Raw genomic sequence first — 55,797 nt, forward strand, 5'->3', positions numbered from 1 at the left:
GTCGATTCAAAATACAGAAAAACAATAAGCACCGGTTATCGGGATAGCTTCATCCATGCTTATAGCGGTATCATGAAAATATCTGCAGGCCTTGGCTTTCTGGGTGCACTTATGACTGTGATCTTTATCCGGAATAAAACTTTAAAGAAAGAATAATTCTTTATCACTATAACTATTTACCGATTAGGTAAACCTTTTACCATTCCTGTTGTTTTTTCGACATAAATACCTAAAAACTCAGCTATGAAAACCAAATTTTTGCTGGCATTGCTTGTGCCGGCTTTCTATGTAGTATCATCATGCGATGACCCCAAGAAAGCAAATAATTTTAACCAGGAAACTACAGTAAATCAAAGCAGCCTTGACTTTATCAATACAGCAATAGATGGCGGTCGTACCGAGGTTAAATTAGCAAACGTGGCCACTCATGTATCTCAAAATCCCCGGATATTGCACTTTGCAAAAATGATGATCACCGATCATACAAAGGGAATTGAAGATTTAAAAGTGCTCAGGAAAAAAGAATTGATCAATCAGCATGATGTCCTTAGCCCCGAACATAGAAAACTGATCGATAGCCTGTCTAAACTTTCAGGAACTGAGTTCGACAAAGCCTACATGAAGACAATGGTAGCCGATCATGAAAAGACTGTTGATCTTTTCAGGGAAGAAACCCAGGAAAGAGAACCCTCCGTGCAGGTACTTGCACGAAAAATTCTTCCAACCATTGAAATGCATTTTGATTCGGCAAAGGCTATTGCGGCTACATTAAGATAAGTTGAATGGTTGATTGTGTTGATTAAGTTTATTGGTTGTGATTTATATTTAGTTGATAATCAATTAATTTTGTCAACAATAAAAGTTTTACTTAAGGTGCTGTTTTCATTTACACTATTCGGATGTGGCTGCAGGCTCAATAAGAAATGTAATCAGGAAAATTGTAATAAGGTTTATTATTTTGATTTTTTACCGTTCTTTTTCATTGCCATATCTTCATCTTTAAGAAGGATATTAAAGACATCCATATTGATGAATTCCAGCGGAGGGGCTTTTTTATATTCTTTTTCTACCTGCGTGATCACTTCACAAATTTTATACAGTACCTCTGAATCCAGACGGGAATTATTATCCAGTTGCTCACAGTCTTCAATACCTAAAGTCTTAAGTAAGAAATAATCCAGCTCATGATATCTGACACCATAGATCAGCTTGGTATTGAATGGCTTAATAATATGACTGACGGAAAAAAATAAAGGCGGGTCTTTCATAATTTAATGCTTTAATAATGAAAGGGCCTAATGAACAGTAGAAATCAGAGGAATGATTTGTAACTTTTAGTTAAATATACGAACATTTATTTAATATAGGGTTAACAAAATCGAAAATTAAAATTTCTCTGTTAATCAAGATAAGTAAGTATCTTTATATAGAAAATGAAGAAAGACTACACCATATTCTATTACCTGGTAAGATGCAATCTCGGCACGTGGGTATTGATACTGGTGCACCTGTTTATTTTGGTTGTCTTGATCTCGACATTTTCCTTTCTTATTGGAAAGATACAAGGGTTTTGATGAAAAATTCTAAACCCTAATTTCTAAATCCTAATTTTAAACTTTTAAATCCGAAATCGTAAATCCGAATTCCGAAATTAAAATAGTTTCAACTGCATTTCCACAGGTGGCTTTGCTTTTCCAAACACCGTCCGTCCGCCATAACGCCAGGAATCCTTTCGTTCCTGGTCTATTACTTTATCGAAATTGGCGTTGGGTAAAAAATCTTTTTCAGCGTTCTCAGCTATTTTGGAAAGGCGTTTGATAGCTTCGCTTTTTTCGGTTTGACCAAGTTTGGCTTTATAAATAGCTGTTTGCAATACGCCCAAGGTTTCATCATAAACTTTTGTGGGAACAGGGAAGGGGTGACCATCCTTGCCACCATGCGCAAAAGAAAAACGGGCAGGGTCTTTAAACCGTGATGGTGTGCCATGAATCACTTCACTTACTAGTGCCAAAGATTGTAATGTCCGAGGCCCCAAACCTTCCAGTAAAAGCAGATCTTCAAAGTCAGAAGGCCTTTTCTCTTGTGCAAGCCAAAGTACTGCACCCAGGCGTTTTAAGTCAACATCTTTTGCCCGAACATCATGATGAGATGGCATCACTAGTTTATTGATCTCGCTCAGCATTTTATCTGGTTTTTCTGCAGCAATTTGCATCACACCACTGCGCGAATCTGATGCTTGTTTATCAGCCATATTTAATATATAGCCATTGTTTTGACCATAAATGAAAGTATGCGGATCATCCACAAAAGAGCTCAGCGTTTCTGAATGCCAGTGATATCTGCGTGCTGTTTTGCTTTGTGCGCTCATGCCTTGTTGCACGACGGCCCATTTACCTTCATTGTTCAGAATAAAATTATGGGTATAAAGCTGGAAACCGTCCTGTATAGCTGTGTTATCTACCTTGGCGCTTAATTTACTGCATTTTACCAGGTGATTGCCGTCGAGGCCTGTTTTTTCACTGATCTTTAATAATTCATTTGGCGTTTCGCGTGAATGATTGCCTTTGCCGCCGCAAATGTAAATTCCCAACTCGCGGCTATGTGGATTGATAGCCCGCTTTAGAGCACCCATTACCGAGGTAGTAATCCCTGATGAATGCCAGTCCATACCCATTACCGCACCCAAGCTCTGGAACCAGAATGGATCGCTGATACGCGTTAATACCTCATTCTTCCCATAATCCATCACAATTGTTTCCACCACAGCCAGACCCAGCTTTGCCATACGTTCGGCCAGCCACCTGGGCACATAGCCATAATGCAAAGGCAGGTCAGCACTTCCCGATCGCTTCATGCTAACAAATTTAGTAAAATACAATCAGAACAACAAGCACTTATTAAATATCTTTTGCCAAAGGGAAATCGATAGGTATTTGCATCAGGCGGAAAGCATAGTTTGTGAAACTCATCACATTGATTAGCACCAAGAGATCGATAATAGCAGCTTCCTGGTAACCTAAGGTATAAAACTCATCAAGCAGATCATCGTTCACCTGTCCTTTGTCATCAATTACTGATTTGATAACACGATAGATCACCTGCCATTTTTGATCAGGATAAGTGCCTGCACGCAATGAAAGCGTTTCATCTTCAGTCCAACCATTTTTGATGGCTGATTGCGTATGCGAGGCCAGGCAATATTCGCAACCGTTTAATTGTGATACGATGAGGTAAACCCCTTCGCGTTCTTTAGCGTGGAAGGTTCCGCGTGCCTGCTCATTTACATAAGTCAGGTAGGAGTTGAGCGCATTGGCCGAATAACCAATGGTAGCATACAGATTGGGCATTTTGCCCATGATCTTGATAAAACGGTCGAATGCAGGTTTGGCGTTGTCGGCCACCTGGTCATAGGTGGGTACGGTGAATGATTTCATGGTGATGTGGATTAGGGTAGTAAAATTAGAAAGATTAATTGTCTGAACCTGAATTTTCCGAATTTAAGAATTAACAGAATTGGGGTAATTCCAAATTCGATATTTTCTCGTATCGGGGAATAAACTAATTCAAGGTCCCTGATCTGTATAGTATAGAGATGGCTTCGTTCCTCGCCATGACGAGGTGGGTATTTTATCGTTTCTGACTAACTACCCATCGGTATTCATGCGCTATTCATCTATTAAATTTTGGATATATCAATTATATAACTACATTTAGTTGTGTCATAAGTACACAATAGCCAATTTTAGTTGATTAGGTTGATTGAGTGAGTGGTTGATTATGTTAAAATGCATAGTCGACTAAATAACTTAATCCAACTCAATCAACTTAATCTAACTTAATCAACCATTCACTAAAAAATGAAGAGAAGCATTACCCGTCCTGCAATTTATTTTGTCAGTTCGTTGTCGCTGCTTGCGTTTGCGGCAACTATTATCAGCAGTACCAATAACGGTTCGCAGTGGACAAGCATTGATGACGGCGATGGCATCGTGCTGGTAAAGAACCAAAACGGCCCGACATTGGGTTATTCGTCCAAATCAGGCATAAAAATTCTGACTGTTGATGGCCTGGCTTTTAAGGACCTGAACAAAAACGGCAAGCTGGATAAATATGAAGACTGGCGTTTGCCGGTTGAGGAAAGGGCTAAAGACCTGGCCTCGCAAATGTCGCTGGAGCAAATAGCCGGCCTGATGCTTTACAGTGCGCACCAGGCTATACCGGCAATGAGCGGCGGCCCATTTGCAGGCGGTACTTACAACGGTAAAAAATTTAGTGAAGGTGGAATAGATGCTGCTGAAGTAACCGACCAGCAAAAGAGCTTTTTATTGAAAGACAACCTGCGCCACGTGCTGATCACATCGGTACAAAGTCCTGAAATAGCTGCACGGTGGAATAACAATGTGCAAGCATTGGTAGAGGGTGCAGGACTGGGTATCCCGGCAAATAACAGCTCTGATCCTCGTCATGGCACTTCGTCAGGTGTTGAGTATACCGCAGGAGCAGGAGGCAAAATATCGCAATGGCCCGATCAATTGGGCTTGGCTGCAACCTTTGATCCGGGTGTTGTAAAGGAATTCGGGCACATTGCTTCGCAGGAATATCGTGCGTTGGGTATTGCTACGGCCTTATCACCACAAATCGATTTGGGTTCTGAACCACGCTGGGCGCGTATTAATGGCACTTTTGGTGAAGACCCGCAATTGGATGCCGATATGGCGCGTGCTTATGTGGATGGCTTCCAAACCTCAACAGGCGAGAGCGAGATAAAAGATGGCTGGGGCTATCACAGCGTAAATGCGATGATGAAACACTGGCCGGGCGGCGGTCCGGAAGAGGCCGGAAGGGATGCTCACTTTGCTTACGGTAAGTTCGCTGTGTATCCTGGGAATAATTTTGACGAACATCTTATATCCTTTGTGGATGGTGCTCTTAAACTGAATGGCAAAACCAAAATGGCAGCGGCTGTGATGCCTTATTATACCATCTCCTATGGTCGTGATACTAAGAACAAGGAAAATGAAGGCAACAGCTATAATAAATACCTGATCACTGATCTTCTGAGAGAGAAATATCACTACAATGGCGTGGTTTGTACCGACTGGGGTGTAACTGCTGACGAAGGTAAAACGCCGGACATTTTTGCAGGTAAATCGTGGGGGATGGAAACCAAAACTGTTGCCGAAAGGCATTATAAAATCCTGATGGCAGGTGTAGACCAGTTTGGCGGTAACAATGACTCGGCACCAGTAATAGAAGCTTATCAAATGGGCGTGAAGGAACACGGTGAAGCATTTATGCGTGCACGTTTTGAGAAAAGCGCTCAGCGACTATTAACTAACATCTTCCGTACAGGCTTGTTTGAAAATCCTTACCTGAATGTATCTAACTCAAAGGAAACTGTAGGCAAACCGGAGTTTATGACCGCAGGATACAATGCTCAGTTGAAGTCAATCATTTTGCTGAAAAATAACAATCACGTATTGCCATTGAAAAAGGGCATTGCCGTTTATCTACCTAAAAAATATACACCTTCGATGCAGGGCTTTTTCGGACCACCGTCAAAAGAGCATTGGGATGATGCCGTTAAGCCGGAGCTGTTCGCCAAATACTTTAATTATACCGATGATCCTGCTAAAGCTGATTGTGCAGTGGTATTTGTGAGCAGTCCATATGGTGGTGCCGGATATGATAAGGAAGATGTAGCTAAAGGCGGTAACGGATATGTGCCCATCTCTTTGCAATATGGGGAATACACTGCAACATATGCAAGAGCGCACAGTATTGCTGCTGGCGATCCCGTTGAACCGGGAATCGACAACCGTACATATAAAGGCAAAACCGTTACCGCAGGAAACTATAACGATCTAAAAACTATTCGTGAAACCAAAGCAGCGATGAAAGGCAAGCCGGTAGTGGTCGTGTTAACAATGACCAAACCAGTCGTTCCGGCTGAATTTGAGAAGGATGCTAATGCGATAGTGGCTGACTTCGGTGTGCAAAATCAAGCTATACTGGATATTTTAAGCGGTGCAGTTGAACCATCAGGACTATTGCCATTCCAGATGCCTGCGAATATGAAAACAGTTGAGCTACAGGATGAGGATATTCCGCATGACATGGTTTGCTATAAAGATGCTGATGGCCATACTTATGATTTTGGTTTTGGTATGAACTGGAAAGGCGTTATTCGTGATGCACGTACTGCTAAATATGTGGGTATAGTTAAAAAACCAGTAGTAAGCAGTAGCAATGGCATGGTCAGCATTACTTGTGCGACTGCCGATGCAAAAATCTATTACACAACGGATGAGGTTACGCCGGCATTTGTTGAAGGGAACGAGTATACAAAACCATTTAAAGCCAAAAAGGGGGCTGTTGTGAAAGCTATTGCTAAGATTTATGGTAAGGATAATAGTAGTATGGTAGAGGAGGTTGTGAAGTAGAACAAATAAAATGCTGGTAGAAGGACGCGTGTAGAGGTGCCCTCCGCACCATGCTTCGAGTGCCTCAGCATGACACCCTGTTTTTATTACTTCTTTGATGATTTAGCCCTGGGATTGAAGTCTAGGGCTAAATTTATCCAGTGATCGAAATCCTTTTTATTCTTGAAACGCTCGGTACTGATATAAATAAAGCCTTTCATGTGTTTTCCGCCATGAACCATTGGACGGATGCCGGGTTCTTCTACCAGTTGCTCGGTAAGGTCAGGGTCGAGGCGAAGCATGAGTTCATTACCACTTACACTGACGCACATTTTATCATCGACCATAAAGGTAACGCCGCGAAACATTTTCTTTTCTTCCACATTCGGAATATCTGCTAACGCCTCACGAACGCGGTCGGCTAATTTTTCATCGTATGCCATAGGGTTGTTGCTGAGTATGTTAAATTAAACATTTTTCAATTTACCCAGTTTGTTGATCTTATTCTTTATCACTTTTTTATCAGCTGCAACACGAGATAGTTTTAGAGCATGCTGCAAATGCTCGATTGCTTTTTGAATATCTATCTCACTATAAAGTTCGCCCAAAAGACAATGATATAAGTGATTATTATCCAGGTTGAGTTTTTCGGCTTCGATAATGGCCTCTTCATTACCATAAACTTTTGATAAGGCATAGGTCCTGTTTAATGCGGCTATAGGGGAATACTCCATCATTAGTAATTGATTGTAAAGACTAAGTATCTTTTCCCACTTCTGCTTTTCATTATTTGTTGTGGTATGCCAATAGGCTATTGCAGCTTCCCAATGATACTTTGATAAGTGGTTACCTGTGGACGCTCTATTCAGATAACGTTCTCCTTGTAAAATTAACTCATTATCCCACAACGAAGTATCCTGGTCTTCGTAAAGTATCAGTTCGCCATTAGAGTCAACCCTCGCTTCAAATCGGGAAGCATGAAAACACATCAAAGCAAGCAAAGCGTTTACCGCAGGTTTGTTTGTCGCTTCGTTTTCAGTCAACATATGCGTTAACCGCATAGCTTCGAGGCACAAGTCTTTTCTTAAAACTGCATTGTTGTTTGACGAGTAATACCCTTCGTTAAACAATAAGTAAAGAGTGGTCAGCACATTTTCGATCCGTTTATCGATCTCATTTTCTGAGGGGAGTTCGATCTTTACATTATCCTGCTTCAGTTTTTCTTTTGCGCGATACAGGCGTTTATTAATGGTTTCCTTGTTGGTCAGGAAAGCATCCGCAATTTCATCAATGCTAAAACTACAAAGGATACGGAGCGATAAGCCAATTTGGGCCTCCGGAGGAATGCCAGGATAACAAATAGCAAACATCATCTGCAACTGGCTATCCTGTATATTTTGTACCGAAAGATCGATCTCTATTTCGTGATTATCATCGGTGGCATATTGTATTTGTGGAGATATTTTCTGAGAGAAGAGTGCATTCCGCTTTAGCAGGTCTTTTGCTTTATTCTTGGCGACAGTATAAAGCCATGCAGCCGGGTTTTGCGGAATTCCTTTTAAACCCCAGGTTTCAGCTGCCAGCAGAAATGTATCGCCTACAAGGTCTTCAGCAATAGAAATATGTTCTATACCCAATGACCGGCACAGCACAGCAGTAATTTTCCTGAACTCTGTCCGGTATAGGTATGGTATTAGTTCCTTCTCCTGCATAAATAGAAAGGCTTCTGCCCAATGCAATATTAGGCAGAAGCTTGTTAAAATTCACATTTTAACCATTCATCTGGATAATGTCTCTTATCTCAACGTTGCCGTGAGGGACGTTCAGCATCGGGCAGCTTTTAGCCATTTCCAAAGCCTCTTCTATAGATTCAGCTCTAAAGATACTCAGGCCACCTACGATTTCCTTAACTTCGGCATAAGGGCCGTTGGTTATAATGTTGCCTGGTTTTACGGTACGCCCTTCGTTGCCTAACCGCATGCCGGGAGAAACCAGCTTATTTTGTGCGGCGATGCCGCCCATCCAGTTCTCCCATTCTTTTGATATTTCAAGATTTCCGTCAGCTGTCAGTTTGATCTCGCCCATAGGTTCAGAGCGGTATATCATTGCAAATTCTTTCATCTGTTTTAAATTTTAAATAAAACTCAATTAGCTCCCATTGGAACGATGTTTCTCACCTCGACACTTCCTCCGGCGTTCAGGATAGGACAGCCTTTTGCTATCTCTGTCGCTTCATTTATATCACCGGCATTTACAACAATGATCCCGGTTATCATTTCCTTGATCTCGGCATAAGGGCCGTTGGTAACCACATTGGACGGTTTTATAGCTTTCCCCTCACCACCCAGTCGGGTGCCAGGGTTGGCCAATTGCCCTTTAGCGGCCATACCGCCCATCCACACCTGCCATTGTTTCATAATATCCTGCAGTTTCTCTGGTGAGTACCCTGTTTCAGGATGAAAATCGTTTCTGAAGATTAATGCAAATTCGTTCATGATTTTAATTTTTTTGGTTTTATAACCTAGTGACGAACGCACCGGCCATTATTGGACAAAAATTTTTTAATTTTTATTCATGCGTGTATAAACCGCGTATTTCAATACTTCCCGAACCCACTATCGGGGCGCTTTTGGCAATGTGGGCAGCCTCATCAATTGAGTTGGCCCGAATAATAAGATACCCTCCGATAATTTCTTTAGTTTCAACAAAAGGACCGTTGGTGATTATTTTACCTCCTCTGATCGTTCTGCCGTCATTGCTCAAACGGTTGCCGCGGCTAACCAGGATATCTCTGGCGATGATGTCGCTCACCCATTTTTCCCAAACGGCCATTCCTGCCTGCATTTCTTCAGGAGAGAAATTTTCCTCAGGCAAGCCTTCTAATCTGATGATCATTACAAATTCTTTCATGGTTCTGATTTTTGGTTTTTTAGGCGAATGACGATCCCGAAAAGCAAAACAGGACAAAGCTTCTTGAATTTTTTTATTTACCCAGAAAAATGAAATATTCCTTCGCCTAAACCTTCACGGATGTGTTCAGCAATGGTTTCGGCATCGCTTTCGTTATCATAAATGATGTGTTTTTGAACTTCGTCAAAAGCGTCATAAAGCTTTTCATAGTGGCTGTAATCCTTAATTTGTCCTTCAGAGCGTTCGATCGCGCGCCTGGTACAAATAAATTTATCGGGACGGATCACTACATAATCCAGCGGTATTTCCCTTCGTTTTAAAATTTTCAGAAGCCGGTCAAGGTAACGGGGTGGAACAGAAAAATCAAGGATTATCTCATAACCACTCAATGCAAAAGGAATAGCGGCAGCTGTCATAGCACTCATGATCACGCCAAAATTTTTCTTCGGACTGCCAATACTCTTACCAATAAATGACCAGAACACATCGCCCTCGATATGAACGATGGGTTCGTAGGCTGCCTTCACCAGCTCACGGGCTACTGTAGTTTTTCCTGCACCGACGGGCCCGGAAAGTAAAATAATTGGTTTCATGATTTTCGATAGGCATTTAGGTCATTAATTTATACTTTTATTTTAAATATAAACCGATGAAAAAACGCCTTACCTTCTTATTTCTTGTTTTAACAGCATTATTGAAGACCTACGCTACTAATAAACCAGAATCTGATTCTATATTAAAGATCATGGATAAAGTTGCTGACTGGCAATTGAACGAGTGGCAGCAGCACCGGCACGGTCATAACAAATGGGACTGGACAATGGGCGCCTGTTATACAGGATACATAGCACTGAACCAGGTAGGGCACAATCCAAAATATGTGAACGCCATGCGGAGTATAGGAGATAGCCTGAAATGGAACACCGGCCCGAGGCGTACTATGGCCGATGACTATTGCATAGCGCAAACTTATACACAGTTATATGAGATTTTTAAAAAACCTGAAATGATCGCGCGTTTTAAAGCTCAGGCTGACAGCATTATCGCCAAACCGCATGATGAATCGCTGGAGTGGAAGAACAACATAGCCAACCGTGAATGGGCATGGTGCGATGCCTTGTTTATGGGCCCGCCTGCCTTTGCTTATTTGTCTACTGCTACTCATGATCAAAAGTACCTTGATTTTGCTGTAAAAATGTGGTTCAAAACAACCGATTACCTATTCGACAAGGATGAGAACCTTTATTACAGAGACGGTCGTTTCTTTACCCAAAAGGAAAAAAACGGGCAAAAGGTATTCTGGTCAAGGGGAAATGGCTGGGTGATGGGAGGGCTGGTTAGAATGTTGTCTAATATGCCTGAAAATTATCCATCAAGAGCTCATTTTGTTGATCTATACAAAAAGATGGCCGAGAAAATAGCCAAACTGCAAAATGCTGATGGTACGTGGCATGCTGCTTTGCTCGATCCTGATAGTTACCCGGTAAAAGAGACCAGCGGAACCGGTTTTTATTGCTACGCACTGGCCTATGGCATTAATCACGGTTTGCTGCCTTATGATAAATATCATGGTGTGGTTGAAAAAGCCTGGGCTGCATTAGTATCGTCTGTTCATACTGACGGCAAGCTGGGCAATGTACAGCAGATAGGTGAGAAGCCAGAAACCGTAACCAATGACGACACTGAAGTTTATGGCGTTGGTGCATTTTTATTAGCCGGATCTGAAGTGTATAGGCTGAAGCTGAACCATCATTAATTGTAACAATCAGCCGACATTAGGATAGTATCGTGTTCAATCTATAAATTAGGGCCGATATCCCGTATAAACCACCAAATCAAACCTAAATTGAAAACAGGTATTTTAACATTTACCCTGCTTGTGCTGTGCTGCACGCTAAGCATGGGTCAAAGCAAATTTCATGGCTTCGACAACAAGGAAAACGGCACTTCTTTTTATCAGAAACGGCTACAGGACTCGGATGCCGTTTACTTTACGCCTGATAAGTATACCGTAAAAGCAAACGGCTCAGCCGATGTTTCCGATGCATTACAACAAGCTATTAATGATCTGAAAACAAGCCATAATTTTGGAATCCTGTTTATCCCGGAAGGAACTTATCGGATCAGCAAAACCATCTATATACCGCAGGCAATTAGACTGATCGGCTATGGAAAAAAACGGCCGGTGATTATTCTTGCCGAAAATTCACCCGGATTCCAGAAACCTGATAGTACCGACAAAGGCAAGGCAAAATATATGTTCTGGTTTACCAGCAGCATCCCTCAGCCAGGCAAAAAGATCAACGATGCAGGTGCAGGAACATTTTATAGCGCTATGTCGAACATCAATTTACAGATCGAAGATGGCAATCCGTATGCGGTTGCTTTGCGCACGCATTATGCTCAGCATAGCTTTATTTCGCATGTAGATATTAATATCGGTAATGGTAAAGCCGGGATGTTTGATGTAGGTAATGAGATGCACGATGTAAGATTCTTTGGTGGTGAATACGGTATTTATACCACCAAGCCATCACCCGGCTGGCAGTTTATGACCATTGATACTTACTTTGAAGGACAACGCAAAGCGGCGATCCGAACACGAGAAGCTGGACTGACAATGGTTAGAATGCATGCAAAAAATGTTCCAACGGTAATAGATATCGAACCCAATTATATCGAAAAGCTGTTTATGGAAGATTGCCGCTTTGAAGACATAAATGGAGCCGCTATCAATGTCAGCGAAGAAAATAATGCCGGTAATCAAATCAGCCTGAGAAATGTGGTATGTCGCAATGTGCCGGTATTCGTCAAGTACCGGCAAAGCGGCGACCAGGTAACAGGCAATGGCAGCATTTACCTGGTGAAAAACTATCTGCATGGTTTGCAAATGGAAAGCCTGCATGCTGATCCGGTGATCAATAGCATAAAGAATATCGAGCCGTTAAAGCAAATGCCTGCAGTATTTAAAAGCGATATTCCTGATCTGCCTAATATAGATACATGGGTTAATCTGAAAACCTTAGGCGCAATGGGGGATGGGGTAACTGATGATACAAAAGCTATTCAGGATGCAATAGATAAATACCCGACAATTTATGTTCCAACAGGATGGTATCGTGTAAGCCAAACCATCAAACTAAAGCCCAACACGGTTTTGATAGGATTGAGCCCGATCGCAACGCAATTTATATTAGCAAATAACACCGAAGGCTTTGGAAGCTTCGGTGGACCGAAAGCTTTATTGGAGAGCTCAAAAGGAGGGAAGAATATTGTAACGGGCATAGGCTTGTCAACCAGCGCAGATAACCCGAGGGCCGTTGCCTGTAAATGGATGGCAGGCGAAGGTTCTTACCTGAATGATGTGAAATTCATAGGTGGCCATGGTGGGATGGAGAGGCTTGGTAAAAAGACGGGAACTTCGTCTGATGTAAAAGCCTATCGCAATGGTAATGGCAACGATCCCTCATGGGATACACAATACTGGAGCTTATGGATAACCGATGGTGGTGGCGGAACTTTTGAAAATATCTGGTCGGCAAACACTTATGCTTCAGCCGGAACTTATGTATCCAATACCAGTACGCCGGGAAGAATTTATGCGATGTCTATAGAGCACCATGTTCGCAATGAAGTTCGTTTCAATAACGTATCGAATTTCAAAGTGTATGCGATGCAACTGGAGGAGGAGAGTCGGGAAAGTACCGAATGCCAGCCTATGGAACTGGAGAATTGTCATGATATGGTTTTCGCCAACCTATATATGTTCAGAGTGATCCGGGTGATAAAACCTTACCCTTATTCCATCCGAAATTGGGGATCATCAGATATTGAGTTTTTGAATGTACACAATTACAGCCAGATTAAATATACAACTGATAACCCGCTGTATGACGTGAATAGGAACATGACTGTTCGCCCATGGGAGTTTAATCGCCTTTATATCAACAAGAGTGATGAGATGTCGTCTGTCAATCAGTCAACAGAAATACAAAAATTGGCTACCGGATTTGAATTTGCCGAAGGCATTTGCAGCGACAGCAAAGGCAATGTTTATTTCTGCGATTCGAGAATGAGGCGGATATATAAATGGTCGGCTGATAGTAAGCGTATGAGTTTGTTAGCCGATTATCATTGGGAACCGTTATCGTTATCATGCGATAAGAATGATAACCTGCTGGTTGTCTTTAAGTATGTTCCAAAACCTGATTATTTGATAGATGGCAAACCAGAGGTATTTACCAATCCGCCCGATGCATCGGGAACATCCTTTAGCGGCTGGGGTAATTCGGGTTTTGCAACCTGGGTGTATTCAGTCGATCCAAATAACCCGGATGAAACCATTAGGTTGTTGCCTAAGGCGCCTATTGGTTCTGTGAAGCAAGTTTATAAAGCATTATATCCGGGCCATCGCTGGCGCGATTATCATGATTTCAATACCGTTACCATAAATAAGCCAACTGAATGTTTTGTAGCGCCGGACGGGGTAACGACCATTCCTGTTGTATACGATTTGGCAAGATCAACCTGTTTATCAGAAGGTTTTCCTGGTAAACCAATGTATGTTTCGGATGAGTATGATAAACGGACCGTCAGTGTAAATATCAGCCCGGAAGGCTATGCATCAGACCTGAAATATTTTACTGAAAAGGGTGAATTTGGAAGCACAGTAGACGGTAACGGCAATGTTTATATAGCAGACGGGCAGGTGTATATTTTTGATCCGTTAGGTAAACAAACAGGCATCATAAAAGTACCTGAAAGGCCGGGTTCGCTTACATTTGGAGGGAAAGATGGTAAAACGCTCTATATCACCGGAGAAACATCGCTTTACAGCGTAACTTTAAAATAATCTGCTTAATTTAACCTGCAAAACCTCAATTATGATCTTCACCATTAAATCCTTACTAAGACTGCTTGTCTGCTTGTTTTTATGTATAACTATTTCAGATAGCATCGCCCAAACCAACAAAAAACATTTTAATGTGATCGCCTTTTATACTGGTCGAAATGATCAAGCACACATTAGCTTCATGCATGAAGCGCACAAATGGTTCTCTGAAATGGGGAAGAAATATAATTTCACTTATGACTCAACCAAAGATTGGTCAAACATGAATGCTAAATTCCTGGCCAAATACCAGGCGGTTGTGTTTTTGGACACAAGAGTAGAAGATCCAATTCAACGCAAAGCCTTTGAAGAATATATGAAAAACGGCGGTGGCTGGTTGGGGTTCCACTTTGCAGCATTTGCTTTAACACCTTCTGATTTCAATGCGGATTGGGATTGGTATCATAATGAGTTCCTGGGTTCAGGACAATATGTAAGCAATACCTGGCGACCGGTATCAGCCTTTTTGAGAGTTGAAGACCACAATCACCCGGCAACAAAAGGGCTGCCCGATATCATTAAAGCATCAACAAGTGAATGGTACCGCTGGGAAAAGGACCTGCGCAAAAATCCGGATATCAAAATCTTGTTATCGGTCGATTCCAGCAGCTTTCCACTCGGTACCGGGCCAAAGCCGAGTGAAATATGGCACAGTGGTTATTATCCTATTGTGTGGACTAATAAAAACTATAAAATGGTCTATTTCAACTTTGGTCATAATGATATTGATTACGAGCATCATACCAATAAAGAATTGTCGCACACTTTCCCTAATCCCGACCAGGAAAAACTAATCATGAATTCATTGATATGGGTGGCAACGGGTAAGAAGTGAACTAAGTGTAACTGAAACACTATTGTTACAATTACTTCAGTTTTTTTATAGAATCAAAGAGTAACTTGGTAAATTAGTTCACCAATATAACAAACCAACCAATTTTACCTTTATGGAAGAACAGCATATTTCCCGTCGCCGGTTTATCGGCAGTACGGCACTTGCCGCAGCCGGTATGGCACTAGCTTCTAAATCGGTTTTTGCAGGATCATTGTTCCAGGCAAAACCTAATTCATTGATCAATGGCGTGCAAATAGGCGTGATCACCTATTCATTCAGAAGCATGCCGAGCACAGCCCAGGACTTACTGCAATACTGCCTGCAATGCAATATCAATGCGATAGAACTAATGGGTGATGCAGCAGAAGCATTCGCTGGAAAACCAACACGTAACAGCGGCGAAGACGGCCCAACTTATTTTAAACGTGTGGCCGATTGGCGTGCAAGTGTTTCAATGGATAAATTTAAAGAGCTTCGCAAATTATTCAACGATGCAGGAGTTAAGATATATGCATGGAAACCAAATGCTTTAGGCGCTAAAAACACTGATGCAGAGATCGATTACGCTTTTAATGCAGGTAAGGCCTTGGGCGTAACACATGTTACCGTTGAATTACCTGCTGACGATAAACAAACTCAGCGCCTGGGTGATATTGCCGCCAAACACAAACTATACGTAGGTTATCATGCGCATTTACAAGCCACACCAACTTTGTGGGATAAAGCATTAAGCCAATCAGCATATAATGCAATCAACCTGGATATCGGTCACTATACCGCAGGTACCAGTAGCAGTCCGATACCTTTTATTGAAAAAAATCATGCCAGGATCATGAGTCTGCACCTGAAAGATAGAAAATATCACGACGGGCCGAACCAACCATGGGGCCAAGGTGATACACCAATTGCTGAAGCACTGCAATTAATGAAGAAGAACAAATACAAGTTCCCTGCAACTATTGAGCTGGAATATGATATTCCGAAAGATTCTGACGCGGTGAAAGAAGTGATCAAATGCCGCGAATTTGCTGTGAAGGCACTGAGTTAATAGTTTGCAGTTTACGGTAGGCAGTTTGCAGTGAACTTGAATAACACCAGAAGTTAAATTCATTGTGTTATAAAGACACATTATGAATGATTTTTAATTAATTATTTCCTACATTAGACGAACAAACCAATAAAACCTATTGAATAAAATGACAACAAACACATATGATGCGATTGTGATCGGCTCGGGGATATCGGGTGGCTGGGCCGCAAAAGAACTAACTGAAAAGGGTTTAAAAACCATTATGCTTGAACGTGGTCGCAATATCGAGCACGTAAAGGATTATGTAAATGCTACTAAAGCTCCCTGGGAATTTCCGCACCGCGGAGGCCGTACCCAGCAAATGATCCACGATTATCCTGTATTAAAAAGAGACTATCCACTTAATGAAACTAACCTGGATTACTGGGTAAATGAAAAGGAAAGCCCTTATACTGAAGTCCATCGTTTTGACTGGTTTAGAGGATATCACGTCGGCGGCCGTTCATTAATGTGGGGACGCCAAAGCTATCGTTGGGCTGATGTAGATTTTGAAGCTAATTTGAAAGATGGCATTGCTGTGGATTGGCCAATTCGCTATAAAGATTTGGAGCCATGGTATAGTTACGTAGAAGGTTTTGCAGGAATATCTGGCAACAAAGATGGTTTATCTATCCTGCCTGATGGTAACTTCCAGCCGCCAATGGAAATGAATTGTGTTGAGAAGGATGTATCGGCAAGATTTAATAGCCTCTACAAAGGTGCGCGTCATATGGTGATCGGTCGTACTGCTAACATTACTAAACCGCTGCCAGGCAGAACCAACTGCCAATACCGTAATAAATGCTGGTTGGGTTGTCCGTTTGGCGCTTATTTTAGTACGCAATCATCTACATTACCTGCTGCAGTGAAGACTGGTAATCTGACTGTTAGACCATGGTCTATCGTTACCAAAATCCTTTATGATAAGGATACTAAGAAAGCCAAAGGGGTAGAGGTACTGGATGCAGAAACCAACAAAACTTACGAGTATTACGCCAAGGTCATTTTCCTTAATGCGTCGACGATCAACTCAGCATGGATTTTAATGAATTCGGCAACCGATATCTGGCCTGATGGTTTGGGTAGCAGCAGCGGCGAACTGGGTCATAACCTGATGGATCACCACTTAGGTGTAGGGGCAAGTGGCCACGTGGAAGGGTATGAGGATAAATATTATTTCGGTCGTCGTGCCAATGGTATTTACATACCTCGTTATCGTAACCTGAATGGCGAAAAACGCGATTACATCCGTGGATTCGGTTACCAGGGCCGGGCATCAAGAGAAAGCTGGAGCCATAGCAGTCCTGAGTTAAGCATTGGTGCCGATTTTAAAGATGCGTTATCAGAACCAGGGCACTGGACAATGAGCATCGGAGGCTTTGGCGAGACCTTGCCATATCATGAGAATAAAGTCACCCTGGATAAAACAAAGAAAGATAAATGGGGACTGAACATACCGTCTATCGATGCGATCATCCGTGACAACGAATTAAAAATGCGCATCGATATGCTGAACGACTCCAAAGAAATGCTTGAAGCAGCAGGAGTGAAGGATGTAAAAACGCATACGATGGAAGGCGTTTTAGGTCGCGGTATTCACGAGATGGGTACGGCCCGTATGGGTCGTGACCCTAAAACTTCTGTATTGAACGAATGGAACCAGGTATGGGATGCTAAAAACGTGTTTGTAACCGATGGCGCTTGTATGGTTTCAACCGCTTGCCAAAACCCTTCATTAACTTATATGGCATTAACCGCACGTGCTGTTGATTATGCGGTGAAGGAATTGAAGAAGGGGAATGTTTAAGGTTGGTGAGTGGTTGATTAAGTTGATTGTGTTAAGTGGTTAAAATCTGCGAAATCATTAAATCATTGTAATCAACGGTTCAGAGAAAAATAATTATTAATTTAAGCCCTTGCAGAAACCAACCTGCGAGGGCTTTTATATTCCTGTAACTTTATTTATGAAAACAATCAAACTTATCATTCTTCTTTTTTGTCTGCCGGTATTTCTATTTGCACAATCTGTCAAAATTGTAACCAATCATGTTGGTTATGAGGCTGACGGGCCTAAGAAAGCGATCATTGTTGCTGATAGCAAACTGAATATTCCATCATTCACTTTATTTGACTCCAAAACCAATAAGGTAGTCTATAATGGCAAAACTATTTTCAGTGGACCGGTCGATAAATGGAAAAAGTTCCAGTTTTGGACATTGGATTTTAGTTCTGTAACTACCAATGGCAGTTTCAAATTACAGGCTGTTACTCCACAGGGTACAGTTTCATCTTATCCATTTGTGATAGGGAAGAATGTACTGGAGCAGGCCACCTTGTCGGATGTGATCTATTATTTCAAAGGGCAACGCAGCTCTGGTTTACTGGACAAAGCTGATCGTCATTCGCATTTGCAAGGAAAAACTGACACTATTGATGCTCATGGAGGCTGGTATGATGCGACGGGCGATTATGGAAAGCATTTATCACATCTTTCTTTTTCGTCTTACTTCAACCCGCAGCAGATATCATTAACTGCTTACAGCTTATTTAAAACTTACGAATTATTGAGTAAGAAACCTGGTACTGATTATAGGCAATTCAATCGTAGAATATTGGATGAGGCAATGTATGGCGCTGATTACCTGTGCCGAATGCAAGCAAAAGGCGGAGCTTTTTATCGTTCTGTTGGCGCACCGGGCCCGGGTAAATTGCCGCAGGACAGAGCGATCGGTCCGGAAGGGAAAAGCTATCGTATTAAAGTTTCCAAGAATGATGATTCGTTCAAGACCAAATCAGAAGAGCAAGACTGGCGTAGCTATCAATGCAGTTTCCGCTCCGGTGGCGGCATGTCGATAGCAGCTTTGGCTATGGCGTCAACCTATACTGTTTCAGGAGATTATTCTAATGCGGATTACCTGAAAGCTGCTGAAAACGCATTTGATTTCCTGGATAAAAACAATGTATCCATGACAAATGATGGAAAGGAAAATATACTAGATGATTATTGCGCACTTACCGCTGCAACCGAATTATATAAAGCTACCAAGAATGAGAAATATAAAGTCGCAGCAGAGAAACGTACTTTGTCGCTGATTGGTAGATTAACCACATGGAAAAACTATAAGGATTACTGGCGCGCAGATGATAAAGACCGGCCATTTTTTCATCCATCGGATGCAGGTTTGCCTGTGGTTAGTTTGGTATATTATTATCCATATGCTTCGGCAAACACACAATCGCAAATTAAAGCGGCTATCCGCAGATCAATGGATTTTGAATTTGCAATTACATCTGAGGTGAATAATCCTTTTGGCTATAGCCGTCAATTGACACAGGATACGTTAGGAAATAGAAAAAGTGCTTTCTTCTTTCCGCATGGCAGCGATGCTTCACCATGGTGGCAGGGCGAGAATGCACGATTAGGGTCAGAAGCAACTGCAGCAAGATTGGCTGCTGGTTTGTTTACCGACGATAAAGCTTATCATGATAAGCTGGAAAGGTTCTCACTTGATCAATTGAATTGGATATTGGGTTTAAACCCATTTGACTCCTGCATGCTGGAAGGGATAGGGCATAATAATCCGGAATACGGTTTCTTTGGCACTTTTGAATACACTAATGCCCCGGGTGGAATTGTGAATGGGGTTACCTCGGGATTTGAGAATGAGGACGATATTGATCTGAATCTTCCATATTCACAAACCGGTAAAGATGCAGACTGGCGCTGGGCCGAACAATGGCTGCCACATGCGGCCTGGTATATGCTGGCTGTTGCCTCGAGATAGGCAATATCAAACGTTTGCGTTGATAATAGTTTTTAAATTTCTTTAAAAAGTTCTTTAGTTTATAAGATATTGACTATTATAGACAGAAAATCCAACATTATGCCAGAGACTTCAACCATCGTTACCCCAATTCAAAAGAAAGCAGGAATAAATCCTATCATCATTATTGGTGTTTTATTCTTTGTGTTTGGGTTCATTACCTGGCTTAATTCGGTGTTGATACCTTATCTGAAGATCGCTTGTGAATTAACAGTAGGCGAGTCGTACCTGGTGGCATCGGCTTTTTATATTGCCTATCCACTTATGGCATTACCTTCAACATTGGTTTTGAAGAAATTTGGTTTCAAAAATGGAATGGCAATTGGGCTGATCATTATAGCGGTAGGAGCGCTATTATTTATACCAGCTGCTTTAACTCGTACTTACGGTATTTTCTTGGCAGGGTTATTTGTGCAAGGTATGGGGCTTGCTATACTTCAAACAGCGTCTAACCCATATGTAGTTGTGCTGGGTCCCCCAGAAAGTGCCGCCAAACGAATTAGTATTATGGGGATTTTTAATAAATCAGCGGGCGCTATCGCTCCGATTGTGCTGGGGACGGTCGTACTAAAAAATGTTGATCAGTTAAAAGCTCAACTGAATAAGATGAGTGCGGTTGAAAAAGTACCACATTTGAATGAACTTGCCTCAAGAGTGATCACTCCGTACATCTGCATTATGGTATCACTAGTTATATTGGCAATATTAACTTACAGATCAACTTTACCAGAAATTAATACAGAACATGAGGATGAGTCAACAGCTTTGGCTAATTCAAATAAAACGAGCTTGTTACAATTTCCTCATTTAATATTAGGTGTGGTTGCGTTGTTTTTATATGTTGGAGCAGAAGTATTAGCCGGTGATTCCATTATCGGTTATGGGTCAGCACAGAATATACCTTTGTCTACAGCAAAATTCTTCGCAACTTTTACTATGATTTCGATGTTGGTTGGCTACGGAATAGGTATTGTTTGTATTCCTAAATATATCTCCCAACAAAAAGCCCTTGTCATTTCAGCTGTATTAGGATTCATTTTTAGTATACTAGCCTTGATAACCCATGGTTATGTCTCAGTTTTTTGCATCGCGCTGTTGGGGCTTGCAAATGCACCTATGTGGCCCGCAATATGGCCACTGGCGTTAAATGGCTTAGGAAAATTTACCAAAGCAGCGGCGGCTAGGTTGGTTATGGGAATATCCGGAGCTGCTATAATCCCACCACTATATGGTCACTTTGTCGGAATTTATTCAGCTCAAACTTCTTATCTTATTTTATTACCAATATACCTGTTCATTCTTTATTATGCGGTGTGGGGACATAAACTAAAGAAATCCAATGCATAAATTATTAACCCCAGGCAGTAATAACTATTGTTCGCTGACCTCCATAATTACGGTGTTCGCAGAAGTATATTCCTTGCCATGTACCTAAGGCCAGTTTGCCGTTAGTAATAGGAATCGTAACCGAACTACCTAATATTGCTGCTTTTAAATGGGCGGGCATGTCATCAGGGCCTTCATCATCGTGCATATAATCCGGGTCATTTTCGGGGACACGTTTGTTGAAATAAATTTCAAAATCCTGGCGCACTGTAGGATCCGCATTTTCGTTAATGCACAGCGATGCCGAGGTATGCTGAATAAACACATGGCAGACACCTGCTTTTATTTCTTGTAAGCCAGGTAATGCATTAATAACCTCCTGTGTGATAAGATGAAACCCTCTTTTTCTTTCTCGCAGATTTACTGTTTGCTGATATATTTTCATACTGGATAAACACCTAAATAGGTGTTTGGTTAAAATTTTAATCAAATCCTGACGCACAAATTAAGAAGATCAATTGTTATGTTTTTGTTACTAATTATATAAATTATGAAAACACAACCAAATTCAAAAGAAAATAAAGCCGGCCAGGGTAGACCAACTTCCGACCGCGCATTTTCTAATCATAAAGAACCAATTAAATCAACCGGTATCAGCAATGGCGGCGGACAGCGCTCGGATCAAACATCCAATCGTGATAACCAGCGAAAACGGGGAGAATAATTTTAACAAAAGAGGCCTGCAATACGGGCCTTTTTTGTTTACTATATTGCACTATTATAAACCTATTTATGGCGAACATCCAACCTTTTAGAGCAATCAGGTCGAACCCTCTTTATGCAGATCAATTGGTATTTACCTCGTTACAGGTGGAGTCTGTTTCGGGCGATGAGACTAAAGACGGCACATTAGCTCCGTTAAAAACTTTATTGGAGACAGGAGCGAGATTACGCCCTGAAACGCCGGAAGGACAGGCAAAAGCTTTCCAGGATATAAAGGATACGCTGAAAAAATTGCTTGAGAACGATAAACTATGGCATGAACAAGCTCCCGGAATATATGTATACGAAGTTGAACATAAAACTTATCGCCAGACAGGGATTTGGGCATTAACATCATTGGAGGATTATACACAAGGTAATATTAAAATACATGAACTGACTTTTGCTGATAGTATCAGGCGTTTAACTAACTATCGTAAAAATACGGGTCTTGAGGGCAGCCCCGTTCTGTTGGCTTATCATCCCGATATTACCATTAACCGGATCATTGCAGAAACGATAAAGAACAATAAAAAAATCACTTACGGCAATGAGCATGGTCTGCACCATCTCTGGAAAATAGAAGATCAAACAGTTCAACAGCATCTTATTGATGCATTTGAAAAGATAAAAACCGTTTACCTGGCCGATGGGCATCATCGTTTAGAGTCATCAGCTTTATTGGCAGCTGAACAACGAAAAAATGGAACGATAGAATTCGATCATATATCCTCGCTTTATATGGCTACAGATCAATTGCGAATTGAGGAATATGACAGGATAGTGGTTCTTTCAGAAGCAATTGATAAAGAAGCTTTCTTTAATCAGTTAAAACAACATTTTGAAATTCAGCAGGCACAGCAACAAGTACAGCCCAGAAAGCCGCATCACTTCGGAATGTATTTTGAGAAGAATTGGTTCTCATTAATAGCTAAGCCCTATCTTTATAGTAATACAAGTGCAGCAGCCAACCTTGATGCATATATCTTGCAGGAAACTGTATTGGCACCGATCTTTGGCATTGAAGATCCTAAAACAGACCAACGTTTAAAATGCGCAGGAGGTGAAATGGCCATGGATGAGATCAATGCCATACTAGTCGTTTATCCTGACGCAATTGTATTTACACTTTGCCCTGTAAGTGTTGAGCAACTAATAGCCGTTGCAGAAGCGGGAGAGATATTGCCGCCCAAATCGACATGGATAGTACCTAAAATACCTTATGCCTTATTACTGCACCATCATTTGACGGAATAATCTAAACAAGTGCATTATGAAAATAATCCCGCTATTTAAATGCCGGAACCTAAAAGATGCGATAGATTTTTATACCGGTATACTCGATTTTAAGCTAAAATATACTGACCCATCAGCTAATAATTGGGGTGGCGTCGACCTGATAAACGAAGGTGCCGAGCTACAACTGACTACATACGAGAGTGACAACTTGTACGGATCAGTGGCAAATGTATGGGTTGATGACGTGGATAGTCTGTTCAACAAATACCTTGAACGAGGATTGGATACATCACACAAAAAGAACTCTCCTGTACACCAGGGGCCGCTAAACCAAACCTGGGGAACAAGAGAGTTCTATATAACTGATAGCGATGGCAATACCTTACGATTTTGCAAATCGTTGTAGTACTTATTAAGCTTATTATTTCTTTGAGCTTTTTGGAGCTGTAGCTTTTGGCGTTTCCGTTTTAGGTGCTGGTGCTTTAGCCGGAGCAGCTTTTGCTACAGGTTTCTTCGCCGCCGCAACAGGAGCTGGCTTAGTTGCAGGTTTTGCCTTGGTTGCTGCAGGAGCTTTTTCCACCTTCTTAGCCGCAGCTGTAGGTTTCTTAACTACTGTAGGAGCCGCAGTTTTTTCAGGCTCTTTAGCTGATTTTAGATTTTTGGTGATTTTCTTGGCTAATTTTTTTGCCTCTTTTTCAATGTCGATCTCTACCTGACCTAATTCGGTTGTTATGGTATTTAGTGTTTTTACCAGGCGTTGCTGGATCGATTTGGTTGCTATTTTTTTGGCTGCTTTTGCAGGAGATTCTTGTTTTTCCTTTTTCATGATTTGAATAAGTTCAAATGTATATGATAGAAGTATAAATTTAATATTATCTTTTTGTTAAATCAACAAAGTAAAGTTAAGTAGCGGAAAAGCTTTGATAACATTAAAATTCCTCAAAAAGAAACCGTTGCCTTATCCATAAAATGAATATCAGCAACGGTTCGGTACTTATAGGATAAGACTATCAGTTTGCTATATCAATAAACCTTAAAGGTGTATTCCATCCATTGATAGACACCTGCATGTTTTTATTCCCCTTGAATTGATCGCAATCAATAATGATCTTCTTTTGTTCGCCTGGTAAAACGGTAATATAGTTATCGCTGTAAAATACAGGCAGCAAGCGAGCTTTTGTATTGCCATCAGTTATTGAGACCCTGTTAAAGAATGCAGGAACATTTTGTTTATCATTGGTCAGGGTCACTTCAACTTTGCCTGGTTTCAGATATTTTGCACTTACAACCAAGTCGCTCTTTTTCATTTTCTGTAATCCAGAATAATTTCCTTTGCTATCAGCTATCCAGTAAATGTTTTGGGTAATCGGCTTTTTATCGGCATCCTGGAATTCCAGGTCGAGGAAGATACCTTTATCTGTAGCTAGTTGGTCAACCTTGTTTTTAATAGACATATATTTTTTTGGAAGCGTTGGGCCGATATCAGCAAAAACCTGGTCAAGTAAAGTTTCTTTTCCATCCATGTCATAAGCTTTTACAACCAGCATCATACCACTGCGGGCCTTAAACGTATTATTAACAGCCATTACTACGCCAGTAACCGGATTGTACATGATATGCAAAGGTTCACTGCCGTTATGCAGTCCATATAAACAGGCATTCGGATCGAGGTAATAATCGTACATCTGTCCGCGCATAGCTGTCCATGGGTTTTGTGTTTTCCAGATAATGGCGCCGGTATACCATTCCCACATATGGGCGCTAAAGCCTTCCATCAGTCCACGATACTGATCATAGTTTACTAATTGAGCTTTAAAGGCAAAGTCTTCTGCATTTTTTGCTTCACCATATTTGTTGATGCTGGTATCATACCCGATATATTTATGATAATCCCATACCTCGTCGGTTTTGTTTCTATGAGTCGATTCATCGTAAACCGGGATATTATCCAGGTGATCTTTCGGGATGAATTTCCTCAGGGATTCTATATCGCTTACGCCAATCGATCCCACCTCAGAGTTAAACGGATAAGTCTGATGCTGCCAAAAAACTGATAGGGGTTGAATTCCATAAGGCCCATCACCATTGCCCAACAGCGTATTGTATGACATGGCATCAGAATTTGAATAATCCACAAACCAGCGTGTATTATCCAGTTTAGGCATGATGGTATCACGGAGTGCGGCTAAAATATCTTCTGGTGGAGTGATCTCGTTGCCACCGCACCAGATAGCCAGCGAGGCATGGTTGCGCACCATTTTTACCTGATCTTCTATCGAACGTAAAAACAGGGAATGATCATCCGGATATTTTCTTCTTGTCCATTGGTCATCCTTTTTCATAGGATCTTGCCAGCGACCGTTACAGTCTCCTGATCCCCACATATCCTGGAAAACTAGCATACCGTATTTGTCACAAGCATCATAAAACTCCGGGCGCTCTATCATTGCACCGCCCCAAACCCTTATCAGGTTCAGGTTCATATCGCGATGGAAACGTACTTCAGCATCATAGCGCAAATCGGAAAGACGCAGCATAGCATCCGAAATGATCCAGTTTCCGCCTTTGATAAATATCTTTTGCCCATTGACCATAATCTGTCTGCTTTTGGTTTGTGTATTCCATTCGCTTTGAATTTGACGAACGCCGACCTTAATATTTTCCTGATCAGAAACTTTACCACTGATCAAAAAGCGCGCATGCAGATCATACAAATTCTGCGGACCGTAACCATTAGGCCACCATAATTTGGGATTTTGAAGGACAAGATCATTCAGGCTAACTTCTTGGGTACTGTTAGCTTTAAGCGAAACATTTTTTGATACCGTTTTACCATCAATATCATACTGTAAAATACCCGACACAACGTTCGCAGTAGGGTTTTTCAATTCAGCTGATACTTTAACAGTTGCAGGTTGTTGCGGCCCTTCAACCTGGCGCACGCCCGGAACCAAAGTGATTACATGGGTATCTGTGATGCGGATTTTCCCTGTTTTTCGGATAATAACTTTATCCCATATACCAGTATTACGGTCACGCATAGGCTGTATCCAATCCCATCCGGCGGTATATTGCAAACCAACATTGCGGGCAATGGTACCATCGCCGCCTTGGCCGCCATTCGGATTGCCCGGTACATCAAGAGGATGCACCAGCACGGCCAATCGGTTATTCCCATTTTTATTCAGATATGAGGTCACGTTGTAACTATAGCGGAGAAACATCCCCACTTGTGGCGCTTTGTTGAGCTTTTTTCCATTCAGGTAAATATCACAGCTATAATTTACTCCCCTGAAGTCAAGATACACCTGGTCATCAGCGCCGGTTTGTTCTTTGAAGTCTTTTACAAACCAATAAGTGTAGTAATCTCGTCCGGTTTTGTAGATATCCGGTATCTGCTCATTATTCATCCCAAAGAAGGGATCCGGAACCTTCTTATTGTTCAGTAAAGTTGTCAGAACTGTCCCGGGAACAGTGGCGGGCATCCACTTGCTCAGATCGAAGCCGGATGTGGAAATTTTGTAACCATCAAATTTAATACTGTCGACGGGTGCGCATTTCCAACCGTTATTTAATTCATTGCTGCTTTGTGCTTTTGCCTCAGGGAGATATAGAATGGAAATTAAAAAAATGAGTAAGAGAGAATGTTTCATATTAATTGCGGAAAAGGCTGCAAGATAACAATTGGCATAGTTTTAGCTTAATTTTCTGCGAGCATTTTAAAAATTAGCTCAAATAATTACAACTACGACATATGAACAACCTTTTATCTCTACAATTACGAATGCCGAATGGCAATACCAATTACATAAAATTGATCGGTAAATACGATAACCTTCAAAATTATGGAATTGATAGCTCTATGATTTATTCCATTTGGTTTGAGGAGGACGAAACACCGGGTGGTTATTTTTCTTTTTCGCCAAACAATCAAACCTGGGAATATAACGGCTATCTCTCTGTTAATGAGCAAATGCAGATCGCTAAATTCCTGGAAGATAACGCAGAAGTTCAGTTAGCGTAATCTCAATTTTAATTTCTAATTTGGGTATGATTAATGCCCAAATTAGATGAAAACGAAGAAATTTATCAGGATTAATCCGCTTCTTCCTGTAAAGAATCTCAGGGAAACGCTGGATTACTATCGCGACACACTTGGATTTTCTGATGAATGGACCTGGACCGACAAAAATGGAAATGAAACTGATGGCGGCATAAGGCGGGATGATATGCGTCTGCTTTTTGGCGAAGCCCCGGATTTTGTGATTATCATAAGCAGTTATCCCAAAAGTCGGCTGCCTTTGATGTGGTTTGTAGAAAATATCGACGAGATATTTAAAGAGTACAAAGCCAGGGGCATTGAGTTTGCCGATACCTTACGAACCCATCCTTACGGATTACGCGAGTTTGCTTTTATTGATATCAACGGATATTATATCCGGGTTTCTGAGGGAATAGAATAGTAAAAACTCTAGTTAAACAAGGCATCAGCTTTGGCATAAAGCTCATCATTCTCGGGCAGATCGTAAACCATACAATTAAACAGCGCCAGTCCAAAAAGTAGCATATGTTTGTGCCGGTCGATGTCATCACTTTGCAGATCAGTTTTCCAATCGCTGTCGGGATATTTCTGCTTATACTTTAATTCAAGAGCGCCCAGCATATTTCTTAATTGAGGATAATCAAACCAGTGAGGCAAAGCATAATACCCGGTAAGCGCACCCATTCTGTTTCTTAATGCGACATCATCTGGGCTCGGCTTGCCATAATACAGGTAGAAATATACACACAAACCTGCCAGCAGGAGACCAAGTAGCAGATATACCACAGTTTGCATGGAGTTTCCTTCATAACTATTGCTGCTATCAAAGGCCAGGTATAAAAACACAGCTGAAAATATAAGACTGAGTATTCGGCCATACACAGCTTTAACGCTTTGAGCATTTACACCGATATTGAAACCATTCCGGCTTCTGAATTTCGAGTTCGTAACAAACATTGAACCCACCGGGAAAATGGGGATAAACATTATAGAAAAGAATTTTGATTCAACCCACTGATTGTTGACCGCGGCAACTTTGCCGCAAAAACGCGTTCCGAAAACGATGATCATTTATGATAAGATTTTCCCCTAAATATATTATTTACTTATTAATAGAGAGATTTGTAATCGAAAAAATATTTAATCCCGATTTATACGGTAACTAAATACTGCATGGTTGCGATCTGGCTTAATTACTATAGCTATCAAGATTATAAAGGGAAACTATCAGGTATTTAAAGCGCGTAAGTCACATCCTTTTCTGGAATCGATACCGGGAAGCCTTCCTCTTCCAAAGCTTCTGCTAAAGCCTGCATGCTGGCTTCTTCGCCGTGTACAAGGAAAATGGTTCTCAGTTTATCCTTATCCTGCTGACGGGCAACATTCATCAGGTCTTCATGGTCACCGTGGGCGCTTAATACATCTGTTTGCCTGATAGTGGCATAAACTGATAGCTCCCTGTCTTTTATAAAAACGATAGGATCACCACGAAGTAACCGATGGCCGAGTGTTCCCTTTGCACAGTATCCGATGAACAAGATGGTACAATAATAATTTTGGATGTTATCATACAAATGATCTTGTATACGCCCGCCCTCCAGCATGCCTGCGGATGAAATAATGATGCACGGCTCAAAATAATTGGATACCTGACGACTATCCTGCAAGCTTTCTATATACACCAGGTTCTCAAATTCAAACTCGTCACCTTTAGTTTGATAGAACTCACGTGCTTCTTTATTAACAAGACTATGGTGCTTTCTGAAGATATCAGTTGCAGCAATAGCCATCGGGCTATCCACAAATACCTTTACTGGTGGCAGCAATCCTTGAGTAAATATCTTATTCAATGAATATACCAGCGATTGCGTACGACCGATACTGAATGCAGGAATGATCAATCGTCCCTGCTCTTTTATACAGGCTTTATCTATAGTTTCTACCAAGGCCTGTTCAACGGTTTTATCCTTAGTATGCATACGTCCGCCATAGGTTGATTCTGTTACCAGGTAATCTACTTGAGGTAAATTTTGTGGGTCGTCCAACACCGGATAATTTTTACGGCCTATATCGCCTGTAAAAGCAACGGTTTTTTCTTCACCGTGATCATTTATTTTGAATACGGCTGCAGCAGCCCCTAGTAAGTGACCAACAGGTATAAAAATCAGTTCTATATTCCCATTAATGCGAAATGGCCGGTTAAACCCAATAGTTACCACCCGTTCCATAGTATCCATTACATGCTTTTGCAGATACAACGGTTGCTGAGCAGGATGGTGGTGTTTTTTGCGGTTATGTTTACGACTTTTATTGATCTTACCCATGAAGATGTTCACAGAGTCAAGCAATAATAGCTCGGTCAGATCAGCCGTTGCCGGTGTACACAGTATCTGGCCATCAAAGCCCATCCTGATCAGCGTAGGCAAGTTACCGGAGTGGTCGATATGTGCATGGGTTAATACAACCACATCAATTTCCGTCGGGTCGAAGGGAAAATTTTCATTCGATTGAACACTGCGGTCTTTTTCATAATCCAGTCCGCAATCTATCAGTATTTTATATTGGTCAACCTCAAGCAGGTGCATACTTCCTGTCACCTGCCGGGCCGCGCCGTGTATAGTTAGTTTCATTCTATTTATTAGTTCATAGATCATGGTTGATGGTTCATAGCGTCGTTTTGCTATCATAACCATTTACAACTCTGTGAAGATAATCAAATGGCTATGAACTATGAACTATAAGCTATTTATGCTTCAAACTGCAACTGGCTCAGATAACGATACAGGCCGTTTTCGTTACCGATCAGTTCTTCATGGCTTCCGCTTTCGATCACTTTACCTTTTTCAAGAACGATGATCTTATCAGCCTCGCGGATGGTTGACAGGCGATGTGCTATGATAATAGAAGTACGGTTCTTCATTAATTCTTCCAATGCTTCCTGCACCAGGCGCTCTGATTCAGAGTCAAGAGAAGAAGTAGCTTCATCCAAAATTAAGATGGAAGGATTTTTTAGCAATGCCCGTGCAATCGCAATACGCTGTCTTTGTCCACCCGAAAGTTTTACGCCGCGTTCGCCTACAACGGTGTCATATCCTTCCGGAAACGACATGATAAACTGATGTGCATTGGCGCGCTGTGCAGCTTTTATGATATCTTCCTTGGTTGCACTTAGTTTACCGTAAGCGATATTTTCCTGTATTGTGCCACCAAACAACATTACATCCTGGGGGACAATAGCTACCCGGTTACGGATGTCGGTCAGGCTATATTTATCCGACGATTTATGATCGAACAAGATGGTACCGCTTTGCGGATGATAAAATTGTAATATCAATGAAGCCATAGTTGACTTACCGGAACCACTTGGCCCTACGATTGCTATCTTTTGCCCGGTTTGCGCATCAAAAGAAACACCTTTTAATACCTCAATTTCAGGACGCGACGGATAATGGAAATTGACATCATCAAAAGCGATATTCCCTTCAATTCTTTGTTTGATCTCGTTCTGTGCATGGTCAATAGAAACGGCTTCGCCTTTTTCACCTAATATTTCTAAAACTCGTTCACTGGCTCCAACCGATTTCTGTATGTTGGCATAAAGCTCTGGAAAGCTACCCATTGCACTACCAACAAAAACAGCGTACAAAGCAAATTTGAATAGTTCACCAACGGTAAGTTCATGATTGCTAACCAGCAAACATCCATAAGCAATTACCGCTACTATAGCGCCGAACATGCCAAATACAATGAATGATGCAAACAATCCCCTGTATTTAGCACCTTTTATAGCTATGTTGGCTACCTCGCGAATGTTTTTTCCATATCGGTTTGATTCATAAGCTTCATTCACAAAAGCTTTTACATTGGCAATACCCTGCAAAGTCTCTTCAACGATGGTGTTCGACTCAGCCAGCTTATCCTGAGCTTGCCTGGAAATTTTTCTTATGAAGCGTCCGAAAAGTACTGCAGTTACCACCAACACCGGCAAAACCACAAGCAGCGCTAGTGTCAATTTGATAGATACAATTGCCAGAAAAGTAACTCCGCCAACCAGCAAAACCAGCTGTCTTATAATCTCTGCAAGGGTAGTGGTTAAGGTATCTTGAATTTGTGATAAGTCTGCCGAGATGCGGCTATTTAACTCACCAACGCGACGGTTGGCGAAGAAATCCATTGGTAAAGTGATCAGCTTAAAATAAGTATCGCGCCTGATGTCGGCCAGTGATCGTTCTGCAATCTGCACAAACCAAAGTATTCGGAAAAAGGAAATAAATGCTTGTGAAAAAAGAACAATTAATGCCAATAAACCAATGCCTTGTACTGTCTCCGGTAAAAACTTATTTGTATGTTTTCCTTGAGCTGCATCAATCAATCCACCTAAAAAAGATGGAAATGCTAAACCTACCAAACTGGATAAGAACAGGAAAAATAAAGCGGCTATGAATTTGCCCCGATATGGCCTTACGTACGATAAAAGTTTGGAAACATTTTTTAAGGTTTGCCTGGTTAGTTTGGCTTTGGGAAGCTCTTCTCCCTGTTTACCACCACTATTCAGACTACTTCTTCCTCTTGCCATTTTCTGATTATAAAAGCTACAAAACTAAGCCTTAACTGTCCGTTTCCTCGTTAATAAAAATAAAATTGACACAAATAGGAGAACTACAACGCCGATAAGGATGCGTAACAGGCTCTGCTGATGTGCTTTTTCTTTTTCTGCTTCCAGTTTTAACTGTTCAATCTGCTCCCTTAACCGGTTAATCGTATTCATGTAAGCCAGCGTCACATTTTCTGATTGGGTTGAGTGCGTTTGTGCCTGTTGCTGCTGAAAAACACGATAATCCATCAATATTTTTAGTTCGCGGAATATATCATCGTCGGTTTTGACGATATCCATCAAAATATCATTAGAGCGTCGGATGTCCTTTTTGGTTTGCAATCCGAATATGCCGGTATGCTTTTTCAGGCTTTGATCATATTGTCCAAACTTTTGCCGTCGGTTTTCTAGCATTTGGTTGATCTTTGCCCGTTGTAATTGGTAGGCTAAAGAATCAGAATTTGATTTTTGTGCGAAGACCAGCACGGGGAATAAACACAAAAAGCAAAGTCCCAAAAGTTTTTTCATGTGCAATTATTCAAAATTGATGATGACGCTGTCGCCCAGGTTTAAGCCTAATAACCCACTTGCGTTCCCTTTGTTTATAGCAATTTCCAAATGGTCGCTTATCCCAAATAAACATAGCTTTTCACCTTCCGGTACTTCGTTATAATGCCAGCTGAGGTGGTTGATGGTTTCGTTGCGTTTAAAGGATAAGGTAAACTGCCGTCCCTGCTGTACTTTATTGAAAAACTCCTTGGTAATATTGGTGATCACATTCTGAAATGAATCGATATAGATCACCACACCTTTAATCATATTTTTTTCCACAACCGGCTGCAGGTTCATCTTCTTTTCCATGCTCTCCAAAGGCAAACCGATCTCGTTTAATTTACCTCCGCCTGCCAGATGACATGCTGCTTTTACAAAAATATCGGCCAATGGAAAGTGCAGAAATTTGAGATCCTGCATAATGTTCAGCTCAACGATTTCGTCCGGGTCCGAGGCGAACATCAACGAAAAAATGCCATTGTCAGAACCTACGAAATAATGGTTTTTATACCTGACTGCCAAATATTTAGTATCCGAATTATAAACGGTATCGATGCCTATAAGGTGAACGGTTTCTTCAGGGAAATAGTAGAAACTATTCTTTAAAATGAAAGCTGCCTGTTGCACATTAAAGGCTGCTACGCTATGGGTTATATCAACAATATTTACGGTTGGCAACAATTTTAAAATACTTCCTTTAAGTGCAGCCTGGTAAATATCTTTGTCGCCCAGATCAGTAGTTAAAGTTATTATTGCCATTAATTTTTTAAATATTTATTGCTAATCTTGTGCTAGCATTTGATGCTACAAATATTAAATTTTTAATTCATAAAAAATTCTGCAACTATAAATTCATTACTGTTGAACGAACTTAAAATATCTATAGATAATGTTAACCCTGCTGTGTTGTGGGGACCTAATAACGACCACTTCGAGATCATAAAAAAACAGTACCCGAAGCTAAAATTAGTTGCACGAGGTAATGAACTGAAGGTTTTAGGCGATGATCACGAATTGACGGTTTTCGATGAAAAATTTACGCATCTTCTGAATCATGTCGAGAAGTTCGAGAACCTGAATATAACCGACCTGGAAAGGATCCTGGGCTCGAAACCTTCGTCAAGTTCAACACCCGAACCAGCAAACGATAAATCGACAACCGGCGAAGTATTGGTATTTGGCCCTAACGGCATTTTGGTAAAAGCAAGAACTGCCAACCAGAAACGAATGGTGACCGGTATCGATAAAAATGACATCCTGTTCGCTATCGGTCCTGCAGGTACAGGTAAAACTTATACGGCGGTAGCATTAGCAGTCCGGGCCTTAAAGAATAAGGAAATCAAGCGCATTATCCTCACCCGTCCGGCAGTAGAAGCAGGGGAGAACCTTGGATTTTTGCCAGGTGATTTGAAGGAAAAGATCGATCCATATCTGAGACCATTGTACGATGCTTTGGATGACATGATACCTGCAGAAAAACTGAAGGTATACCTGGAGAACCGTACTATAGAAATTGCTCCATTGGCATTTATGCGCGGTCGTACGCTCGATAACTGCTTTGTAATATTGGACGAAGCGCAGAACGCCACCGATATGCAGTTAAAGATGTTCTTAACACGTATGGGGCCATCGGCTAAGTTTATCGTGACTGGTGACGTAACGCAGATTGACTTACCTAAGAAACAGCAATCGGGTTTACACACCGCTTTAAGGATTTTAACGGATATCAAAGGTATCGAGCTGATCTACCTGACAGGAGAGGACGTAGTGCGCCACAAACTGGTGAAACGCATATTAGAGGCATACGGGGACATTCAATAGTCTCAAGTCGTGAGTCTAAAGTTCTAAGTCATCGTTTTTGGTTTAGACTTAAGACTCAAGACTTTAGGCTCAAGACTTACAAAATGAACGCAATAAAAGAGACACATTTTCATTTTCCAAGGCAGACCAACTTTTACAAAGGAAAAGTGAGGGATGTATATACTATTGATAACAAATACCTGGCAATGGTGGTTACCGACCGCATCTCGGCTTTTGATGTGGTATTGCCAGAACCAATTCCTTATAAAGGGCAGGTGTTAAACCAGATAGCTGCCAAATTTTTGCATGACACAAGCGATATCGTGCCTAACTGGGTTGTTTCTGTTCCTGATCCGAGTGTAACCATTGGCCGTATTTGTGATCCATTTAAAGTAGAAATGGTAATTCGCGGTTATTTGGCCGGGCACTCATGGCGGGAATATAGCTCAGGCAAAAGACAGGTATGCGGTGTAAGTTTGCCAGAAGGATTAAAAGAAAATGATAAACTGCCTGCACCAATCATTACGCCAACTACGAAGGCGTCAGTTGGTCATGATGAGGACATTTCTAAAGAAGATATTCTGGCTCGTGGAATAGTATCAGCGGAGGATTATGCTCAATTAGAGAAATATACTCATGCCTTATATCAGCGTGGTACCGAGATTGCTGCTCAGCGTGGTCTTATCCTGGTTGATACTAAATACGAATTTGGTAAAGCGGACGGGACAATTTACCTGATAGACGAGATACACACACCGGATTCTTCACGGTATTTTTACAAAGAAGGTTACGAGCAACGTCAAAAAGATAACGAGCCGCAGAAGCAATTGTCAAAAGAATTTGTTCGGAAATGGCTGATTGAGAATGGTTTTCAGGGCAAAGATGGTCAGGTAGTTCCTGAAATGACTAAAGATATAGTTGACTCGATATCAGATCGTTATATAGAGTTATTTGAACAGATAACCGGCGAAAGTTTTGTTAAATCCGACAATGATTCGGTATTAAACAGGGTAGAAGGGGCGATAAATAAAGCCTTGACTACTTTGTAATTTTTTATTGTATGTAAAAAAATTATATCTTAGTAGCATAATTAACACAAGATGAAATTTACTGTTGATAAGCACGATAAATATGTTTTGCTGAAGTTGAACGAATCCAAACTGAATTCGTTGGTAACTCCGCAACTAAAATCTGAATTGATTCTGATCAATACTGAAGGGCAGAGAAATATCATCATGGACCTTTCGCAGATAAAATTTGCTGACTCATCAGGCTTGAGCAGCTTATTAGTTGGCCACCGTTTATGCAAAAATGCATCAGGTGTTTTTATTCTTTCCGGCTTAAATGATGCCGTAGCTCGTTTGATCGCAATATCCCAGCTTGACTCCGTACTTTCTATTGTTCCTACTACCGAAGAAGCGATCGACCTTGTTTTCATGGAAGAAGTAGAAAAGCAGTTAAAGAAGGAAGCAAAATAAAGCCCAATATTGTTTACCCGATATGAAGTTTGAGGTAACAATACTTGGCAGCAGTTCGGCAACTCCAATCTACAACAGAAACCCGTCGGCACAGGTACTAAACATTAATGAGCGTTTATATTTGATTGATTGCGGCGAAGGCACGCAACAACAAATGCTGCGCTTTGATGTTAAGGCCAGTCGTATTGACCATATTTTTATCAGTCACCTGCATGGCGATCATTACCTGGGCTTGGTTGGGTTGTTGTCATCTATGCACCTAAACGGGCGCACAAAGACACTGAAGTTATTTGGACCGCCTGAGTTAATGGAAATCATCGACCTGCAATTAAAATATTCGGATACTACTTTACAATATCCGCTCGAATTTATTGCCACCCATACTGATCAACCTGAGTTAATACTCGAAACTACAGATATTACTGTAGAGACTATTCCGCTCGATCACCGGATTGCAACCACTGGCTTTTTATTCAAGCAAAAGAAGCGGCTCAAAAAAATCATCAAGGAAAAGATCATTGAGCTGAATATTCCTGTTAATCAATTCTCCGAGATAAAGAAGGGAGCAGACTACATTGCCCCTGATGGTACTGTTTATAAAAACTGGGAGATAACAAATAACCCCAAAGAGCCCAAGAGCTATGCTTACTGTTCGGATACAATTTATGATGAAAGTTATTTTGAACAGATAAGCAATGTCGATCTGCTTTATCATGAAGCGACCTTTCTGAATAACATGCTTGACAGGGCGCAAAGCACATTCCACACCACCGCATTACAGGCAGGAGAGGTGGCATTAAAGACCGGCGCCAAAAAACTACTGATCGGGCATTTCTCGGCCCGCTATAAAACGTTAACCGAGCTTTTAGATGAAGCTATGAGTGTTTTTCCCGAAACGGAACTAGCTGTGGAAGGAAAGACGTTTATAATTGAGTAGAGGTTGATGTGCAAATGCGAGGATGTGCAGATGTGCAAATGATAAAGCTTTTATTAAATAATTCATTTGCAGATGACTTCATTCTTACATCAAACACATCTGCACATTTTCTCATCTGCGCATTTGCACATTTACTTATCTTTTTTCCCTCCGCCAAATACTGAGAAGCTGACGTAGCGTTTAGGATGAGCCTTCAGGTCTATAAATAACGCGTTCAGATTGGCAGAAGCATCATTTAGGTTCTTATATAGTTTATCATCATTCAATAACAAACCTATAGAACCCTGACCACTATTGATCTTGTTGATTGCAGCCTGAAGATCGGCCACAGCTTTATTGGCGTTATCCAATGTCTGTTTAATATTACCATTAGCCATATCGTGGCTCAAAGTTTCTGCATTGGTAGCAATAGCATTCAGATGTGATGTGCTTGTTTTAAGATTAGCTGAAACATCCTCAGCATTTGCCATTATCCCATTGATATGACCGTTCTGTGCTGCAACAAGCGCATCAATTTTCTTTGTAGTACCTTCTAAAGTTTGAAGAGAGTTGGCAATACTCAAAAAGCTCCTGTCGACATTTTTCTGAAAGTCCGGATTGAGGATTTTATTAACTGCAGCCAATGATGAATCCAATTTATTGATCAGGTGCTCAGCTTTTTTCTGTATTGGTTGCAGGCTTTGTGCCAGGCTTCCTTGTATATCAGCTTTCAAGGTATCCTGGTCCTCAGCATAAACTTTGCTGTTACCCATTTCGAACACAATAGCTTTTGTGCCCAACAGGTCAGTACTTACCAGTTTGGCGAGTGTATTATTGGGAATGTTGTATTTAGGTTCAATTTTGAACTGAACAACTGTTTTACCATCGGGCCGCAAATCCATTTTTGAAACCCGGCCTATAGGGAAACCATTCACCAGCACCGGCTTGGATACCGAAAGACCTTCAACGCTATCGTAAATAGCATAAAACTTATTAGTGTTGGAAAAAACGTCATTGCCACGAAGATAACTGTAAGTTAGTATCAGGATGGTAATCCCCAACGCAGTTAATATGCCTATTTTGGTTTCGTTTGATATTTTCATAGTGCAGATTTTAGATATGAGATTTGAGACGTGAGATGCAAAATAAGGTTGATTTATTGAAATGAGAAATTTTATCTTCTCTTCTGTACCCTTATCTCATATCTCAAATCTCATGTCTCAAATCTAACAACAATTATTTTGCTACTTGTTCTATCTCGTCTTTATAACTTTTCAGTGCCCTTATAATCGCATCAACAACTTCCTGCTGCCCATTTTCTGAATTCAGGAATGCCTCATCATCGGGGTTATTAATATAGCCGGTTTCAACCAATACCGCAGGCATTGCGCTGTGGCATAATACCAGAACCCCTTGCTCGCGGATACCTTCGCTGCGTCTGCCGTCTTCAACAAACTCGTTGTTTATCAGGTTGGCAAGGTGAATACTTTGCTTGCGGAATTTAGTTTTATAGTCGTTGATCAGGATCATGGTCAGCGGATCATTGGCATCAGCGCTGGTTTGATTCATGTCGGAATCTTCTTCTATTTGCGTATTTTTTATTGCATTTTCCTCTTCCTTAGTACGATGGAAACCATACACCAGCATTAACACGCCTTTCCCAGAACGGTCGGGCACTTCTACAGTTCTGTAAACAGGTTTATGGTGTTTATGGCCAACTACCTCCCTGATACGTCTTGGTGCCAGTGAATTACAGTGCAACGAGATAAATAAATCGCCCCTGTTTTCATTGGCAATGTCAGCACGGTGTTGCCATGACACGTCTTCTTCCGTTTTACGGGTAAGCACCACTTTTACGCCTGTAAGCTCTTTTTCGATCGCATCCTGCAATTTTTTAGCTATCGAAAGCGTTACATCTCTCTCATTGGAATACGAACCGGATGCACCTGGTGAAAAGTGTCCTACCGCACCCGGAGGACGCACACCATGACCTGCATCAACAATGATAGTCCTGAGTTTAAATGTACTATCGGTGGGGATATTTTTTATGGGAGTAACTGATCTAAAGGAGATTAAAGGTAACGGAATGAGAAATGCCAATAAACCGTAAATGAATCTTTTCAATGCCTTAATTTTCATTATTTTTGAACGCTGTTAACTATACCTGCAAAAATACTATTCATATTCAATTTTGAAATTCGTAAGCCTGTTTTTTCTGCTTGTAATTATTTCAACGGTAAACGTAATAGCATCTGCAAAGGTTAGTAATTTCAGAAGCTATAAACCGGTTACAGATACTATTATTAAGCTGGATACCGTCCGCGATAAAAAACTTCTCAGAAATAACAAAAAACAACCCAAGGGTGCAAAAGCATCAGCAGCGCAAAACGATACCACTAAAAAGAACGGTGGTTTGAAGTCAATTGTTACAGCACACGCCGAAGATTCTACAAGATATGATGATACCCATCAGATTTTATACCTGTACGGCAGGGCGCGCGTTACTTACGAAGACTTTGAGCTCGATGCCGACTTTATAAGGGTCGATCAGAAAAATAAAGTTATATTTTCCAGTGGCGTGATAGATCCGCTTACAAAAAGGTACATTGGCCGGCCGATTTTCAAGCAGGGAAAAGATAAGCCGACGATCTCTGACTCTTTATATTTTCATTACGAAACAAAAAAGGGAAAGATATATAATGCGTCGTCAGAGCAAGACGGCAACTTTATCACAGGCGGCCAGGTAAAGAAATTAAATGAAACCGAGGCGGCATACCGTAATATAATCTTTAGTACCTGTAGTCTTCCTTATCCCGAAACGCATTTTGGTATAGTGATCACAAAAGGTATCGGAGAAAAAAACAGGATCATATCTGGCCCAGCCTTTCTTGAGATCGAAGGTATACCTTTACCGTTGGCTATTCCGTTTGGATTTTTTCCAAAACCGGATTCAAAGTCATCAGGTGTGATTATTCCAACATTTGGTGAAGATCAGAAACTGGGCTTTTACTTAAGAAACTTTGGCTATTACCTGGCGCTGAATGATTATATCGACCTGACCAATACAGGAACACTATATTCAAAAGGATCTTATGAAGTAAATACTTCTGCAAGGTATTTAGACCGGTATAAGTATTCGGGTACAGTGTCTCTAAGTTACAGCTCTACCAACTATGGCTTACCTGGTGACCCTGCGAATAAGGATTTCCATATCGACTGGTCGCATAGCACTAACCCTAACGCGCATCCCGGAACTACTTTTAGTGCATCAGTTAATGCAGGTACATCCGGGTTCTTCCAGCATAACCCGGCTACTGAAGGTTATAACCTGAACAACCTTACTTCAAGCTCTTTGCGTTCAAGTATTGCTTATGGTAAAACCTGGGCCGGTACGCCATTCAATCTTACCGTGAACCTTTCGCAAAGCCAGGATCTGGTTAATAAAACGGTAACACTTGAATTTCCGACGTTTAACTTCAATATGGCCACAATAAGTCCTTTTGATTCTAAAGAAAGGGTTGGACCTCAAAAATGGTATCAAAAGATTACTGTGGGATATAGTTTACAGGGAACCAATAAGGTAAGTGCTGTACCAGAAGCTGAACTTTTTACAAGTGAGACATTGAAAAAACGTTTTCAAAACGGTTTTCAACATAACATTCCTATCAGCTTTAACCAGAATTTATTTAAATACTTCCAGTTCAGCGCTAACGTCAACTACCAGGAATGGTGGTATTTACAACATTACAGTGAGCATTTTGCCAGGGGCAGCGTCCCCGGCCGCGACTCGTTGGTTTTTGATACACTGGCTGGATTCAAACGTGCCGGGCAATATACTTTGGGTGCTTCTTTGTCGACGAAAATATACAGTACACTTACTTTCAAAAACAGCAACTTAAAGGCCATCAGGTATGTGGCTACGCCTTCGTTGAGCTTCAGTTATCACCCGGATTTTTCTGATCCGTCTTTTGGTTATTACCAATATGCCATCAGCTCTGCAACCATACCTTATCCAATCAGTTATCAGAAATATTCCATCTTTCAGAATGCGGTATACGGAGGGCCGACGGCGGGTAAAACCGCAGGGTTGGGCCTGACCATAGATAACAATATCGAGGCTAAGATGCGAGCCAAGAGTACGGATACATCCGGAACGGATAGAAAAATAAAAATACTTGAAGGCTTTAACATTTCTACTTTTTACAACTTTGCGGCAGACTCGTTTAAACTTTCGGCTATCCAGTTCTCTGGGCACACTGCCTTATTTAAGCAAAAGCTGAATATCTCGATTAGTGGAACGCTGGATCCTTATGTAACACAAGTACGAGACTCTATTGGCGGTAATGTCATTAGACCGTATAAAGTACAGGTTAATCGTTATTCTTTTCAGGATGGTAAATTCCCGACCCTAACGTCATTCTCCATATCCGGAAGCGCAAGCTTGAACCCCGCAGTATTTAAACCACAAAATGCACAACAGCCCCCACCAAATACATTGCAAAATATGAATCCGGAGCAAGCCGCCAAACTGGCATTGCTGAATAGCGACCCAAGTGCTTACGTGGATTTTAATGTACCATGGAACCTATCGCTTAATTATAGCTTTAGTTATAATAATTCTTATACATCTACTTTTGTATCGAATACCGTGCAGTTAAGTGGCGACGTAAGTATTACGCCGAAATGGAAAGTGCAATACACCACGAACTACGACTTAAGAGCAAATAAGCTGAGCAGTGCCACATCCTTTGGAATCTATCGCGATTTGCATTGCTGGGATCTATCCATGCAATGGCTGCCTTTCGGATACTATAAATCATACAATGTGACCCTCCGTGTGAAGGCAACAATTTTACAGGATTTGAAGCTGACCAAGCGAAGTGATTACACCAGCAATCAGTATTACAATCCGAATCTATAAAATTGCTTACTTTGCGAAATGTTAGCTGAAATAATTACCATCGGCGATGAGATATTGATTGGACAGATCGTCGATACCAACTCGGCATTTATTGCGCAGAAACTGAATGCAATAGGTGTACAGGTAAAACAAATATCATCGGTGTCGGATGATAGACAACATATCCTTAACGCACTTGCTGAAGCTCAAGGAAGAGCAGATATTATCCTGATCACCGGCGGCCTGGGCCCTACAAAAGATGATATCACTAAGAAAACGCTAGCTGAATATTTCGGTGTCGGATTGATCGAAAATAAAGATGCTTTGCAGAATGTCGAGAATATTTTCAGGCGGTTACGCGGAGTATCAGAAAAGTTGCTGGATGTAAACAGGCAGCAGGCGCTTGTTCCCGAAAATTGTGAAGTCCTATTAAATGCAAATGGCACAGCACCGGGAATGTGGTTTAATCACAAGGGCAAAGTATACATGTCGATGCCGGGTGTGCCTCATGAGATGATTTATATGATGGAGGAGTCGGTGATACCAAAGCTTAAAGCAACTTTTAATCTTCCATTTATCATTCATAAAACTATTCTGACAGTAGGGGAAGGGGAATCATACCTTGCAGAAAAAATAGCTGATATTGAAAACGATCTGCCATTCTATATAAAATTAGCATACTTACCCAAACTCGGACAAGTACGTTTGCGTTTAAGCGGGTATGGCGAGGATGATACTCTGTTAAAAAGTGAAGTTGAATCATTTGCTAAAAGGCTAGTTGAACGCATTGGAAGGTCTGTGGTAGCGCAGGAAGATATCCCACTTGAAAAGGCTATATTAAATTGTATGGCTGAAAGGGAGCTTACACTATCAACCGCAGAAAGTTGTACTGGTGGATATATAGCGCATTTAATCACCCAGCATGCGGGCTCATCAAAAGTGTTTTTCGGTGGAGCGGTTTCTTACTCTTATGAGCTGAAAGAAAGCATCCTCGGAGTAAAAAATGAGACATTGTGGCAATATGGCGCAGTGAGCCAGGAGACGGTGACTGAAATGGTGCAGGGAGCTTTGTTAAATTTTAAATCGGACTATGCTGTTGCTGTAACGGGTATAGCAGGACCGGATGGTGGCACTCCTGAAAAGCCGGTCGGGACGGTTTGGATAGGAGTGGCTAATGCGCAAAAAACGATTACAAAGAAATTCCAGTTTGGTAACAAACGCATGCAGAATATAGAAAGAACGGCTATTGCTGCACTAAATATGCTGTACTTATTGCTTGAGGAATTTAAAAACTAATAACTAATTTTGACCAACTTTTATATAACTCTATATGGCCAGATACCAACTGTTACTGCCAAAAATGGGCGAAAGCGTTGCCGAAGCTACCATAATCAAATGGAATAAAAATACAGGCGATTATATTGAAATGGATGAGGCGGTAATGGAAATTGCTACCGATAAGGTGGATTCTGAAGTCCCTTCACCGGTTTCAGGAAAACTGATACAACAGCTTTGCAGCGAAAATGAGGTAGTGCAGGTAGGCGCAGTAATCGCCATTATTGAAACAGAAGGTGGTAATGAAGTAGAAGAGGCTCCTGCAGCAGTTGCAGAACAACCAGAGATCAATATACCCGAGGAAGCACCTAACGAACCGGTGATTTCTGAACAAATCCCTGGTTTGGATCAACTGGAAGTTGAGCAAGCAGAAGAAAGCAAAGGCTCAGGCCGATTCTATTCACCATTGGTGAAAAATATTGCCGCGCAGGAAGGCATTAGCGTTGAAGAACTGGACAAGATACCGGGTACCGGCGCAGAAGGACGTTTAACTAAAGATGATCTACTGAATTACCTGCAAAACCCGGCATCGATAGATAAGAAAACCGAACCGCAACCAGGCTCATATACTCCGCCTGTACAGGAAGCTCATCAACCTAAAGTTGAAGCTCCTGCTTATAAAGTGCCTGAACCCATATTTGAAGATAAGCCGTTTACTGTTCCTGCAACTTCGGCATCAGGCAGAGATGAGATCATTGAAATGGACAGGATGCGCAGACTGATCGCCGATCACATGGTGATGAGCAAGCATACCTCGCCGCACGTTACTTCATTTGTGGAAGCTGATGTAACTAATCTGGTGTTATGGCGTGAGAAGATTAAAGGTGCGTTCGAGAAAAAAGAAGGGGAGAAGATCACCTTTACACCGATATTTATTGAAGCGGTGGTAAGGGCGATAAAAGATATGCCGATGGTCAATGTATCTGTTAATGGTTACCAGATCATCAAAAAAGCTGATGTAAACATTGGTATGGCTACTGCTTTGCCAAGCGGTAACCTGATTGTTCCGGTTATCAAAAATGCAGATAAGCTGAACCTGGCAGGGTTGACCAAATCAGTAAACGACCTGGCTAATCGTGCACGTAACAATAAACTCCAGCCTGATGATGTAAAAGACGGCACTTTTACCATTACCAATGTAGGTTCATTTGGCAATGTGATGGGTACGCCTATTATCAATCAACCGCAGGTAGCTATATTGGCTATTGGTACTATTAAAAAGAAACCGGCCGTTATTGAAACAAAACAAGGTGATGTGATCGCGATCAGGCATATGATGTTCCTGTCAATGTCGTACGACCATCGTGTTGTAGATGGCGCATTGGGCGGTTCATTCCTGCGCCGTGTGGCCGATTACCTGGAACAATGGGACATTGACAGAGCCATATAACACAGCCCCTAATTAGACACATACATACAAAAAATAAAGGCTTCCAATTGGAAGCCTTTATTCATAAACAGCGAAATGTTTATTGCAACACTTCCTCTGCCTGTTTTTTTGCCGGGGCTAAACTGACCCCTTTTAGCTGATCGGCAAAGGCTATGAAAGCCCTTTCGTTTAATATACGATGCTGATTGTCGATCAGTTTTTGGAGGTTGATCTTTCCGATAACAAATTTATAATTGCCTGACAGATAGCGTTCATGAATGTATTCAAAACCCAAAGCTTCTACCAGGTCATCGTCTTCATAACGTAAATAGATGTTAAGCTCAATATCATTGGTAAAGTTTAAATCCTTCTTAGACTTAGCCTTTTTGTATTCATATTGATAGTCATAACGCAATGCTGCTATATCCGACAATACCGCCGAACCTGTTGGGTGGCCACCAGCTCCTTTACCAAAAAAGAATTGCTGATCAGCAAAGGCAGCTTGCACGATAACGCCATTATATTCATATTCCACATTGTACAGGAATTCGCTTTCTGTTACGAATTTCGGCAAAACGAATAATGCTACGTGTTTATCATCTAACTCTTTTGCTACAGGAACTAATTTGATTTTCAGATTCTTTTCCCGTGCATATTGCAGATCATAAGCTGAAAGCGTTTGAATACCGATATTGAAAACTTCTTCCGGTTTTACTACAACGCCATAAGCGTGTGCTGCCGCAATTACCAATTTAAATTTTGCATCGTAACCGCCAACATCCATGGTCGGGTCGGTTTCAGCAAAACCCAAGTCTTGTGCTTGCTTTAAAGCGGCTGCGTAATCCAGCCCTTCAATAAATCCTTTTGACAGAATATAGTTAGATGATCCATTGAAAATACCGCAGATCGAATGCAGCAGTTCGTTATCATAATACTCCTCCAGGTTACGTATGATCGGGATACTACCACAAACAGCGCCTTCATAAAGCAACGAAGTGCCGTATTCATGCTGCAATTCGAGTAGTTCGCTCAAATGCGTGGCGATCATTTTCTTGCTGGCTGAGACCACATTCTTACCGGTTCTCAATGCCTTTGAAACGATCTCGAAAGCTGGTTCAGTTTCATTGATCAACTCAACAACAGTGTTGATCTCCGGGTTGTCAAGCAGTTCGTCTTTGTCAGTAGTAAATAAATGAGACGGAAGACTACGTTGTTTGCTCCCGTCTTTTATACAAATTTTAACAATTTCAATGTTCAGATTTTTGGTCTTTATAATATCATGAAGACCCTGGCCTACTACGCCAAAGCCAAAAAGACCGATAGTTAACTTTTTACTCATTATGCGGATTGTTGCAGTTCTATAATTTTTCCTTTAACGTCTGTTTTAAAAAATGAAGTGATGATATTGGTTAATACTTCTGTTTCGATCAAAAAGCCATCGTGCCCGTAAAATGAATCAAACTCGGCAAAAGCAGCTTTGGGTATATGATTGAATAGGTATTGTTGCTCCTCAATCGGAAATAATACGTCGGATTTAATACCGATCACCAACGTTTTTGCTTTGATCAGACTCAGTGCCTTATCAACACCATGCCTGCTACGACCTACATTGTGTGAGTCCATCACTTTTGTCAAATACCAATAACTGTAAGCATTGTAGCGTTTCACTAGCTTCTCACCCTGATAGTTTTGGTAGGACGATGCTTTAAACTCATCGGTCTTTTTATCGTTATCTTCTTGCTGGGTAATGGAATAGGCTTTATAACTACGATAGGAGAGCAGCGCAATACTACGCGCAGCTTTCAGTCCTTTTGCGCCACCATCAGGCTTGTTAGCATAAAAGCTTCTGTCTGCAGCAATAGCTAAGCGTTGTGATTCATTAAAGGCAATTCCCCATGGTGAGTGGCGTGCATTGGTAGCAATCAGGATCACATTCTTGATTCGGTTTGGTTCGATAATCGACCATTCCAAAGCTTGTTGCCCACCCAAGGAACCACCTAGCAGAATTTTAACATCGTTTATACCAAGGTGATCGGCTAGTAACCGGTGGGCATTCACCATATCCCGAACGGTAATGTCGGGGAACGACAGATAATACGGCTGACTAGTTACCGGGTTCTCACTTAATGGATTGGTAGTACCGTAGTTTGACCCCAGGATATTGGCGCATACAATAAAGTATTCTTCCGGATTAAAATAATCGTTTGCTCCAAACAATCCTTTCCACCAGTCAAAAACATCGGAATTTGCGGTTAGGGCATGGCATACCCACACCACGTTGTCCCGCTCCTTATTCAATCGTCCATAGGTATGGAAACCTATTTCAAGTCCCTCCAACTTCTTGCCCGATTCGAGCTTGAATGTTTGCGGGTGTGTATAAGTCTGTCTGCTCATTCTGTTCATTCGCTACTGCGGATGCGGCTGAACCAATCAGCCACATTCCGTAATAACTTTCTATTTCACTTAAAAAACTAAAAAACTGCCCCTCTCTAACTCTCCCCAAAGGGGAGAGGATTAGTTCAGGCTATATTCAGGTTCGCCCTGTTTAATTTTGGCAAATGCCTGTTCAAAATCTGCTTTTATATCATCAATATGTTCAATACCCACAGCAACACGCAATGAATTTGGTGTAACACCTGCAGCTAACTGCTCTTCATCCGAAAGTTGTTGATGCGTAGTTGCCGATGGCTGTATGATCAGTGTTTTAGCGTCGCCCAGGTTTGCCAGGTGACTTACTAATTGTAAATTATCGATCAGCTTTCCGGCTAATTCCTTATTGCCTTTTACCTCGAAAGACAAAACTGCGCCATAGCCATTCTTTAAATATTTTTTAGCCAGGGCATGGTAAGGTGATGATTCCAATCCCGGATAATTCACTTTTGCTACCTGCGGATGTGCCTCGAGCCATTTAGCCAGTTCCAATGCATTATCTACATGACGTTGTACACGTAATGAAAGCGTTTCAAGCCCTTGTATAAATAGGAATGAATTGAATGGAGATGCCGATGGCCCAAAATCACGCAGACCTTCAACACGTGCACGAATGATGAACTGGATATTACCGAAAGGGCCATTCACACCAAATACATCTGAAAATACTAATCCATGATAACCTTCTGATGGAGTGCTGAATTGCGGAAATTTGCCATTACCCCAGTTATAATTACCTCCATCCACAATTACACCACCTATGCTGGTACCATGTCCGCCGATCCATTTAGTAGCTGATTGAACCACCACATGAGCACCATGTTCCAGCGGACGGAACAGATAACCCGCAGCGCCGAAAGTATTATCTACAATCAATGGCAAATCATGCTTTTTAGCTAATGCAGCAACTTTTTCAAAGTCAGGAATGTTGAACTCAGGATTTCCCATTGTTTCAACATAAATGGCTTTGGTCTTGTCGTCGATGTGTTTTTCTATGGCCTCAGCGCTATCATTTTCAGCAAACCGGGCATCTATCCCAATACGCTTAAACGACACCTTAAATTGGTTGTAAGTACCTCCATACAAATAGGGTGAGGTAACAAAGTTTTCGCCCGGCTGTAAAATGTTGTTTAAAGCCAGGAACTGTGCAGCCTGTCCCGAACCGGTAGCCAAAGCAGCTACACCGCCCTCCAGTGCAGCGACGCGTTTTTCAAACACATCGGTGGTGGGGTTCATGATGCGGGTGTAGATGTTCCCGAATTCTTTTAGAGCGAACAGGTTTGCACCGTGCTCAGCGCTTCTAAAAACAAATGAACTGGTTTGATAGATAGGCACAGCCCGTGAACCCGTTGTCGGATCAGCTTCTTGTCCGGCGTGCAGTTGCAGTGTTTCAAATTTTAATGTTGACATAGTAGTAAAATTTTAATGTGTAAGTAAATTCTTGTTTGTAGTAATTCTTAGTTTTTGGTTTTGGTAAAGAAGATACTTTACCGTTGTTGAATACGCATGAATTGGATTAACTCGGCGATACGGATTAACAACAGTAACACATACACATGCAGCCTTCGGAGCAGCTGTAAGAAATTGACAATTGGTTCCTGTGGGAACAAAGAGATTGCTGGAGTGAGGTTTTAATTAATTTTTTCATGGTTATTAATTTATATCTCCCGGAGATCCATTCTCCGGGCCAGGATTTGGCACCTTCTCCACCCTGGAGGGTTGCCAGCGGGTCTTTGAGCCTGATCTCGTCGCCGCTTCTTTATAAATCAAAACCTGTTTGAAGAGGTAATGATCGGGGTATTGCTACCAAATAATGTTGCAAACATAGCTTATAAAAGGCTATATCTCCAAATTAAATTTTATTTTATTAGCTAAAAGCTGAAAGCAGAAAGACCAAAGCTGCCTTTCTTTATGCTTTTTCCTTTAAGCTTCCTGCTTAAAATTGGCGCAAAGGACACTTAAGTTGGCGTATTTACACCTCATTGGCGGCATATTTTGCATCTAACTTTGATTAAAAAACAAAAGCCATGTCAACCAAAAAACAACTCTTAGCACAGTACGATCTGCATGATGTATTGTTCAATAATGTCATCGATAACATCAATGATGATGAAGCTAATACCTGTATCATTGAACCATTAAATAGCATTAAATGGCTCGCCGGTCATCTTTTATGGGCACAGAGAAACCTGGTTCGCATAAGCGGCGCACAAGTAGAAATTCCATGGACAGCCCATTTTTTAACCATCCAGGGTTCAACCGAAGAAGAGAGAAGAATGCCTAAAGGCGAATTCCCAACCATTGAACAGATCAGAGATAAATGGAATGAAACTTCACCGGCTATACGAATAGGTTTGGCTAATCTTCCTGAAGAAGCATTAAATGCTGTTATCGAAACCAGGCATCCAATTGCGCCTTTTGATAATACACTAGCCGGGTTATGGGCATTTATTAATGATCATCAGTCATACCACATTGGCCAAATCGGTATTCTGAGAAGGGCGATAGGTAAAGAGGCTATGCAATATTTCAGAAAATCTGTTGAAGAGGTGAAAGCATAGAGGCGAAAGGTGAAAGGCCAAATCCGGAAGTAACCTTTGGCCTTTCACCTTTTCCCTTTAGCCTTAATTGAGGGCTAGTGCAAGATCTTCTATCAGATCATCAATATGCTCAAGACCCACAGAAACACGGAGCAAATTATGCGGTGTTTTGGTATCAGGGCCTTCAACGGATGCGCGGTGTTCTATCAAACTCTCTACGCCACCCAGGCTGGTAGCCTGAGTAAATATTTTTAGCTTATTAACCACTTTACGAGCTTCATCTGAACCACCTTTGACACAAAATGACAGCATGCCGCCAAAGTTGAGCATTTGCTCTTTTGCGGTGGCATGTTGTGGGTGAGATAATAGCCCAGGGTACATCACCCGCTCAACTTTGGGGTGATTTTCAAGGTATTCAGCTAATAGCTGTGCATTATGAACATGACCTTTAACCCGGTAAGGCAGCGTTTTGATGCTCCGGGTTAAATAATAGCAATCCATAGGCGAGGGGATTGCGCCGCCCATTTCCTGCACCTGGCGAATCTTTGTCCACCATTCGTTTTTCTCAGCGGTAATTAACGCGCCGCCCATCAAATCGCTGTGGCCACCGAAATATTTGGTAGAAGAATGCATTACGATATCAGCACCCAAAGCCAAAGGCTGTTGCCCGATAGGAGTGGCAAAGGTATTATCGCAAACTACTTTTATATTATGTTTATGAGCAGTTGCTACTATTGCTTTAATGTCAGTGATCTTTAATAACGGGTTCGATGGCGTTTCCACCCAAATCAGACCAGTGTTTGGTTTAATATACGCAGTTAAAACTGCCGGATCATTGATATCAACAAAATCGAATTCCAGTATATCCGCAAAAAGTGTTTTGATCTGGTTACGTAAACCATGATACATATCATCCGGGCCTATTATATGTGTGCCCGGTTTTAAAGTTTGAAAAACCGACATGCCAGCTGCATTGCCCGAAGAAAAAGCTGCCGCATCAACACCGCCTTCCAGTTTAGCCAGTACATTCTGGAGAGCCGTACGGTTTGGGTTGCTTGACCGGCTATAGATATATCCCGCAGGAAATGAGCCATCTGCCTCACGAACAAATGTGGTCGACATGGTGATAGGCTGAATTACGGCTTTGGACGATTCGTCATTATGATTGCCTGCGTGGATAGCTGTAGTCTCGATTTTCATGATGGCAAACTTAAACTTTTGTGACCAGTAAATTAATGTTTACACACGCTTTACATTAACATTTCCTATTTTTGCAGCAAAGTTTTTTCAATGGAAGCCGGAAATAATTTACACTTGTTATTGCAGGATCCTGATCTTTCTGCTGATTTAAAGCACATTGCGCAAAAGGTATTGGATGGAGAGCGCATCACGTTTGATGAAGGCGTTTTGCTTTACGAAAAAGGGGAATTGGGATATTTAGGAGTACTGGCGAATTATATCCGCGAGAAAAAACACGGCGATAATACCTACTTCAACCGTAACTTTCATATCGAGCCAACCAACCTTTGTGTTTACGATTGTAAGTTCTGTTCTTATTCACGGCTGATCAAACAACGCTCAGAAGGCTGGGAGTATACCATGGAAGATATGCTGAACATGGTAAAAAAATATGACGATGAGCCTGTGACCGAGGTGCACATAGTAGGAGGGGTTTTACCGCAATATGATGTACCATTTTATACAGAATTATTCAGCAAAATAAAAGCGCATCGTCCAAATCTGCACGTCAAGGCATTGACCCCGGTTGAATACCATTACATCTTCAAAAAAGCCAAAATTGATTATGCAACAGGTATGAAGATGATGAAGGACGCTGGTCTGGAATCAATACCTGGTGGCGGAGCCGAGATTTTCCATGAGGAAATTCGTGATCAAATTTGCAAGGATAAATGTACTGCTGATCAGTGGCTCGAAATACATGAAGAGTGGCATAAATTAGGTATGCGCTCTAATGCAACCATGCTTTACGGTCATATCGAAAAATTCTGGCACCGGGTAGATCATATGGAACGGTTGCGGCAATTACAAGATCGTACAGGTGGTTTCCAGACTTTTATTCCATTAAAATTCCGTAACCAGGATAACCAGATGTCGCATGTTCCGGAAACAACTGTAATTGAGGATTTGCGTAATTACGCCATCGCGCGTATTTACCTGGATAATTTTGATCATATCAAAGCTTACTGGGCAATGATCAGTCGCAACACGGCACAGTTATCATTGAATTTCGGAGTGGATGATATAGACGGAACATTGGATGATACCACCAAAATATATTCAATGGCTGGCGCAGAAGAGCAGCATCCGGGTATGAGCACCAAGCAATTGGTTGATCTGATTAAGCAAGTTGGCCGGAAACCAATCGAGCGCGACACGCTATATAATGTAGTGACCGACTATACCGATTTTGAGTTCCCCGACGAAGTAAAACCACAATTTTATAAGCTGCCGGTTATTAATTAGTTTATTAGTTCACTGGTTCATTAGTTCATTTGTATGTTAGATTGGTATAATGATAAAATAGAAATTAAAGTGATTATTGGTTTGATGCGTCATCAACATGAAAGACCAATGAACTAATGACAAATGAACCAATGAGCATACTAAAAACTTTATATATCGTTCGCCACGGACAGACAGACCTGAACAAACAGGGTATTGTGCAAGGGCGCGGACGCAACACGGATCTTAACGAAGAAGGTCGCCACCAGGCTCAGCTGTTTCATGAGGCGTATAAGAGTGTTCCTTTTGATAAGATCTACATTTCTGAGTTAAAACGCACACAACAAAGTATCCAGCCATTTATTGACGACGGCATTCCTTTTGAAAAATTGTCTGGCTTAGACGAGTTGGCATGGGGTGTTTTGGAAGGACAGCCAAGCACGCCTGAAAACAAAGCCGCCTTTATGAAATTAATGCGCGACTGGCTTGATGGTAAACTTGACAGTAAATTTGAAGGCGGTGAAAGCCCTAATGAGGTTAAGGCAAGGCAGTTAGAAGCCATGAAGGTGATTATGAGTCACCCTGAAGAAAAAACTGTGCTTATTTGTATGCATGGTCGGGCTATGCGCCTATTGCTTTGCGTTTTACAGAATTTTCCTCTTACCGAAATGGAAAACTTCCCGCATCAAAATCTGGTGTTATATAAAATAACCTGGAACGGTTCCAAATATGAGATCGTCGATTTTAACAACGCACAACATTTGAAATGATTTCGGAATGCGGAATTTCGATTTCGGATTTGAGGGCAAGTTCAAGTTTAGAATTTAGAAGTTAGTGTTTAGAGTTTAAGATAGAGTTTAGAATTTAGAAATTAGAATTTTTACCCACCTGTGAAAAAGATCAGAATATCTGCTGTTAGCTATACCAATACCAAACCATTTATATACGGAATTCAACATACTTCAATAATCGATCAGATCGATCTGAGCCTCGATATTCCATCTGACTGCGCCCAGAAACTCATTGATGATAAAGTAGATATCGGACTGATACCTGTTGCTGCCGCATTAAATCTTCCTGAATGGCATATAGTATCAGATTATTGCATCGGCGCCAATGGCCCGGTTAATTCGGTATTCATTTTCAGCAATTGCGATATTCACGAAGTAAAAACTATCCAGCTTGATCCGCAATCACGCAGCTCAAACAACCTGGCTAAGGTGCTGATGAAAAACTTCTGGAAGGTAGCCCCTGAACAGATTGTAAATGCGCCTGATTACGCCCAATCTTCTGACCCGCATACAGCTTTTGTCCAAATAGGCGACCGTACCTTTGGCAAAAAGCAACAATTTAAATACGTATACGACCTGGCGGAAGAATGGCAAAAAATGACAGGTCTGCCATTTATGTTTGCCGCATGGATATCCAATAAACCCATCCCGCAGGAGTTTGTGGAACAGTTTAATATCTCGCTCAAATATGGCCTCGATCATCGCCCGGAATTATTAAAAGAATTGCCACAACGCTATGACTTTGACCTGGAAGACTATCTGATGCATAAACTGGATTTTACCTTAACTGAGGATAAAAAGAAAGCGCTATACCTGTTTCTGGATTATATAAAAGCTTTATAAATTGGTCGTCAGTGTTCGTTCACACGCACATGAACGCTTATGAACTCGTGAACGCTCATGAACACCGTGAACACTGGCTCAACCTTGCTTTCTCAACATCTCCAGTGAATAAAAACTATCCCGCCAGTAAATTCCGCCTTGTTTAACTGTTTTGATAAGGGCCCTCAGGAATGAAAATGCAATAAAAAAGCCGGCAAAAGGAATCATCAATGCATACCACCATTTATTCGGTGGCACAGCTATCATGTAGATAATATGAAATAGTAACATTAATCCTGCCATTAACCGGATAGCAGTTGAGCCGAAAATGAACATCACCGGCATAGGTAGGGCGACAGATATCAGCATAAATATAATACCGCCAATTGCCTTTACCATATTATAATCCGAAGGGGCCATTGCATTTTTCAGTAAGCCATTGCTGAATTGTCGCAGATTTTTGTACCACTCCAATTGTACATAGCCCATGCCTGTCAACACATCCTGGCGCAATCCCGCTTGCTTGATCTGCAGGCCCAGTCGCAGGTCGTCATCCGACCTTAGTTTAATCCGCTCGTGTGTCCCGCTTTTTTCATACGCATCGCGCCTCACCATATTGAATGCACCAATGCCCACATAGGCTTTTGATTTCGGCTTTATGGCATCCCAGGGTTTCAGGTGGATCATCAGCATAATAGTGAACGTAGCCAGCACACTGTTAAAAAGCGTTGATCTGGACTTAACCTCTGGTAATACACACAAATGATCCAGTTTTTGACCAACTGCATAGCTCATCACCCGGCCCAGCATATCCGGATGAAATTTAATATCAGCATCCGTAAAAAGCATCCATTCTTCGCTGCTACGTTTATAGCCTTCATACAAGGCATTATTTTTTCCAAGCCAACCTTCCGGCAGGGCAGTAACAGTTACTACAGCTAGCCGGGGGTAGCGTACTTTAAATTTCTCCAATATTTCGCCTGTACGGTCAGTTGAACGATCGTTTACTACTACATTGCGGTAATTGTTGTAATTCAGGTTGCAGACGCTTTGCAAGGCTTGCTCAAGATCTTCCTCTTCGTCGCGCACAGGAATTATAATGGCGACGGATGGTTCATTTTCAATGATAGGTTGTGATTTTAGTGATTGAATTCTGCTGTAACCAACCAGCAAAAGGATGTTTAAACCAATTGTAATTACACATATAGCGAGGCAACAGCAAAAGAATATCATTGCGGTAAGATTTGCGATAAAGCTAGGATATAAATACAATCTTAACTATACTAACTTTAAGATTAGTTTTTGATTAAAATCCCGCCATTTATTAAACTTTCTCGCTAAAAATTGTTATATTGGATAGGATAATCGATGAAACGGGGAGCTCAACACCGGCACTTTGATTTCCGCACATTTTCACTGGTGGCGGTATACCTTTTTATCGTCGTCACCCACCTGTTTTTTGCTCCGCATTTTCATCAGGGCGGTAGTGATCGCAACCTGGCATTAAAGAAGAACACTGAGTATATATTCAATCTTATCCGCACAGACCGGTGCCTGATCAATGAAAGTAAAAAGTCTGATCAATCCGGTAAGCAGCTTTTGGCAACTTTTGCTTCAAACTTTATCAAATTTGACCAGATATCCTTCATAAAAACCGATAACTATTTCGCTTATCAGTTTAGGTCAAATCATCATTTTTCCTACTTATCTAACCGGGTTCTACGCATTTGATTTTAATTTTTGTGATAAAAACGGAGTATAAAATATTCTATCTCCCGGTATGCTATTTATTATTTATTTAAAAACTAAAATCATGAAAACTTTAAAAATAAATGTCATTGTTCTTATGCTGATGATGGGAGTAATGTCAACCATGGCTTTTGCACAAAATGTTACTGTGCCACAAAATGTAAGAACTGCTTTTTCTCAAAAATTCCCACAAGTACAGTTGAAAAACTGGAAAATGGAAAATGGCCAATATGTAGCTTCATTTGTTATGGATAAACGGGATTGCGAAGCCACTTATGCAAAAGATGGCGATTGGGTAAGTACGCTCACCATATACAGGCATGTTTTTAAACACCTGACCCCTGAAATGCGCGACGAACTGAGAAATAGCACCTATGCCAGCTATCATCTCGACCAGGTAAAAAGCTTGCAAATGCCCAATATGGATATGCTTCTGTTAACTCTGGATAACGACAATGGAAACATGTCGGCCTATGAAAATGCCGGTTCTGTTGATATGGAGACCGTATATTTTAATCATTCCGGCAGGATGATTAAATCGATTAATAATCAATAATTTTGATAATGATCAATAATAAAAAGGGCCGGATTAAATCTCAGTGATGGTCGGAAGAATAAATCTTCCGACTTTTTCATTTTATGGGTGTTAATATGTTGATATAAATATCTGATTATCAAATATTTAACTTGTTTTTCTCATGGATTTTAAGTATATTAAATGCTGTAAATCAATGAGAT

53 protein-coding genes and 1 riboswitch (1 of these 54 cut by a window edge) are annotated in these 55,797 nt (G+C 41.3%); of the genes, 29 read left to right on the forward strand and 24 right to left on the reverse strand.

Annotated elements, in window-relative coordinates:
* A protein-coding gene (locus VIM89_RS16215; protein WP_488157220.1) for an MFS transporter crosses the window boundary here: on the forward strand, nucleotides 1-156 show its 3' end. Its footprint begins 1,386 nt before the window's first position; the window shows 156 of its 1,542 coding nt (coding positions 1,387-1,542); its start codon lies beyond the left edge, outside the window; it ends in the stop codon at nucleotides 154-156.
* A gap of 87 nt (nucleotides 157-243) precedes the next feature.
* Nucleotides 244-777 (forward strand): DUF4142 domain-containing protein, encoded by a 534-nt coding sequence (locus tag VIM89_RS16220; RefSeq protein ID WP_488157221.1) that lies wholly within the window; start codon nucleotides 244-246, stop codon nucleotides 775-777.
* Nucleotides 778-953: 176 nt separating this feature from the next.
* On the opposite strand, the gene VIM89_RS16225 is transcribed toward VIM89_RS16220, so the two are convergent.
* A complete protein-coding gene (locus VIM89_RS16225) occupies nucleotides 954-1,268 on the reverse strand; it encodes a hypothetical protein (protein ID WP_488157222.1) in 315 nt (104 codons plus the stop codon).
* Nucleotides 1,269-1,433: 165 nt separating this feature from the next.
* Between VIM89_RS16225 and VIM89_RS16230 the strand changes: the two genes are divergently transcribed.
* Complete coding sequence (locus VIM89_RS16230) at nucleotides 1,434-1,574, forward strand: hypothetical protein (RefSeq protein WP_488157223.1); 141 nt, start codon at nucleotides 1,434-1,436, stop codon at nucleotides 1,572-1,574.
* Nucleotides 1,575-1,651: 77 nt separating this feature from the next.
* Here VIM89_RS16230 and VIM89_RS16235 read toward each other — a convergent pair whose 3' ends face one another.
* A complete protein-coding gene (locus VIM89_RS16235) occupies nucleotides 1,652-2,854 on the reverse strand; it encodes a DUF763 domain-containing protein (protein ID WP_488157224.1) in 1,203 nt (400 codons plus the stop codon).
* 43 nt (nucleotides 2,855-2,897) lie between these two features.
* A complete protein-coding gene (locus VIM89_RS16240) occupies nucleotides 2,898-3,434 on the reverse strand; it encodes a carboxymuconolactone decarboxylase family protein (RefSeq protein ID WP_488157225.1) in 537 nt (178 codons plus the stop codon).
* Nucleotides 3,435-3,857: 423 nt separating this feature from the next.
* On the opposite strand from VIM89_RS16240, the gene VIM89_RS16245 reads away from it, so the two are divergent.
* Entirely contained in the window at nucleotides 3,858-6,443 is a 2,586-nt protein-coding gene (locus VIM89_RS16245; protein WP_488157226.1) for a glycoside hydrolase family 3 N-terminal domain-containing protein, read from the forward strand.
* A gap of 86 nt (nucleotides 6,444-6,529) precedes the next feature.
* Here the strand turns inward: VIM89_RS16245 and VIM89_RS16250 are convergent, their stop codons facing one another.
* The 6 genes from VIM89_RS16250 to VIM89_RS16275 all read right to left on the reverse strand — a co-directional run bounded on the left by VIM89_RS16250 (nucleotide 6,530) and on the right by VIM89_RS16275 (nucleotide 9,925).
* Nucleotides 6,530-6,865, reverse strand: coding sequence for a TfoX/Sxy family protein (locus VIM89_RS16250; protein ID WP_488157227.1), 336 nt, complete (start codon nucleotides 6,863-6,865; stop codon nucleotides 6,530-6,532).
* A 24-nt stretch (nucleotides 6,866-6,889) separates the two neighbouring features.
* The gene (locus VIM89_RS16255; protein ID WP_488157228.1) at nucleotides 6,890-8,134 is read right to left on the reverse strand and encodes an RNA polymerase sigma factor; all 1,245 of its coding nucleotides are present in this window, start codon (nucleotides 8,132-8,134) and stop codon (nucleotides 6,890-6,892) included.
* Nucleotides 8,135-8,192: 58 nt separating this feature from the next.
* The gene (locus VIM89_RS16260; RefSeq protein WP_488157229.1) at nucleotides 8,193-8,543 is read right to left on the reverse strand and encodes a YciI family protein; all 351 of its coding nucleotides are present in this window, start codon (nucleotides 8,541-8,543) and stop codon (nucleotides 8,193-8,195) included.
* Nucleotides 8,544-8,566: 23 nt separating this feature from the next.
* Entirely contained in the window at nucleotides 8,567-8,917 is a 351-nt protein-coding gene (locus VIM89_RS16265) for a YciI family protein (protein ID WP_488157230.1), read from the reverse strand.
* 73 nt (nucleotides 8,918-8,990) lie between these two features.
* A complete protein-coding gene (locus tag VIM89_RS16270; RefSeq protein ID WP_488157231.1) occupies nucleotides 8,991-9,332 on the reverse strand; it encodes a YciI family protein in 342 nt (113 codons plus the stop codon).
* A gap of 77 nt (nucleotides 9,333-9,409) precedes the next feature.
* Nucleotides 9,410-9,925 carry a P-loop nucleotide/nucleoside kinase family protein gene (locus VIM89_RS16275; RefSeq protein ID WP_488157232.1) on the reverse strand — a complete coding sequence of 172 codons (516 nt, stop codon included), beginning with the start codon at nucleotides 9,923-9,925 and terminating at the stop codon, nucleotides 9,410-9,412.
* A 56-nt stretch (nucleotides 9,926-9,981) separates the two neighbouring features.
* On the opposite strand from VIM89_RS16275, the gene VIM89_RS16280 reads away from it, so the two are divergent.
* The 7 genes from VIM89_RS16280 (at nucleotide 9,982) to VIM89_RS16310 (ending at nucleotide 21,298) form a co-directional block, all read left to right on the forward strand.
* Nucleotides 9,982-11,088, forward strand: coding sequence for a glycoside hydrolase family 88/105 protein (locus tag VIM89_RS16280; RefSeq protein ID WP_488157233.1), 1,107 nt, complete (start codon nucleotides 9,982-9,984; stop codon nucleotides 11,086-11,088).
* A 90-nt stretch (nucleotides 11,089-11,178) separates the two neighbouring features.
* On the forward strand, nucleotides 11,179-14,184 hold the full coding sequence (locus VIM89_RS16285) for a glycosyl hydrolase family 28-related protein (protein WP_488157234.1): 3,006 nt from the start codon (nucleotides 11,179-11,181) through the stop codon (nucleotides 14,182-14,184).
* A 31-nt stretch (nucleotides 14,185-14,215) separates the two neighbouring features.
* The gene (locus VIM89_RS16290; RefSeq protein ID WP_488157235.1) at nucleotides 14,216-15,058 is read left to right on the forward strand and encodes a ThuA domain-containing protein; all 843 of its coding nucleotides are present in this window, start codon (nucleotides 14,216-14,218) and stop codon (nucleotides 15,056-15,058) included.
* Nucleotides 15,059-15,170: 112 nt separating this feature from the next.
* The gene (locus tag VIM89_RS16295) at nucleotides 15,171-16,106 is read left to right on the forward strand and encodes a sugar phosphate isomerase/epimerase family protein (protein WP_488157236.1); all 936 of its coding nucleotides are present in this window, start codon (nucleotides 15,171-15,173) and stop codon (nucleotides 16,104-16,106) included.
* A 148-nt stretch (nucleotides 16,107-16,254) separates the two neighbouring features.
* Nucleotides 16,255-17,934 (forward strand): GMC oxidoreductase, encoded by a 1,680-nt coding sequence (locus tag VIM89_RS16300; protein ID WP_488157237.1) that lies wholly within the window; start codon nucleotides 16,255-16,257, stop codon nucleotides 17,932-17,934.
* A gap of 157 nt (nucleotides 17,935-18,091) precedes the next feature.
* Nucleotides 18,092-19,912 carry a glycoside hydrolase family 9 protein gene (locus VIM89_RS16305; RefSeq protein WP_488157238.1) on the forward strand — a complete coding sequence of 607 codons (1,821 nt, stop codon included), beginning with the start codon at nucleotides 18,092-18,094 and terminating at the stop codon, nucleotides 19,910-19,912.
* A gap of 99 nt (nucleotides 19,913-20,011) precedes the next feature.
* Nucleotides 20,012-21,298, forward strand: a complete 1,287-nt coding sequence (locus VIM89_RS16310) for a sugar MFS transporter (RefSeq protein WP_488157239.1) — start codon at nucleotides 20,012-20,014, stop codon at nucleotides 21,296-21,298.
* Between the two features lie 4 nt (nucleotides 21,299-21,302).
* Here VIM89_RS16310 and VIM89_RS16315 read toward each other — a convergent pair whose 3' ends face one another.
* Nucleotides 21,303-21,722 (reverse strand): secondary thiamine-phosphate synthase enzyme YjbQ, encoded by a 420-nt coding sequence (locus VIM89_RS16315; RefSeq protein ID WP_488157240.1) that lies wholly within the window; start codon nucleotides 21,720-21,722, stop codon nucleotides 21,303-21,305.
* A gap of 105 nt (nucleotides 21,723-21,827) precedes the next feature.
* On the opposite strand from VIM89_RS16315, the gene VIM89_RS16320 reads away from it, so the two are divergent.
* The 3 genes from VIM89_RS16320 to VIM89_RS16330 all read left to right on the forward strand — a co-directional run bounded on the left by VIM89_RS16320 (nucleotide 21,828) and on the right by VIM89_RS16330 (nucleotide 23,684).
* A complete protein-coding gene (locus tag VIM89_RS16320) occupies nucleotides 21,828-22,001 on the forward strand; it encodes a hypothetical protein (protein WP_488157241.1) in 174 nt (57 codons plus the stop codon).
* A gap of 68 nt (nucleotides 22,002-22,069) precedes the next feature.
* Entirely contained in the window at nucleotides 22,070-23,296 is a 1,227-nt protein-coding gene (locus VIM89_RS16325) for a DUF1015 family protein (RefSeq protein WP_488157242.1), read from the forward strand.
* Nucleotides 23,297-23,312: 16 nt separating this feature from the next.
* A complete protein-coding gene (locus VIM89_RS16330; protein ID WP_488157243.1) occupies nucleotides 23,313-23,684 on the forward strand; it encodes a VOC family protein in 372 nt (123 codons plus the stop codon).
* A gap of 15 nt (nucleotides 23,685-23,699) precedes the next feature.
* On the opposite strand, the gene VIM89_RS16335 is transcribed toward VIM89_RS16330, so the two are convergent.
* Both VIM89_RS16335 and VIM89_RS16340 read right to left on the reverse strand, forming a co-directional pair.
* Nucleotides 23,700-24,104 (reverse strand): hypothetical protein, encoded by a 405-nt coding sequence (locus VIM89_RS16335; RefSeq protein ID WP_488157244.1) that lies wholly within the window; start codon nucleotides 24,102-24,104, stop codon nucleotides 23,700-23,702.
* A 184-nt stretch (nucleotides 24,105-24,288) separates the two neighbouring features.
* Complete coding sequence (locus VIM89_RS16340; RefSeq protein ID WP_488157245.1) at nucleotides 24,289-26,931, reverse strand: glycoside hydrolase family 2 protein; 2,643 nt, start codon at nucleotides 26,929-26,931, stop codon at nucleotides 24,289-24,291.
* A 101-nt stretch (nucleotides 26,932-27,032) separates the two neighbouring features.
* On the opposite strand from VIM89_RS16340, the gene VIM89_RS16345 reads away from it, so the two are divergent.
* Both VIM89_RS16345 and VIM89_RS16350 read left to right on the forward strand, forming a co-directional pair.
* The gene (locus VIM89_RS16345) at nucleotides 27,033-27,302 is read left to right on the forward strand and encodes a hypothetical protein (RefSeq protein ID WP_488157246.1); all 270 of its coding nucleotides are present in this window, start codon (nucleotides 27,033-27,035) and stop codon (nucleotides 27,300-27,302) included.
* Between the two features lie 46 nt (nucleotides 27,303-27,348).
* Complete coding sequence (locus tag VIM89_RS16350) at nucleotides 27,349-27,741, forward strand: VOC family protein (protein WP_488157247.1); 393 nt, start codon at nucleotides 27,349-27,351, stop codon at nucleotides 27,739-27,741.
* An 8-nt stretch (nucleotides 27,742-27,749) separates the two neighbouring features.
* On the opposite strand, the gene VIM89_RS16355 is transcribed toward VIM89_RS16350, so the two are convergent.
* From VIM89_RS16355 to VIM89_RS16375, 5 genes are all read right to left on the reverse strand, one after another.
* On the reverse strand, nucleotides 27,750-28,391 hold the full coding sequence (locus VIM89_RS16355; RefSeq protein ID WP_488157248.1) for a hypothetical protein: 642 nt from the start codon (nucleotides 28,389-28,391) through the stop codon (nucleotides 27,750-27,752).
* A 164-nt stretch (nucleotides 28,392-28,555) separates the two neighbouring features.
* On the reverse strand, nucleotides 28,556-29,950 hold the full coding sequence (locus tag VIM89_RS16360) for an MBL fold metallo-hydrolase RNA specificity domain-containing protein (RefSeq protein ID WP_488157249.1): 1,395 nt from the start codon (nucleotides 29,948-29,950) through the stop codon (nucleotides 28,556-28,558).
* A gap of 116 nt (nucleotides 29,951-30,066) precedes the next feature.
* Nucleotides 30,067-31,896 carry an ABC transporter ATP-binding protein gene (locus tag VIM89_RS16365; protein WP_488157250.1) on the reverse strand — a complete coding sequence of 610 codons (1,830 nt, stop codon included), beginning with the start codon at nucleotides 31,894-31,896 and terminating at the stop codon, nucleotides 30,067-30,069.
* Between the two features lie 24 nt (nucleotides 31,897-31,920).
* On the reverse strand, nucleotides 31,921-32,442 hold the full coding sequence (locus VIM89_RS16370) for a hypothetical protein (RefSeq protein ID WP_488157251.1): 522 nt from the start codon (nucleotides 32,440-32,442) through the stop codon (nucleotides 31,921-31,923).
* 6 nt (nucleotides 32,443-32,448) lie between these two features.
* Entirely contained in the window at nucleotides 32,449-33,225 is a 777-nt protein-coding gene (locus VIM89_RS16375; protein WP_488157252.1) for an SAM hydrolase/SAM-dependent halogenase family protein, read from the reverse strand.
* Between the two features lie 102 nt (nucleotides 33,226-33,327).
* On the opposite strand from VIM89_RS16375, the gene VIM89_RS16380 reads away from it, so the two are divergent.
* From VIM89_RS16380 to VIM89_RS16395, 4 genes are all read left to right on the forward strand, one after another.
* Entirely contained in the window at nucleotides 33,328-34,287 is a 960-nt protein-coding gene (locus VIM89_RS16380; RefSeq protein ID WP_488157253.1) for a PhoH family protein, read from the forward strand.
* A gap of 83 nt (nucleotides 34,288-34,370) precedes the next feature.
* On the forward strand, nucleotides 34,371-35,315 hold the full coding sequence (locus VIM89_RS16385; RefSeq protein WP_488157254.1) for a phosphoribosylaminoimidazolesuccinocarboxamide synthase: 945 nt from the start codon (nucleotides 34,371-34,373) through the stop codon (nucleotides 35,313-35,315).
* Nucleotides 35,316-35,366: 51 nt separating this feature from the next.
* Nucleotides 35,367-35,744 carry an STAS domain-containing protein gene (locus tag VIM89_RS16390; protein WP_302899804.1) on the forward strand — a complete coding sequence of 126 codons (378 nt, stop codon included), beginning with the start codon at nucleotides 35,367-35,369 and terminating at the stop codon, nucleotides 35,742-35,744.
* 22 nt (nucleotides 35,745-35,766) lie between these two features.
* On the forward strand, nucleotides 35,767-36,681 hold the full coding sequence (locus VIM89_RS16395) for a ribonuclease Z (protein ID WP_488157255.1): 915 nt from the start codon (nucleotides 35,767-35,769) through the stop codon (nucleotides 36,679-36,681).
* A gap of 131 nt (nucleotides 36,682-36,812) precedes the next feature.
* Here the strand turns inward: VIM89_RS16395 and VIM89_RS16400 are convergent, their stop codons facing one another.
* Together VIM89_RS16400 and VIM89_RS16405 are read right to left on the reverse strand one after the other, a co-directional pair.
* Entirely contained in the window at nucleotides 36,813-37,763 is a 951-nt protein-coding gene (locus VIM89_RS16400; RefSeq protein WP_488157256.1) for an MlaD family protein, read from the reverse strand.
* A 133-nt stretch (nucleotides 37,764-37,896) separates the two neighbouring features.
* Complete coding sequence (locus tag VIM89_RS16405; RefSeq protein WP_488157257.1) at nucleotides 37,897-38,799, reverse strand: N-acetylmuramoyl-L-alanine amidase family protein; 903 nt, start codon at nucleotides 38,797-38,799, stop codon at nucleotides 37,897-37,899.
* Nucleotides 38,800-38,851: 52 nt separating this feature from the next.
* Between VIM89_RS16405 and VIM89_RS16410 the strand changes: the two genes are divergently transcribed.
* Genes VIM89_RS16410 through VIM89_RS16420 form a run of 3 tightly spaced genes read left to right on the forward strand, consistent with a single transcriptional unit; the run spans nucleotide 38,852 to nucleotide 44,285 of the window.
* Complete coding sequence (locus VIM89_RS16410; protein WP_488157258.1) at nucleotides 38,852-41,581, forward strand: putative LPS assembly protein LptD; 2,730 nt, start codon at nucleotides 38,852-38,854, stop codon at nucleotides 41,579-41,581.
* Nucleotides 41,582-41,599: 18 nt separating this feature from the next.
* Entirely contained in the window at nucleotides 41,600-42,856 is a 1,257-nt protein-coding gene (locus VIM89_RS16415; RefSeq protein ID WP_488157259.1) for a competence/damage-inducible protein A, read from the forward strand.
* A 34-nt stretch (nucleotides 42,857-42,890) separates the two neighbouring features.
* On the forward strand, nucleotides 42,891-44,285 hold the full coding sequence (locus tag VIM89_RS16420) for a dihydrolipoamide acetyltransferase family protein (protein WP_488157260.1): 1,395 nt from the start codon (nucleotides 42,891-42,893) through the stop codon (nucleotides 44,283-44,285).
* A 79-nt stretch (nucleotides 44,286-44,364) separates the two neighbouring features.
* On the opposite strand, the gene VIM89_RS16425 is transcribed toward VIM89_RS16420, so the two are convergent.
* From VIM89_RS16425 to VIM89_RS16435, 3 genes are all read right to left on the reverse strand, one after another.
* Nucleotides 44,365-45,603, reverse strand: coding sequence for a homoserine dehydrogenase (locus tag VIM89_RS16425; protein WP_488157261.1), 1,239 nt, complete (start codon nucleotides 45,601-45,603; stop codon nucleotides 44,365-44,367).
* Complete coding sequence (locus VIM89_RS16430; RefSeq protein WP_488157262.1) at nucleotides 45,603-46,658, reverse strand: homoserine O-acetyltransferase family protein; 1,056 nt, start codon at nucleotides 46,656-46,658, stop codon at nucleotides 45,603-45,605. Before VIM89_RS16430 ends, VIM89_RS16425 begins: the two co-directional genes overlap by 1 nt.
* A 120-nt stretch (nucleotides 46,659-46,778) precedes the next feature.
* Nucleotides 46,779-48,104 carry an O-acetylhomoserine aminocarboxypropyltransferase/cysteine synthase family protein gene (locus tag VIM89_RS16435; protein ID WP_488157263.1) on the reverse strand — a complete coding sequence of 442 codons (1,326 nt, stop codon included), beginning with the start codon at nucleotides 48,102-48,104 and terminating at the stop codon, nucleotides 46,779-46,781.
* A 245-nt stretch (nucleotides 48,105-48,349) separates the two neighbouring features.
* Nucleotides 48,350-48,462, reverse strand: a riboswitch (SAM riboswitch).
* A gap of 259 nt (nucleotides 48,463-48,721) precedes the next feature.
* Here VIM89_RS16435 and VIM89_RS16440 point away from each other — a divergent pair.
* The gene (locus VIM89_RS16440) at nucleotides 48,722-49,255 is read left to right on the forward strand and encodes a DinB family protein (RefSeq protein WP_488157264.1); all 534 of its coding nucleotides are present in this window, start codon (nucleotides 48,722-48,724) and stop codon (nucleotides 49,253-49,255) included.
* Between the two features lie 63 nt (nucleotides 49,256-49,318).
* Here the strand turns inward: VIM89_RS16440 and VIM89_RS16445 are convergent, their stop codons facing one another.
* Complete coding sequence (locus tag VIM89_RS16445; protein ID WP_488157265.1) at nucleotides 49,319-50,434, reverse strand: trans-sulfuration enzyme family protein; 1,116 nt, start codon at nucleotides 50,432-50,434, stop codon at nucleotides 49,319-49,321.
* Nucleotides 50,435-50,524: 90 nt separating this feature from the next.
* On the opposite strand from VIM89_RS16445, the gene mqnE reads away from it, so the two are divergent.
* The 3 genes from mqnE to VIM89_RS16460 all read left to right on the forward strand — a co-directional run bounded on the left by mqnE (nucleotide 50,525) and on the right by VIM89_RS16460 (nucleotide 53,331).
* Nucleotides 50,525-51,718, forward strand: a complete 1,194-nt coding sequence (gene mqnE, locus VIM89_RS16450) for an aminofutalosine synthase MqnE (RefSeq protein WP_488157266.1) — start codon at nucleotides 50,525-50,527, stop codon at nucleotides 51,716-51,718.
* 131 nt (nucleotides 51,719-51,849) lie between these two features.
* Nucleotides 51,850-52,467, forward strand: coding sequence for a histidine phosphatase family protein (locus VIM89_RS16455; RefSeq protein WP_488157267.1), 618 nt, complete (start codon nucleotides 51,850-51,852; stop codon nucleotides 52,465-52,467).
* Nucleotides 52,468-52,587: 120 nt separating this feature from the next.
* Nucleotides 52,588-53,331 (forward strand): menaquinone biosynthetic enzyme MqnA/MqnD family protein, encoded by a 744-nt coding sequence (locus VIM89_RS16460; RefSeq protein WP_488157268.1) that lies wholly within the window; start codon nucleotides 52,588-52,590, stop codon nucleotides 53,329-53,331.
* A gap of 78 nt (nucleotides 53,332-53,409) precedes the next feature.
* On the opposite strand, the gene VIM89_RS16465 is transcribed toward VIM89_RS16460, so the two are convergent.
* Nucleotides 53,410-54,543, reverse strand: a complete 1,134-nt coding sequence (locus VIM89_RS16465) for a glycosyltransferase family 2 protein (RefSeq protein WP_488157269.1) — start codon at nucleotides 54,541-54,543, stop codon at nucleotides 53,410-53,412.
* Between the two features lie 135 nt (nucleotides 54,544-54,678).
* Here VIM89_RS16465 and VIM89_RS16470 point away from each other — a divergent pair, with 135 nt between their 5' ends.
* Together VIM89_RS16470 and VIM89_RS16475 are read left to right on the forward strand one after the other, a co-directional pair.
* The gene (locus VIM89_RS16470) at nucleotides 54,679-55,041 is read left to right on the forward strand and encodes a hypothetical protein (RefSeq protein ID WP_488157270.1); all 363 of its coding nucleotides are present in this window, start codon (nucleotides 54,679-54,681) and stop codon (nucleotides 55,039-55,041) included.
* A gap of 82 nt (nucleotides 55,042-55,123) precedes the next feature.
* On the forward strand, nucleotides 55,124-55,615 hold the full coding sequence (locus VIM89_RS16475) for a hypothetical protein (RefSeq protein ID WP_488157271.1): 492 nt from the start codon (nucleotides 55,124-55,126) through the stop codon (nucleotides 55,613-55,615).
* Nucleotides 55,616-55,797: the final 182 nt, after the last annotated feature.

This window comes from Mucilaginibacter sp. (assembly GCF_036568825.1).
In the GTDB taxonomy this organism is placed as follows: domain Bacteria; phylum Bacteroidota; class Bacteroidia; order Sphingobacteriales; family Sphingobacteriaceae; genus Mucilaginibacter.

Excerpts from the sequence above, each read along its gene's own strand:
- VIM89_RS16310 (WP_488157239.1), top strand. The coding sequence starts at position 20,012 with ATGCCAGAGACTTCAACCATCGTTACCCCAATTCAAAAGAAAGCAGGA.
- mqnE (WP_488157266.1), top strand. The coding sequence starts at position 50,525 with ATGGAAGCCGGAAATAATTTACACTTGTTATTGCAGGATCCTGATCTT.
- VIM89_RS16280 (WP_488157233.1), top strand. The coding sequence starts at position 9,982 with ATGAAAAAACGCCTTACCTTCTTATTTCTTGTTTTAACAGCATTATTG.
- VIM89_RS16220 (WP_488157221.1), top strand. The coding sequence starts at position 244 with ATGAAAACCAAATTTTTGCTGGCATTGCTTGTGCCGGCTTTCTATGTA.
- VIM89_RS16270 (WP_488157231.1), bottom strand. The coding sequence starts at position 9,332 with ATGAAAGAATTTGTAATGATCATCAGATTAGAAGGCTTGCCTGAGGAA.
- VIM89_RS16455 (WP_488157267.1), top strand. The coding sequence starts at position 51,850 with ATGAGCATACTAAAAACTTTATATATCGTTCGCCACGGACAGACAGAC.
- VIM89_RS16470 (WP_488157270.1), top strand. The coding sequence starts at position 54,679 with ATGAAACGGGGAGCTCAACACCGGCACTTTGATTTCCGCACATTTTCA.
- VIM89_RS16320 (WP_488157241.1), top strand. The coding sequence starts at position 21,828 with ATGAAAACACAACCAAATTCAAAAGAAAATAAAGCCGGCCAGGGTAGA.
- VIM89_RS16250 (WP_488157227.1), bottom strand. The coding sequence starts at position 6,865 with ATGGCATACGATGAAAAATTAGCCGACCGCGTTCGTGAGGCGTTAGCA.
- VIM89_RS16305 (WP_488157238.1), top strand. The coding sequence starts at position 18,092 with ATGAAAACAATCAAACTTATCATTCTTCTTTTTTGTCTGCCGGTATTT.
- VIM89_RS16360 (WP_488157249.1), bottom strand. The coding sequence starts at position 29,950 with ATGAAACTAACTATACACGGCGCGGCCCGGCAGGTGACAGGAAGTATG.
- VIM89_RS16245 (WP_488157226.1), top strand. The coding sequence starts at position 3,858 with ATGAAGAGAAGCATTACCCGTCCTGCAATTTATTTTGTCAGTTCGTTG.
- VIM89_RS16425 (WP_488157261.1), bottom strand. The coding sequence starts at position 45,603 with ATGAGTAAAAAGTTAACTATCGGTCTTTTTGGCTTTGGCGTAGTAGGC.
- VIM89_RS16265 (WP_488157230.1), bottom strand. The coding sequence starts at position 8,917 with ATGAACGAATTTGCATTAATCTTCAGAAACGATTTTCATCCTGAAACA.
- VIM89_RS16335 (WP_488157244.1), bottom strand. The coding sequence starts at position 24,104 with ATGAAAAAGGAAAAACAAGAATCTCCTGCAAAAGCAGCCAAAAAAATA.
- VIM89_RS16435 (WP_488157263.1), bottom strand. The coding sequence starts at position 48,104 with ATGTCAACATTAAAATTTGAAACACTGCAACTGCACGCCGGACAAGAA.
- VIM89_RS16385 (WP_488157254.1), top strand. The coding sequence starts at position 34,371 with ATGAACGCAATAAAAGAGACACATTTTCATTTTCCAAGGCAGACCAAC.
- VIM89_RS16225 (WP_488157222.1), bottom strand. The coding sequence starts at position 1,268 with ATGAAAGACCCGCCTTTATTTTTTTCCGTCAGTCATATTATTAAGCCA.
- VIM89_RS16330 (WP_488157243.1), top strand. The coding sequence starts at position 23,313 with ATGAAAATAATCCCGCTATTTAAATGCCGGAACCTAAAAGATGCGATA.
- VIM89_RS16315 (WP_488157240.1), bottom strand. The coding sequence starts at position 21,722 with ATGAAAATATATCAGCAAACAGTAAATCTGCGAGAAAGAAAAAGAGGG.
- VIM89_RS16230 (WP_488157223.1), top strand. The coding sequence starts at position 1,434 with ATGAAGAAAGACTACACCATATTCTATTACCTGGTAAGATGCAATCTC.
- VIM89_RS16420 (WP_488157260.1), top strand. The coding sequence starts at position 42,891 with ATGGCCAGATACCAACTGTTACTGCCAAAAATGGGCGAAAGCGTTGCC.
- VIM89_RS16235 (WP_488157224.1), bottom strand. The coding sequence starts at position 2,854 with ATGAAGCGATCGGGAAGTGCTGACCTGCCTTTGCATTATGGCTATGTG.
- VIM89_RS16300 (WP_488157237.1), top strand. The coding sequence starts at position 16,255 with ATGACAACAAACACATATGATGCGATTGTGATCGGCTCGGGGATATCG.
- VIM89_RS16400 (WP_488157256.1), bottom strand. The coding sequence starts at position 37,763 with ATGAAAATATCAAACGAAACCAAAATAGGCATATTAACTGCGTTGGGG.
- VIM89_RS16260 (WP_488157229.1), bottom strand. The coding sequence starts at position 8,543 with ATGAAAGAATTTGCAATGATATACCGCTCTGAACCTATGGGCGAGATC.
- VIM89_RS16290 (WP_488157235.1), top strand. The coding sequence starts at position 14,216 with ATGATCTTCACCATTAAATCCTTACTAAGACTGCTTGTCTGCTTGTTT.
- VIM89_RS16440 (WP_488157264.1), top strand. The coding sequence starts at position 48,722 with ATGTCAACCAAAAAACAACTCTTAGCACAGTACGATCTGCATGATGTA.
- VIM89_RS16240 (WP_488157225.1), bottom strand. The coding sequence starts at position 3,434 with ATGAAATCATTCACCGTACCCACCTATGACCAGGTGGCCGACAACGCC.
- VIM89_RS16295 (WP_488157236.1), top strand. The coding sequence starts at position 15,171 with ATGGAAGAACAGCATATTTCCCGTCGCCGGTTTATCGGCAGTACGGCA.
- VIM89_RS16370 (WP_488157251.1), bottom strand. The coding sequence starts at position 32,442 with ATGAAAAAACTTTTGGGACTTTGCTTTTTGTGTTTATTCCCCGTGCTG.
- VIM89_RS16395 (WP_488157255.1), top strand. The coding sequence starts at position 35,767 with ATGAAGTTTGAGGTAACAATACTTGGCAGCAGTTCGGCAACTCCAATC.
- VIM89_RS16325 (WP_488157242.1), top strand. The coding sequence starts at position 22,070 with ATGGCGAACATCCAACCTTTTAGAGCAATCAGGTCGAACCCTCTTTAT.
- VIM89_RS16355 (WP_488157248.1), bottom strand. The coding sequence starts at position 28,391 with ATGATCATCGTTTTCGGAACGCGTTTTTGCGGCAAAGTTGCCGCGGTC.
- VIM89_RS16275 (WP_488157232.1), bottom strand. The coding sequence starts at position 9,925 with ATGAAACCAATTATTTTACTTTCCGGGCCCGTCGGTGCAGGAAAAACT.
- VIM89_RS16390 (WP_302899804.1), top strand. The coding sequence starts at position 35,367 with ATGAAATTTACTGTTGATAAGCACGATAAATATGTTTTGCTGAAGTTG.
- VIM89_RS16255 (WP_488157228.1), bottom strand. The coding sequence starts at position 8,134 with ATGCAGGAGAAGGAACTAATACCATACCTATACCGGACAGAGTTCAGG.
- VIM89_RS16405 (WP_488157257.1), bottom strand. The coding sequence starts at position 38,799 with ATGAAAATTAAGGCATTGAAAAGATTCATTTACGGTTTATTGGCATTT.
- VIM89_RS16340 (WP_488157245.1), bottom strand. The coding sequence starts at position 26,931 with ATGAAACATTCTCTCTTACTCATTTTTTTAATTTCCATTCTATATCTC.
- VIM89_RS16465 (WP_488157269.1), bottom strand. The coding sequence starts at position 54,543 with ATGATATTCTTTTGCTGTTGCCTCGCTATATGTGTAATTACAATTGGT.
- VIM89_RS16375 (WP_488157252.1), bottom strand. The coding sequence starts at position 33,225 with ATGGCAATAATAACTTTAACTACTGATCTGGGCGACAAAGATATTTAC.
- VIM89_RS16445 (WP_488157265.1), bottom strand. The coding sequence starts at position 50,434 with ATGAAAATCGAGACTACAGCTATCCACGCAGGCAATCATAATGACGAA.
- VIM89_RS16365 (WP_488157250.1), bottom strand. The coding sequence starts at position 31,896 with ATGGCAAGAGGAAGAAGTAGTCTGAATAGTGGTGGTAAACAGGGAGAA.
- VIM89_RS16430 (WP_488157262.1), bottom strand. The coding sequence starts at position 46,658 with ATGAGCAGACAGACTTATACACACCCGCAAACATTCAAGCTCGAATCG.
- VIM89_RS16350 (WP_488157247.1), top strand. The coding sequence starts at position 27,349 with ATGAAAACGAAGAAATTTATCAGGATTAATCCGCTTCTTCCTGTAAAG.
- VIM89_RS16415 (WP_488157259.1), top strand. The coding sequence starts at position 41,600 with ATGTTAGCTGAAATAATTACCATCGGCGATGAGATATTGATTGGACAG.
- VIM89_RS16345 (WP_488157246.1), top strand. The coding sequence starts at position 27,033 with ATGAACAACCTTTTATCTCTACAATTACGAATGCCGAATGGCAATACC.
- VIM89_RS16475 (WP_488157271.1), top strand. The coding sequence starts at position 55,124 with ATGAAAACTTTAAAAATAAATGTCATTGTTCTTATGCTGATGATGGGA.